This is a genomic window from Lysinibacillus sp. ZYM-1 (assembly GCF_001308875.1).
Lineage (GTDB): Bacteria > Bacillota > Bacilli > Bacillales_A > Planococcaceae > Lysinibacillus.
In genome coordinates, this window is sequence record NZ_KQ465122.1 from 1 (window position 1) to 57,671 (window position 57,671).

54 protein-coding genes, 1 pseudogene and 1 riboswitch (1 of these 56 running past the window's edge) are annotated in these 57,671 nt (G+C 35.3%); of the genes and pseudogenes, 38 read left to right on the forward strand and 17 right to left on the reverse strand.

All coding sequences use genetic code 11. The features are described 5' to 3' along the window. Positions 1-400 precede the first annotated feature (400 nt). The 3 genes from AO843_RS14125 (at position 401) to AO843_RS14135 (ending at position 2,880) form a co-directional block, all read left to right on the forward strand. The gene (locus tag AO843_RS14125) at positions 401-919 is read left to right on the forward strand and encodes an RNA polymerase sigma factor (RefSeq protein ID WP_082389481.1); all 519 of its coding nucleotides are present in this window, start codon (positions 401-403) and stop codon (positions 917-919) included. Then, complete coding sequence (locus AO843_RS14130; protein ID WP_054611737.1) at positions 916-1,932, forward strand: DUF4179 domain-containing protein; 1,017 nt, start codon at positions 916-918, stop codon at positions 1,930-1,932. The genes AO843_RS14125 and AO843_RS14130 overlap by 4 nt, the downstream gene beginning before the upstream one ends. 501 nt (positions 1,933-2,433) lie before the next feature. Beyond that, positions 2,434-2,880: a YfmQ family protein gene (locus AO843_RS14135; RefSeq protein ID WP_054611738.1), complete on the forward strand. Its 447-nt coding sequence runs from the start codon at positions 2,434-2,436 to the stop codon at positions 2,878-2,880. A 75-nt stretch (positions 2,881-2,955) separates the two neighbouring features. Here the strand turns inward: AO843_RS14135 and AO843_RS14140 are convergent, their stop codons facing one another. Then, the gene (locus AO843_RS14140; protein WP_054611739.1) at positions 2,956-3,447 is read right to left on the reverse strand and encodes a DUF3267 domain-containing protein; all 492 of its coding nucleotides are present in this window, start codon (positions 3,445-3,447) and stop codon (positions 2,956-2,958) included. A gap of 625 nt (positions 3,448-4,072) precedes the next feature. Between AO843_RS14140 and AO843_RS14145 the strand changes: the two genes are divergently transcribed. From AO843_RS14145 to AO843_RS14155, 3 genes are all read left to right on the forward strand, one after another. Further along, positions 4,073-4,732 (forward strand): TetR/AcrR family transcriptional regulator, encoded by a 660-nt coding sequence (locus AO843_RS14145; protein WP_054611740.1) that lies wholly within the window; start codon positions 4,073-4,075, stop codon positions 4,730-4,732. Positions 4,733-4,745: 13 nt separating this feature from the next. Next, positions 4,746-5,534, forward strand: a complete 789-nt coding sequence (locus tag AO843_RS14150; protein WP_054611741.1) for a CPBP family intramembrane glutamic endopeptidase — start codon at positions 4,746-4,748, stop codon at positions 5,532-5,534. A 166-nt stretch (positions 5,535-5,700) separates the two neighbouring features. Then, positions 5,701-7,857 (forward strand): ATP-dependent helicase, encoded by a 2,157-nt coding sequence (locus tag AO843_RS14155; protein WP_054611742.1) that lies wholly within the window; start codon positions 5,701-5,703, stop codon positions 7,855-7,857. Between the two features lie 234 nt (positions 7,858-8,091). Here the strand turns inward: AO843_RS14155 and AO843_RS14160 are convergent, their stop codons facing one another. After that, entirely contained in the window at positions 8,092-9,003 is a 912-nt protein-coding gene (locus tag AO843_RS14160; protein WP_054611743.1) for a DNA glycosylase, read from the reverse strand. Between the two features lie 180 nt (positions 9,004-9,183). On the opposite strand from AO843_RS14160, the gene AO843_RS14165 reads away from it, so the two are divergent. The 4 genes from AO843_RS14165 to AO843_RS14180 all read left to right on the forward strand — a co-directional run bounded on the left by AO843_RS14165 (position 9,184) and on the right by AO843_RS14180 (position 11,989). Continuing rightward, positions 9,184-9,897: a 2OG-Fe(II) oxygenase gene (locus AO843_RS14165; RefSeq protein ID WP_054611744.1), complete on the forward strand. Its 714-nt coding sequence runs from the start codon at positions 9,184-9,186 to the stop codon at positions 9,895-9,897. A gap of 89 nt (positions 9,898-9,986) precedes the next feature. Further along, positions 9,987-10,625, forward strand: coding sequence for a bifunctional transcriptional activator/DNA repair enzyme AdaA (locus AO843_RS14170; protein ID WP_054611745.1), 639 nt, complete (start codon positions 9,987-9,989; stop codon positions 10,623-10,625). Next, positions 10,609-11,142, forward strand: a complete 534-nt coding sequence (gene adaB, locus AO843_RS14175; protein WP_054611746.1) for a methylated-DNA--[protein]-cysteine S-methyltransferase — start codon at positions 10,609-10,611, stop codon at positions 11,140-11,142. The genes AO843_RS14170 and adaB overlap by 17 nt, the downstream gene beginning before the upstream one ends. A gap of 28 nt (positions 11,143-11,170) precedes the next feature. Further along, positions 11,171-11,989, forward strand: a complete 819-nt coding sequence (locus tag AO843_RS14180) for an SPL family radical SAM protein (protein ID WP_054611747.1) — start codon at positions 11,171-11,173, stop codon at positions 11,987-11,989. 202 nt (positions 11,990-12,191) lie between these two features. On the opposite strand, the gene AO843_RS14185 is transcribed toward AO843_RS14180, so the two are convergent. Then, positions 12,192-12,812, reverse strand: a complete 621-nt coding sequence (locus AO843_RS14185) for a class I SAM-dependent methyltransferase (protein WP_054611748.1) — start codon at positions 12,810-12,812, stop codon at positions 12,192-12,194. Positions 12,813-13,319: 507 nt separating this feature from the next. Between AO843_RS14185 and AO843_RS14190 the strand changes: the two genes are divergently transcribed. From AO843_RS14190 to AO843_RS14200, 4 genes are all read left to right on the forward strand, one after another. Next, positions 13,320-14,573 (forward strand): DUF445 domain-containing protein, encoded by a 1,254-nt coding sequence (locus tag AO843_RS14190; RefSeq protein ID WP_054611824.1) that lies wholly within the window; start codon positions 13,320-13,322, stop codon positions 14,571-14,573. A 698-nt stretch (positions 14,574-15,271) separates the two neighbouring features. After that, a complete protein-coding gene (locus tag AO843_RS14195; protein ID WP_054611749.1) occupies positions 15,272-15,613 on the forward strand; it encodes a hypothetical protein in 342 nt (113 codons plus the stop codon). Positions 15,614-15,971: 358 nt separating this feature from the next. Continuing rightward, on the forward strand, positions 15,972-16,139 hold the full coding sequence (locus AO843_RS24850; protein WP_197278929.1) for a hypothetical protein: 168 nt from the start codon (positions 15,972-15,974) through the stop codon (positions 16,137-16,139). 487 nt (positions 16,140-16,626) lie between these two features. Continuing rightward, entirely contained in the window at positions 16,627-16,932 is a 306-nt protein-coding gene (locus tag AO843_RS14200) for a monooxygenase (RefSeq protein WP_054611750.1), read from the forward strand. 153 nt (positions 16,933-17,085) lie between these two features. On the opposite strand, the gene AO843_RS14205 is transcribed toward AO843_RS14200, so the two are convergent. Both AO843_RS14205 and AO843_RS14210 read right to left on the reverse strand, forming a co-directional pair. Continuing rightward, positions 17,086-18,003: an ABC transporter ATP-binding protein gene (locus AO843_RS14205; protein ID WP_054611751.1), complete on the reverse strand. Its 918-nt coding sequence runs from the start codon at positions 18,001-18,003 to the stop codon at positions 17,086-17,088. Beyond that, positions 18,003-18,689 (reverse strand): ABC transporter permease, encoded by a 687-nt coding sequence (locus AO843_RS14210; protein ID WP_054611752.1) that lies wholly within the window; start codon positions 18,687-18,689, stop codon positions 18,003-18,005. The genes AO843_RS14205 and AO843_RS14210 overlap by 1 nt, the downstream gene beginning before the upstream one ends. 230 nt (positions 18,690-18,919) lie before the next feature. On the opposite strand from AO843_RS14210, the gene AO843_RS14215 reads away from it, so the two are divergent. The 3 genes from AO843_RS14215 (at position 18,920) to AO843_RS14225 (ending at position 21,851) form a co-directional block, all read left to right on the forward strand. Next, complete coding sequence (locus AO843_RS14215) at positions 18,920-19,648, forward strand: response regulator transcription factor (RefSeq protein WP_054611753.1); 729 nt, start codon at positions 18,920-18,922, stop codon at positions 19,646-19,648. Beyond that, positions 19,648-21,375: a sensor histidine kinase gene (locus tag AO843_RS14220; RefSeq protein ID WP_054611754.1), complete on the forward strand. Its 1,728-nt coding sequence runs from the start codon at positions 19,648-19,650 to the stop codon at positions 21,373-21,375. The genes AO843_RS14215 and AO843_RS14220 overlap by 1 nt, the downstream gene beginning before the upstream one ends. A gap of 245 nt (positions 21,376-21,620) precedes the next feature. Next, on the forward strand, positions 21,621-21,851 hold the full coding sequence (locus AO843_RS14225) for a hypothetical protein (RefSeq protein WP_054611755.1): 231 nt from the start codon (positions 21,621-21,623) through the stop codon (positions 21,849-21,851). 260 nt (positions 21,852-22,111) lie between these two features. Here the strand turns inward: AO843_RS14225 and AO843_RS14230 are convergent, their stop codons facing one another. Beyond that, positions 22,112-22,366: a GlsB/YeaQ/YmgE family stress response membrane protein gene (locus AO843_RS14230; RefSeq protein WP_054611756.1), complete on the reverse strand. Its 255-nt coding sequence runs from the start codon at positions 22,364-22,366 to the stop codon at positions 22,112-22,114. A gap of 614 nt (positions 22,367-22,980) precedes the next feature. On the opposite strand from AO843_RS14230, the gene AO843_RS14235 reads away from it, so the two are divergent. The 3 genes from AO843_RS14235 (at position 22,981) to AO843_RS14245 (ending at position 26,228) form a co-directional block, all read left to right on the forward strand. Next, the gene (locus tag AO843_RS14235) at positions 22,981-23,997 is read left to right on the forward strand and encodes an aminoglycoside phosphotransferase family protein (protein WP_054611757.1); all 1,017 of its coding nucleotides are present in this window, start codon (positions 22,981-22,983) and stop codon (positions 23,995-23,997) included. Between the two features lie 268 nt (positions 23,998-24,265). Then, complete coding sequence (locus tag AO843_RS14240) at positions 24,266-24,934, forward strand: DNA alkylation repair protein (RefSeq protein ID WP_054611758.1); 669 nt, start codon at positions 24,266-24,268, stop codon at positions 24,932-24,934. A gap of 388 nt (positions 24,935-25,322) precedes the next feature. After that, complete coding sequence (locus tag AO843_RS14245) at positions 25,323-26,228, forward strand: NAD(P)/FAD-dependent oxidoreductase (RefSeq protein ID WP_054611759.1); 906 nt, start codon at positions 25,323-25,325, stop codon at positions 26,226-26,228. A gap of 454 nt (positions 26,229-26,682) precedes the next feature. On the opposite strand, the gene AO843_RS14250 is transcribed toward AO843_RS14245, so the two are convergent. Then, complete coding sequence (locus AO843_RS14250) at positions 26,683-27,600, reverse strand: Gfo/Idh/MocA family protein (protein WP_054611760.1); 918 nt, start codon at positions 27,598-27,600, stop codon at positions 26,683-26,685. A 755-nt stretch (positions 27,601-28,355) separates the two neighbouring features. Beyond that, complete coding sequence (locus AO843_RS14260) at positions 28,356-28,631, reverse strand: YqhV family protein (protein ID WP_054611762.1); 276 nt, start codon at positions 28,629-28,631, stop codon at positions 28,356-28,358. Positions 28,632-29,189: 558 nt separating this feature from the next. Between AO843_RS14260 and AO843_RS14265 the strand changes: the two genes are divergently transcribed. From AO843_RS14265 to AO843_RS14295, 8 genes are all read left to right on the forward strand, one after another. Beyond that, positions 29,190-29,516: an ArsR/SmtB family transcription factor gene (locus AO843_RS14265; RefSeq protein ID WP_054611763.1), complete on the forward strand. Its 327-nt coding sequence runs from the start codon at positions 29,190-29,192 to the stop codon at positions 29,514-29,516. Then, complete coding sequence (gene arsB / locus AO843_RS14270) at positions 29,509-30,564, forward strand: ACR3 family arsenite efflux transporter (RefSeq protein WP_054611764.1); 1,056 nt, start codon at positions 29,509-29,511, stop codon at positions 30,562-30,564. The genes AO843_RS14265 and arsB overlap by 8 nt, the downstream gene beginning before the upstream one ends. 11 nt (positions 30,565-30,575) lie before the next feature. Next, positions 30,576-30,992 carry an arsenate reductase (thioredoxin) gene (gene arsC / locus AO843_RS14275; protein ID WP_054611765.1) on the forward strand — a complete coding sequence of 139 codons (417 nt, stop codon included), beginning with the start codon at positions 30,576-30,578 and terminating at the stop codon, positions 30,990-30,992. A 48-nt stretch (positions 30,993-31,040) separates the two neighbouring features. Then, complete coding sequence (locus AO843_RS14280; protein ID WP_054611766.1) at positions 31,041-31,265, forward strand: hypothetical protein; 225 nt, start codon at positions 31,041-31,043, stop codon at positions 31,263-31,265. A 106-nt stretch (positions 31,266-31,371) separates the two neighbouring features. Further along, positions 31,372-32,727, forward strand: a complete 1,356-nt coding sequence (locus AO843_RS14285) for an NAD(P)-binding domain-containing protein (protein ID WP_054611767.1) — start codon at positions 31,372-31,374, stop codon at positions 32,725-32,727. Between the two features lie 57 nt (positions 32,728-32,784). Next, entirely contained in the window at positions 32,785-32,955 is a 171-nt protein-coding gene (locus AO843_RS25160; RefSeq protein ID WP_231630154.1) for a hypothetical protein, read from the forward strand. 119 nt (positions 32,956-33,074) lie between these two features. Then, a complete protein-coding gene (locus tag AO843_RS14290; RefSeq protein ID WP_054611768.1) occupies positions 33,075-33,641 on the forward strand; it encodes a TetR/AcrR family transcriptional regulator in 567 nt (188 codons plus the stop codon). 57 nt (positions 33,642-33,698) lie between these two features. After that, a complete protein-coding gene (locus tag AO843_RS14295; RefSeq protein ID WP_156313972.1) occupies positions 33,699-35,537 on the forward strand; it encodes an alpha/beta fold hydrolase in 1,839 nt (612 codons plus the stop codon). A 1,360-nt stretch (positions 35,538-36,897) separates the two neighbouring features. On the opposite strand, the gene AO843_RS14300 is transcribed toward AO843_RS14295, so the two are convergent. After that, positions 36,898-38,370, reverse strand: coding sequence for a MocR-like pyridoxine biosynthesis transcription factor PdxR (locus AO843_RS14300; RefSeq protein WP_054611769.1), 1,473 nt, complete (start codon positions 38,368-38,370; stop codon positions 36,898-36,900). A 202-nt stretch (positions 38,371-38,572) separates the two neighbouring features. On the opposite strand from AO843_RS14300, the gene AO843_RS14305 reads away from it, so the two are divergent. The 4 genes and pseudogenes from AO843_RS14305 (at position 38,573) to AO843_RS14320 (ending at position 42,310) form a co-directional block, all read left to right on the forward strand. After that, entirely contained in the window at positions 38,573-39,355 is a 783-nt protein-coding gene (locus AO843_RS14305) for a PhzF family phenazine biosynthesis protein (RefSeq protein ID WP_054611770.1), read from the forward strand. A 67-nt stretch (positions 39,356-39,422) separates the two neighbouring features. Beyond that, positions 39,423-40,607: an aminotransferase gene (locus tag AO843_RS14310; RefSeq protein ID WP_054611771.1), complete on the forward strand. Its 1,185-nt coding sequence runs from the start codon at positions 39,423-39,425 to the stop codon at positions 40,605-40,607. A gap of 31 nt (positions 40,608-40,638) precedes the next feature. Beyond that, positions 40,639-41,893, forward strand: a pseudogene (locus tag AO843_RS14315) (MFS transporter). Between the two features lie 18 nt (positions 41,894-41,911). Continuing rightward, positions 41,912-42,310, forward strand: a complete 399-nt coding sequence (locus AO843_RS14320) for an acyl-CoA thioesterase (protein WP_054611772.1) — start codon at positions 41,912-41,914, stop codon at positions 42,308-42,310. Positions 42,311-42,701: 391 nt separating this feature from the next. On the opposite strand, the gene AO843_RS14325 is transcribed toward AO843_RS14320, so the two are convergent. Further along, positions 42,702-43,298 (reverse strand): SCO family protein, encoded by a 597-nt coding sequence (locus tag AO843_RS14325; protein WP_054611773.1) that lies wholly within the window; start codon positions 43,296-43,298, stop codon positions 42,702-42,704. Between the two features lie 584 nt (positions 43,299-43,882). On the opposite strand from AO843_RS14325, the gene AO843_RS14330 reads away from it, so the two are divergent. The 5 genes from AO843_RS14330 to AO843_RS24855 all read left to right on the forward strand — a co-directional run bounded on the left by AO843_RS14330 (position 43,883) and on the right by AO843_RS24855 (position 48,404). Beyond that, entirely contained in the window at positions 43,883-44,218 is a 336-nt protein-coding gene (locus AO843_RS14330; protein WP_054611774.1) for a DUF485 domain-containing protein, read from the forward strand. Positions 44,219-44,220: 2 nt separating this feature from the next. Beyond that, positions 44,221-45,774, forward strand: coding sequence for a solute symporter family protein (locus tag AO843_RS14335; RefSeq protein WP_054611775.1), 1,554 nt, complete (start codon positions 44,221-44,223; stop codon positions 45,772-45,774). Between the two features lie 481 nt (positions 45,775-46,255). Beyond that, positions 46,256-46,594: a DUF485 domain-containing protein gene (locus AO843_RS14340; RefSeq protein ID WP_054611776.1), complete on the forward strand. Its 339-nt coding sequence runs from the start codon at positions 46,256-46,258 to the stop codon at positions 46,592-46,594. An 8-nt stretch (positions 46,595-46,602) separates the two neighbouring features. Next, positions 46,603-48,147, forward strand: coding sequence for a solute symporter family protein (locus AO843_RS14345; RefSeq protein ID WP_054611825.1), 1,545 nt, complete (start codon positions 46,603-46,605; stop codon positions 48,145-48,147). An 89-nt stretch (positions 48,148-48,236) separates the two neighbouring features. Then, positions 48,237-48,404, forward strand: coding sequence for a hypothetical protein (locus tag AO843_RS24855; protein ID WP_197278930.1), 168 nt, complete (start codon positions 48,237-48,239; stop codon positions 48,402-48,404). A gap of 46 nt (positions 48,405-48,450) precedes the next feature. Here AO843_RS24855 and AO843_RS14350 read toward each other — a convergent pair whose 3' ends face one another. From AO843_RS14350 to parE, 7 genes are all read right to left on the reverse strand, one after another. Then, positions 48,451-49,200, reverse strand: a complete 750-nt coding sequence (locus AO843_RS14350; RefSeq protein ID WP_054611777.1) for a TatD family hydrolase — start codon at positions 49,198-49,200, stop codon at positions 48,451-48,453. Then, complete coding sequence (locus AO843_RS14355) at positions 49,190-49,939, reverse strand: ABC transporter ATP-binding protein (RefSeq protein WP_054611778.1); 750 nt, start codon at positions 49,937-49,939, stop codon at positions 49,190-49,192. The genes AO843_RS14350 and AO843_RS14355 overlap by 11 nt, the downstream gene beginning before the upstream one ends. After that, the gene (locus AO843_RS14360; RefSeq protein WP_054611779.1) at positions 49,914-50,684 is read right to left on the reverse strand and encodes an ABC transporter permease; all 771 of its coding nucleotides are present in this window, start codon (positions 50,682-50,684) and stop codon (positions 49,914-49,916) included. The genes AO843_RS14355 and AO843_RS14360 overlap by 26 nt, the downstream gene beginning before the upstream one ends. After that, on the reverse strand, positions 50,681-50,974 hold the full coding sequence (locus AO843_RS14365) for a thiamine-binding protein (RefSeq protein ID WP_054611780.1): 294 nt from the start codon (positions 50,972-50,974) through the stop codon (positions 50,681-50,683). The genes AO843_RS14360 and AO843_RS14365 overlap by 4 nt, the downstream gene beginning before the upstream one ends. Position 50,975: 1 nt before the next feature. Next, a complete protein-coding gene (locus AO843_RS14370; RefSeq protein WP_054611781.1) occupies positions 50,976-51,971 on the reverse strand; it encodes an ABC transporter substrate-binding protein in 996 nt (331 codons plus the stop codon). A gap of 156 nt (positions 51,972-52,127) precedes the next feature. Further along, a riboswitch (TPP riboswitch) is annotated at positions 52,128-52,238 on the reverse strand. A 120-nt stretch (positions 52,239-52,358) separates the two neighbouring features. Further along, positions 52,359-54,797: a DNA topoisomerase IV subunit A gene (gene parC, locus AO843_RS14375; RefSeq protein WP_054611782.1), complete on the reverse strand. Its 2,439-nt coding sequence runs from the start codon at positions 54,795-54,797 to the stop codon at positions 52,359-52,361. After that, positions 54,794-56,770: a DNA topoisomerase IV subunit B gene (parE, locus tag AO843_RS14380; protein WP_054611783.1), complete on the reverse strand. Its 1,977-nt coding sequence runs from the start codon at positions 56,768-56,770 to the stop codon at positions 54,794-54,796. Before parE ends, parC begins: the two co-directional genes overlap by 4 nt. Positions 56,771-57,313: 543 nt before the next feature. On the opposite strand from parE, the gene plsY reads away from it, so the two are divergent. Next, positions 57,314-57,671: the 5' portion of a glycerol-3-phosphate 1-O-acyltransferase PlsY gene (gene plsY / locus AO843_RS14385; protein WP_054611784.1), read on the forward strand. The gene runs 245 nt beyond the window's last position; only the first 358 of its 603 coding nucleotides appear in the window; it begins with the start codon at positions 57,314-57,316; its stop codon lies beyond the right edge, outside the window.

The following is a 57,671-nucleotide window of genomic DNA, read 5'->3' on the forward strand; positions in this document are numbered from 1 at the left end:
GCTTTCAAAAACGACTCAACCATCTGACACCGATAGAATATCGACATCAGATGGCTGCTTAGTCTTTTTTAAACTGTCTACTTGACAGGGGTAAGTCCACATGTTGTGTAACTCTTGTTTTTTCTTTTGTAACTGACTGTAATCCCAAAATATCATCATCATTAATTTTCCTTTGTGGTATGAATGTTTCATGCACTTAAATGCTGTGTAGATAAAATCTCTAAAAGAAGACGTAATCCAAACATCTTAGAAAATTTGGTTTTTGTGATGACGGAATTGATGGTTGTGGTGCATCTACCTTCGTTACAAAAAATAGCTTTATAAAAACATATAACTTCTATGCAACTAATTACTATTTTAAATACTCTAACGGTATGTAAGGAAAGCAGAGGTGTGAATGATGGAATCTGAATTTCTAGTAAAAAAAGCGCAAAAAGGAGATGGAGAAGCGTTTATACAGTTAATTAGTCAATATGAATTGATTCTTTATCGTACGGCAAAGATTTTAGGTCTAAAAGATGAAGATATAGCAGATTTATTGCAAGAGACGGTTTTAACTGCATTTGAAAAAATAGGTACTTTAAAAGAGGTAAAGTATTTTAATACTTGGCTTTGCCGCATCTTATTGAACAATTGTTATCGCTTTATGAAGCAGCATAAGCAGGTTGTATCACTCGATTCAGAAACACTGAATGCATTGCCACATCAAGATCATTTACCACTTGAGCTAGACGATGCGTTGAATAGCTTAGAAGAAAATTATCGTATTGCATTAACACTGTATTATGTAAATGGACTAACTACTAAGGAAATTAGTAAATTGCTTCATGAACCAGAAGGTACAATTAAATCGAGAATTTCGAGGGCAAAACAGCATTTGAAAAACAACTATTATGTTGAGGAGGCACAATCGCTATGAAAAACAGTGTAAAGGAATGCTTACAGCAAATGAATAAAGAGCAAGAGTTACCACCATCAGTTCGAATAGCTTTTGATCAATCCTACGAACAGATTCGTCAGCTATCCAAGAAAAAAACTAAAATATTATGGTTTAAACCTGTGGCAGTTGCCGTAGCGACAATTGCGCTAGCTTCGGGTTTATTATTAACAAATGATACAGTTCTAGCAAAATTACAAACCTTCTTCGGCTTAAAGGATCCTGGGATTGAAATAGCAAATGATCATGGAGATGTGCAATATGTGGCACAATCCCAGCAATCAGAAGATATTAACATTACTCTAGAACACTTTTTTGCAGATGCGTATCGATTAGCTATGCAGTTCAATATTGAAGCGGATCATATGCAAATGGACGATTTACATGATATGAACATTGAATATCGACTTTATAACATAAAAGGTGAAGAAATCGATGCTTTAGTATCCGATACGAAGCCAATTGCAGGAAGAGGGATTTTTAGTGGTGGCAATTTTAAATTGTGGAATGTAACAAAACATGCTGCAACATTAGAAATGCTAAGTGAGTCTAATAGAATCACTGCACCTTCATTAGATGGTGCAAAATTAGTTATTGAAACTATACATTTATTAAATAAGGATGGAAGTGTTATTTCAGTTGATGGCGAATGGGCATTTGATTTAACATCAACAACGATTGAAACACAAGTTTTTGTAGGAGAAAATGTAGTTCCAGGACTAGAGTTACAACAAGCTGCATTAACAAATGGTTCCATGCAAGTATCTTATAAAGTCAATCATCAAGTTGAAAATGAAAATGATATTTTTAAGACAGCGTTAGTAAATGGAGATGGCGAATCCTTCTACGCAAATAGTGCAAATGTTGAATACTTAGAGGAAGAACAACAAACAATCATTACTTTAGTTTTTCCTTACAGTATATGGAATGAACAGCGAGATCTTTCATTAACTGTAAAGGGCTATGAAAAATTAAGATTAATAGAGAAACAATAAAAAGGAAACAATTTTACTATAGTAGTCCACTGTCAATTGAAATGATAGTGGATTTACTATATTTATTTTTAAACAGAGGTTGACGAATATGTAAACTTGAAAGGAGAACTTCAACTGGGCGTGATTAAAAACAGAAAATCATCCAATTGAAAATTCTTTATTATAGTTAATCAGATCAGCAAGGATGATGAAGATTCAATAGATGAAAGAATCAAAAGGTTTGTACAAGAACTTAATAGTTTATTGTCTATTGGATGATTAAAATGTGCTAGATTGGATCTTTTATAATAATTATTTATTAAACCAAAGTTAAATGGATGGTCAAAAAAATTTCGAATTGGATGGTGATAAAAAATATAAATCCTTTATCATTGAAAGGTGGAGGATCAAACAATGTTAGAGCCTAATTTTCAATTATTTTTTATAAAATATGGTGAAATGAAGTTCATAAATAATGTAATCTCTCCAAAATGATAAATTTACTGAAAGAGTTGATAGGATATGACAATGAGTTTGATGATTACGATAGTTATTGGATCTATTATTAAATTATTAATGAGCCCGCCTAGTGCTGCTGTGGCATGGCTATTAAGTAAATTTGAACTTCATAAAGAGCTTGATTCAAAAGAAGTTACGGTAACATTTAATGGAATGAATTTAGAAGAGCAAGAAAAAATTAAATTTATTGACTATTTTAACAAAGCTTTCTTTTTGAAAAAATATTATATATTTCCTGGCAATGAAAAATTATTTTTACAGCCAGAAACTAATGTTACGCCATTTGTCATCAACGTAAGGAGTGGCAAAAAAGATGTTAATTTCTTTATTTTCAATTATGACAATCACGTTGATGTAGTCAAGAAGTGCAAAGAGAAAGTTATTTCATATAGCCTTAGTTCTGAATCTCTACAACACTTTACCATTGCAACTTCAAATGCAAACCATTGAAATAAGGTTTTTAAAAATTAGGGATTCGTCATTGCGGCAGAATCCCTTTTTTATTTGGAATTACACGGTTTAATACTATTTTACTTGAAAATAACCCCTGCAAAAAACGGCGTTTTTCGGTTTAAGTGCAATTAAAAATGAATTAATAATATCTGAGGAGGAAATCAATGCGTTTATCCAACTTACAAATAAAATGATTGATTTGATATTACTTGGTACATAAAACGACATAATGGCTGGGATGACTGATAATAGGATAAAGGGCAAGCTCTTAAAAAACCAAAATCCCGTTTTGGATAGGACTGCGTTTGTATTTAGCCAAAAGAATCCGCTAAAAGTTAAGCTAATATCGCCTTTTTTGTTGACAGTAACAATATGAATATATTCGTGAATGATGAAGACAGAAATACCGATTATCATGAGAGAAAAAATATTAATATGCGTGAAACCTGTTTCAAAAAAAAAAGGTATCAGAAAAATGATGAACTGAAGTAGATAGACAAACTTCATATAATGTTTACGATACCAATTATTCTGTATGAAAGGCGTCCAATCTGACAAATTCATATCTATCTGTGGTAAGTGCCGAAACCAAAATATTATAATCGTTTCCCCCCTTTATTTAAACTTAACACTGCACTGTAGTTTTAATGTAAAAAATTACAAATTCCCCTTATTTATTTTAACATAAAATTCCATGGAATAATTCAGGGAATTTGATTTATCCTCCCAACAGAACCCGTTAAGAAGTTTCTTTTTTATAAATGACCCTATTATACAGAACCAAATAATCTTGTGAGTAAATACACTCAAACTAATCTAATTATTTAGCCAAAAAAGGGGAGGATAAAACTAGTATAAAGTAAACAAGTGAGACTTCTAGTTAGCGGTATGTAGAAAAATGCGAAAATCTTGTGGTAGGATAGATGGTTAATTTGAAAATTAATTAAAGTTCAGACTTTGATGTCCTTGTACAATTCGTTTAGACATGCCTATCCATTTGAGCTATCTGAAGAAATGCGCTATCTGAAATTCTTGTTCATATTCACTTATGTCTAAGAAAAGGACAAGGGAGTGAGAATAATTAGTGTAAAAAAAATACAATATTGTAATTTGATCATTGACGATAAGTAATTCAAGACATACAATAAAAATGACACTAGTGTCATTTTTATTGTATAAGGAGGTTACTATGCCAAAAGTCAGTCATGATTATGTAATAAAAAAGAAAAAAATCATTTTAGAAGCAGCTTTATCAGTGTGTAAAGTTAAGCCGCTCTATGAAATTACGATGAGAGATATTATTAAAGCATCTGGAGTAAGTCAAGGAGGCATTTATCGCTATTATTCAGATGTAGATGAAATACTTGTTGCGATTATTAATCAAGCTAATGCAAATGCCGACTATAAGGAGGATGTAGATGCCATAATTGAAAACAGTGAAATTCCTAAAGAGAAATTGGGAAAATTATTTACTTTTCTCGGTGAGTACATTAAAGAAAACCTATCAACGGTTGGCAAAATACATTTTGAACTTACAATCTTGTTTGCGAACAATCCAGAGAGACAAATGAAAATTTTACCCAACATTACTGAAAATGAAAGTGGACAATACTTGGTCGAGCGAATATTTAATACGATTCATGAAGGTATTTCATTAGGTAGCTTTCAGCCTGAAGTAGCACTAGAAGATTTATTTACTTTTATTATGACTTCCATTGATGGAATAGTAAGAGATGTTGTTTTACAAAAATGTTACGGTATGTTCCAAAATGAACAAGTACATATTGATGAGATTCGACTAATGAATACTTTATGCAAGTCTGTACAAGCATTGTTGGGTTGTAAATGAGGGGGAAGCATATATGGGGAAAGAGGTAGGTAGGTTTCTATTCTATACATTTTCTTTGTCATGGATTCTTTGGGGCGGTTTAGCAATTTTAACACAATTCAATCTGCTTAAGTTTGGCACTACATTTTCAATAGTATTATTTATTCTTGGCGGTATTGCACCTGGTATTAGTGAGATTTGGCTAAAAAAGAAGTATAGTTCTAAAGAAGAATTTAAGTTGTTTATTAATAATATTAAGAATCCTAGACATCCATTGGTATGGTATATATTTACTATTGGACTTGCGTTTGTAGCTTGTTTTTTGCCAACTCTATGGGGGGGCGCATCTATGGAGAAACCCCTATATCTAGTATTAATTAACTTTCCTATTATGATTATCGGTGGGGGTTTGGAAGAGATCGGCTGGCGTGGATATTTACAGCCTACGTTGCAAAAAAGGTGGTCGCCATTCACAAGTACACTCATAGTCGGAGGGATTTGGGCAATCTGGCATCTGCCGTTATGGTTTGTAGTTGGTTCAAATCAAACAAGCATGAATTTTCTGTGGTTTACTCTAATTGCTTTGGCATTATCATTTTTAATGACAGTCATATATTTATACACGAAAAGCATTTTTCTATGTATTGTTTTCCATTCATTAATTAATTCATTTTGGGAAGTGTATATTCCAAATACAAATGTTTCATCTGGTTTATTTACACTTTTGTTTGCACTAGTTATTTTTACTGCATTAGAAATCTATCGAAAGAAGATTTCCACTAAAATCATCAATTCTGCTAAATCAAATGAGCGTATGTTTTGAAACATACTCGTTAAATGATGATAATAATAGCGCTCCTGAACAACAGGTGGCGCTATTTGACGCTTACCTTTATTCTTGCTTCGCCTTTATATTGAGCGGCTTCCTCGGATGAATCCTCATTTTTTGGTATAATAAAATACAGATTTTTAAGAACGGAGCAATTGATATGAATGGAGCGCAAAAAGCGTTTTTTGAGGAAAAGGAGCGTTCACTTGGTGTTCGTCTAAATGATGTGCAGACGCAGGCGGTGTTACAAACGAATGGGCCGCTGTTACTATTGGCATCTCCCGGTTCAGGAAAAACGACGACGATTATTATGCGTATTGGCTATATGATTGAGGCGCTTGGTGTGAATCCTTCTCGCATAAAGGCTGTTACGTTTAGTAAGGCTTCGGCCGGCGATATGAAGACACGTTTTGCAAAGTTTTTCCCGCATTTGCCACAGGTTGATTTTTCGACGATTCATAGTTTAGCATTTCAAGTTGTGCGGCAGACACTTGAACGTCAGAACATTTCTTATGGCATTATTGAAGAATCGGACAAGCCTGGTGTTGTTTCAAAAAAACGAGTGCTTCGTGAGATTTTTGAACAATTAAATGGCTCAAAAATTACCGAAGATCAGTTAGACGAGCTACTGACGTACATAACGTTTATCAAAAATAAAATGCTGCCAGAACAGGAATGGGCAATTGCCGATGTAAAGGTGCCAAGAAAAGTCGAGATTTTTCAGCGTTATGAGGAATATAAACGCACGGGAAGTGACCGTTTGTTAATTGATTTTGACGATATGCTTTTAATGGCGAATGATATTTTCACGAAAAATCGAGAGGTACTGGCGCAATACCAACGCCGCTACGATTATTATTTAACGGATGAAAGTCAGGATACGTCGCCAGTTCAACATGCGATCATCGCGAAACTCGTTGCAGTCCATCAAAATTTATGCGTAGTGGCAGATGAGGATCAGACCATTTATAGCTGGCGTGGTGCAGAGCCAGATTATTTGTTGAATTTCCAAAAGCATTATCCAGAGGCGCATGTTTTACTTATGACGCAAAACTATCGTTCATCTGCAACAATTGTAGAGCCAGCCAATATATTCATTCAGCGAAATAAAAAGCGTTATAACAAACAAATGTTTACGCAAAATCCTGCAGCAGAGCCAATTTCGTTTAAAATCCTTGAGAATTACAATGTACAGGCCAAATATTTAGCGGACCAGTTGGTAAATCTGCCTAAGCTCGGCTCCACGGCTATTTTATATCGAAATAATACATCTGCCATTCCGCTTATGGACGCATTTGACAGAGCAGGCTTGCCTTTTTATATGAAGGATTCCACGATGCGCTTTTTCACACATTGGGTCGTGGAGGATATTATGAACTTCATGCGTCTAGCGTACAATACAAAAAATATTGCGGTATTTGAAAAAGTTTACAGAAAAATGAATGCTTATATTACACCAACGCAATGGCAGGCCCTTCAGAATGCGCCGGAGGAAGACTGTGTATTTACACAGTTGTTACAGCATGTTAAGTTACAGGATTATCAGCCAGACTATATTAAGCGTATTCGCAAAACGTATGATAGTATTCAATTTGATAAAACGACGCCAACAGTCATGCTAGAACATATACGTTATGACTTTGGTTATGACCGAACCTTAAAGAAAATGAGTGAGAAACTCGGTTTTAATTATGAAAATTTACTAGATATTGTGAATGTACTTGGTTTAATTGCCCGTCATACGTCGACAATGACCGAATTTGCGGGTCGATTGAAGCAACTTGAAAATTTAGCACGTTCCTCTCATATGAAAAATGAATTGAATGCCATTACACTGACAACATTGCACAGTTCCAAAGGCTTAGAATTTGACCGTGTGTATTTAATTGACTTGATTGAGGGGATTTTCCCCAGTGAGGCAGAAGAAGAAATCGAGGAAGAAACACGGCTATTTTATGTCGGTATCACACGTGCGATTCGCCATTTGGAGTTAATTTCGTATAGTAAGCGATTTAAAACAAGTGTGGTGCCATCGACTTTCATGAAGGCGTTAAAACAAATTGTCTCTCCGCAGGAATTGCCAAAGAAAGCGCCGAAAAGTCCGCGAAAAACAATGAAGCAATACCGAAACGAGCGGACGATTACAACAGAGTCAATGTTAGTCGTTGGCTCAAAAGTAAACCATGTGATTTTTGGAGAAGGGGAAATATTAGCCGTTTCGAGTAGGACGATTGAATTGTCATTTGCTACGGGGATTAAGCAGTTTATGACGGATACATGTTTACAGCAAGGCTATTTAGAAACGGTGGAAGATTAAATGTACTGAACTCCATCTGGACTTGCAATTGTAAAAATAGATCGTATTTTGAAAAGAATAAACTTTAATATAATGTTCTATCAATCAAAAGCCTCCCGCGAAATGGGGGGCTTTTTTGTATGAATAAGTCAATTTTTGATTCAATTTCAACGATCATTCTACTATAGGGGATTTTAATGGGAATGAAGCGCAGAACTTAATGGTTTCCTTCAATGCGATTTAAGTCTTAATTATTTAGTAAAGGACACGCCATAAATAAAATGTAGCGTACGATTCCCAATTTTTCCATGGCAACGATATTTCTAAAATCTCATCTTTGGTAGGCTTTCGGTTCATACTACGTAATATTTTTATCGAATTAATAAGGCCCACGTCATCGATTGGAAAGGCTGTCTGGAACCTGAGGCAGCGCATTAAAACATAATTGGCTGTCCAAGGACCGATTCCCCGTATTTTTATTAAGTTTTTTTCAGCATCTTTAAAGTTCAGTTTCATTAATTTTTCTTTCGATAATTCTCCACTTGCCATTAATCTGGCAATTCCAATGATATATTCACTTTTTTTTACTGTCATTTTAATATTTGCTAGGTCGGTAGGTGTTAATTGTGCAATTCGATCGTACGATGGGAACACCCAATATTTTTTACCATTCCATTCGATAGCATCGCCAAATTCTTCTACAAATTGCTTCTTTAAGGAGTACGCAAAGGCTAAGTTAATTTGTTGCCCTAAAACTCCCCAACATAAAGCTTCAAATAAATCAGGTATGCCGACAACTCGCAATCCATAGAATTTTCGGGCAGGCATTTTAAGTAATGGGTCTGCTTTTGCCATTTCATAAAATGGTGTTAAATCGTTATCAAGATCAAACCATTCATAAATATAATTGACAATCTCTTCTCGTTTACACTTTTCAATTGGCCTAGAATCATTTAGAAATTGAACAACCATTTGTTTATTATCCCGTACACTTACTTGTATTAAGGACCGAATGTCCCCAACAGCTATAACTTTTGTAATGATATCGTTCTCAATTTCATACATACATTCATTTTTTTCCCTTGTTAGATAACCTAGGTTTGTATTCAAGTCGAAATGTTCGGGTAATGTAATTATTATCACATCATTGATTTCATGCCATGTCACTTTCCATTCTCCTTTACAAACTATTTATAAGATAACTAAAACTGATTGGAGTTTTACTTTATCACAAAATAATCTTTATTAATTTTGTTATCTTGCTATTACATTCTAAACATCTTATTTTTTTCTATTGATGAGGTTATAGTGTTAGTTATCAAGAATGCTAAATAGGAGTGGAGAAAAATGATTCAAGATATAAAAACACGAGTCGAACGCTTAAATTGGGAGTCCATTCAAAATGAATTAGATAAGCAAGGATTTGCAAAGCTTCCGGTGATTTTAACAAAAGAGGAATGTGAAATCTTCATAAAATTGTATTGTGACGATGAGTTATACAGAACGACAATCAATATGACGAGATATCGCTTTGGCAATGGGGAGTACAAATATTTTTCCTATCCATTACCTGAAATCATCCAAAGTTTAAGAGAGTCATTTTATCTCGAATTGGCCAAAACAGCCAATCGATGGTTGGGTTATTTAGAGAAAAAAGAACAGTTTCCAGATCAGCTTGAAGATTTTTTGAAAACCTGTGAAGAATATGAACAAACTAGACCGACACCATTACTATTAAAGTATGAAACAGGTGGTTTTAATTGTTTGCATCAAGATTTATATGGCGACATATTTTTCCCGTTTCAAGTAGTATTTGTATTGAACAAACGAGATACAGACTTTTGTGGTGGAGAATCTCTATTAGTGGAACAAATTCCTCGTGCTCAGAGTCGAGGACATGTCATTACTTTAGAGCAAGGCAGTGCGCTAATCTTTCCTACTAACCATAGACCTGTGCTAGGTAAAAAAGGATATTACAAAAATACGATTCGTCACGGAGTAAGCACGGTTACTTCTGGAGAACGATACGGTCTTGGAATCATTTTTCACGATTCTAAATAAAAAATTAAACTTCAATATCTTGCTATTTCATTCCTAGAATTATACATTCTGAATTTATAGGGAGTATATTGTAAGGAGAGGTGAGATTAATGCCGGATAGAATCACTAACGGACAGAAAGAGAGCCATGATCATAGAATTTTGAATGATGTAGAAATGATAACAGATGACAAGTGGCAAGCAATTATAAATAATGATACAGCGTACAATAATCAATTTTTCTACGCAGTAAAGTCAACAGGGATATTCTGTAAACCATCCTGCAAATCACGCGTCCCGAAAAAAGAAAATGTATGCATTTTTCCAAACGCAGAACAAGCTCTCCGCGCAAATTTTCGCCCTTGTAAACGTTGCAAGCCCACTAATGAAAATCTGCCTGATAGTGAGTGGGTTGATTTAATTACTGAATACATTGATAAAAATTTCACTGAGAAATTAACGCTAGAATCGTTAGCCAATATTTGTCATGGGAGTCCGTATCATATGCATCGAACCTTTAAAAAGATTAAAGGCATGACGCCAGTTGAATATATACAACAAGTGAGAGTACATGCGGCTAAAAAGTATTTGATTCAGACAAATAAAGCGGTTGGAGATATCGCCATATGTGTGGGTATGGCTAACACGCCTTATTTTATTACTTTATTTAAAAAGAAAACGGGACAGACACCAGCACAATTTCGTCAAATGAGTAAAATGGAGGAAAAGTACAATGAAAACAAAGAATAAACCAACCCTTTATTGGTCTTTACTAAAGTTTAAGGATTGGCATTTATATATTGCTTCAACGTCAAAGGGGCTTGTATTTGTAGGTTCACAGAACAAACCATTCGAGGAATTATTCGAATGGGCCAAGAAACGCTTTCCAGGAAGTCCTCTTGTTGAAGAAGATGAAAAGCTTGAACCCTATGTCGTTGAAATCAAGCAGTATCTAGAAGGAAAGCGGAAAACCTTCACTGTTCCATTTGAGTATGTAGGTACGCAATTTCAGCTAGCAGTTTGGCAAGCACTTTGTGAAATTCCTTATGGACGGACAAAATCCTATTCCGACATTGCCAATGCTATGAATAAGCCAGCAGCTGTTCGTGCTGTAGGAGCGGCTATTGGGGCTAATCCAGTATTAATTACTGTGCCGTGCCATCGTGTATTAGGAAAAAATGGCTCATTAACTGGCTATCGGGGCGGATTAGAAATGAAGACACTACTCCTAGATCTGGAAAAGCGAGCTTCATCTAGCGATGAATAATCATTGCCGACAAAAATGGAGGTGCGCCATGAAAAGTGAATTATTCTATAAAAATCCAAAAACCATGCTGAATAAAGGGACTGGCTTTCTTTCTGGATATACACATTCACTTAATCCTTATACAGGCTGTTCATTTGGATGTTCTTATTGCTATGTACGCGAAATGCCTGTATCTCTTTTTCGGGAAGGCGAATGGGGAAATTGGGTCGATGTTAAAAACGGAGCAGCGAATATATTAAAAAAGGAGCTTCATCGCGCCAAGGCAAAAGGGAATGTAACCATTTTTATGTCATCAAGTACTGATCCGTATCAGCCAATAGAGCATAACGAAAAAGTGACACGATCTTTACTAGAAGTTATGGTAGAAGATCCCCCTGACTTCCTATTAGTACAGACTAGAAGCCCACTTGTGAGTCGGGATATCGATTTGCTGCAGCATTTTAAAGATAAAGTTCGTGTAAGTATGACAGTAGAGACTGATAGGGAAGATATTCGCAAATATTTTACGCCCTCTGCTCCGCCTATTCCAGCAAGGCTTAAAACACTCCAACTGCTTGCTGAATGCGGTATTCCTGCACAGATTGCCATCGCACCCGTTTTACCGAGTAGCGAGCGATTTGCAGAATTATTGCGTCCCTTGGTTAACCGAGTATGTATAGATGATTATTTTATGGGGGACGGCAGTGGTGGTAAACGAACACAAAAAATGGGCTTACAAACGTTATATAGAAATCTGCAAATGGAAGAATGGTATCATCCATCCGTCTACAAAATGGTTTATAAACGAATGCGGCAGTTTTTTTCGGAAGATGAACTTTTCATAAGCCAGAAGGGTTTCGAACCTTGATCTAACGTTTGATTATATTGTGTTTATGAGAATTAAAACAGATAACAAAATGGAAATCATCTATTATACAACCTTTGACCTTCTCAAAGGAAGAGATCTGTCCAATTGCGAAGAGGGCAAGCATCTCTTCATAGACATAAGTTCAGCTCTTAATTATAGGCATAGTGCTAGTGCAGCTATGCCTGCGCAAACTTTTTAGTAACTAATAGACTTTAATTACTTCAATATATCTATACATTCCACTTAACATAACTGGGTCATCCTTTATAATTTTGAGCCTTTGTTCATTTTGGCTAAACAATTCCTCAAAACTTCGACCAATATCGGTTCCTAATATGCTTATAAAAGGCCTTACCAGTTTTTTTGTTAGTGTTATTTTTTGATTTTTAGGAGCAAATTTATCAAAGATCAAAATTCTTCCGTCCTTCTTTAAAACTCTTATCATTTCTCCAAAGCATTTATTTTCATCAGGAACGACAGAGAGTATTAAACTCGCTACAATATAGTCAAATGATTCATCCTCAAAAGCCATTTTTTGAGCATCCATTTCTAAAAACTTGATAGCAGAGCGCTGGAATTTACTTTTAGCTTTATCTAACATATCAGGAGAATAATCAATTGCTGTAATATCATAATCAACATAGTTGATTAATTCTAAATCAGCTCCAGTCCCAATACCTACATATAAGATTTTTTGCTTGCTTTGAAAAGGTACTTCTTGAAAAATCTTTTTTCTAGTCTTTAAAAACAACCCTGTATTAAAGAATTTATCATAGAAGGAAGAGCCAACTTTATAAATAAGCTTGTTCCACGTATTATTCATTATGTCATCCCATCTTTCATTTACCGATCGTAAGCGCGGTAATAAAATACCGTTTACGTCAGACGAAATATCTTATTAAGGCAATAAGGACGTACAAACAATTTACCACTACGAAAAAAGAATTATGCTGATGTAAGTTAACGGACAGAATAATTATAATGCTTTCTTTGAGCATACTCTAATTTCATGTCTAATACCGTACTAATAATAAATTTTAAGGAATTAATTATTAAAATCTAAGCGTTTTGTTTACTATTTACATTGTTGATTAATTGTTGAAATCAATCTGATTTAGTATGCTATTTACAATGGGATTATCTTTTACTCTTCAAAAACGGAACCCTTTAAACTTTGACAAGGGGTTTTATTTTTAGAAGTCTCTAGGTAAATATTTGAATTGAATGTTTTTATTAGCAAGCGAAAAAATCGGCAAAAATAAATTCTAAAATTCAAAATCTGATTAAATCTAATATGTATATAGAAAAATTTAAGAGGTTGATTACATTGATGAAAAAAGGAAAAAAATCAAATTATTTAGCGAAAATTTCTTTAGGAGTTATGGGTGCAGGCTTTCTCATAACGATTCCTTTTCAAGAAACCCTTATGGGGAGATTATTACAAGGGGGATTTGAGGCAGGACTTGTTGGAGGATTAGCAGATTGGTTTGCTGTAACAGCTCTTTTTCGCCATCCAATGGGTATACCTATTCCACATACCGCATTGCTTCCAAAAAACCGAAATAGAATGATTACAGCTCTTATATCCATGCTTGAAAAAGATTGGCTCACTAAAGAAAGTATTAAAGAGAAAATCCAACAAATTAATTTTGCAGATAAACTAATACAACTTGCTGAGATTGAATTGTCATCAGGTACTTTGAAAAGAAGAATTGGTTTGATTCTCAATGAGATCATTAATTTAGTAAATGTAGAAAAAATAGCTCCGTTTATTGAAAAAGAGTTAAAGGAGTATCTTCATTCTTTAAAAGTAGAAAAAATTCTTGAATCTATAATTACTCAAGCACTAAACAAAAAAATAGATGAAAAAGCTTTGAACTTTACCTTGACTGAAACCGAAAAGTGGATGTCAAAAGAAGAAACAAAGCAAAAAATAGGAAGAATGGCCAAACAATTACTTGATAATATCGAAGTAGATGGCTTTTTAAGGGTAGCAATTAGTTCTTTTCGTAATTTAATAACGGAGGAAAAGCTCGGAAATATGCTTCAACCATTTATACTTAATAAAATCATTCTTTTACAGAGAGATGATAACCCTGATAGGCATTTGATTCTTTCTCGAATTCGAGAAGAGTTAGAAGGCATACAACATAAGGAAAAATTAATGGTTGAGATGAATAATTGGAAGAAAACACAAGTAAACAATTGGAATACGGTAGATCAAATTACTGAAATGTTAAAGCAACTACAGAAAAAGTTGATTCTTCTAGTCGAAGATGAAGAATTTATTGACAGGTATGTAATTTCATTTATTCAAAACTTTATAAATAGCATAGTAAAAACGCCTGGAAAAATGGAAAGTATTGAAAATTGGATTCAAAAGCAAATTTCATACTACATTGATAAGAATCATTCAAAAATAGGTGTGCTTGTCAAAGAAAATCTGGAAAAATTGGATAACGAAACTCTTATTAATATGATGGAAAATAACATTGGTAAGGATCTACAATGGATTCGAGTGAATGGGGCAATTTGCGGGTTTGCCATAGGAATTATCTTAACGATCTTGAAATCTTTTTTATAGGATAAATTCGTCCATTTAGATTCAGGTTAACAGGAGTATCATGAATAGAAGTGCGAAATAAAAGCTAGTTCAATAAAGAAATTATCACAAGGAGTTCAGTCAATAAAGTATAAGAAGGCTGTCCATCCCAGATTTGGTCGTTCTCTTTTTGAATGTTTCCAGTAACGGTAGCTATTTCTTATTCGCAATATTTTATATTGATTCTTATAATTCAAAAAGGGGTTATTTCTGAATTGTGGTAATTATTATTTGCAGTATATTTGCCCAATATAATAAAAATTGTTCACATAAGCAATACATACGTAAGTAGCAAACCTTATGTTAACTTTCTGTTTTGAAAATGTGAAGCAATTGAAATATCCTTCAGAAGAATAAAAATACTGACAGAAAAAAGCGAACTTTTACTCTCAAAATAATTCATAACATCCGTGTTTTAATAACAAAAGTGCTATTCTCCCATCAGCTAGATACTTCTTTGATTGAATAAAACACGAATATTATAGATAAAGTTAATAAAGGCTGATTTTTTAGATTATATCTGTACATTCTTGTCTCTGTATTTGGACAAGAACGTACAGACAGACAAACAAGTTAAAAAACCAATAAGAAATAGTTGTTGGTGGATAAGATCAATCTCAGTTGGATAAAATATTTGTGAACTTAAAAAGTTCGAATTTCAAGGATTGGGAGGACTTAATATGTCATCTGAAATGGGAGATATACATCGTACTGGTCAAGACATTAACGACGTAATAGTACATTTTGGTGGGCAAGCTGAGAGTGTTTTTAGTTCATTAGCTGAACAAGGCCGACTTTCAATACAAAAGAAAGCAGACGAATTAGCTGCACAGTATCTTGAAAGTAATCCTAATCCAGACTATTATGATTGTGTTGAAATTGTAGCAGAGGGAGTTTCGACCGCTGGGAACGAAATAAAGGCTAGTAGTGGTTCTTGGGGAGAATCAGTAGATGCAGCACTTGGTGCTGGTGTTGGAATTCCAGCCGCAAAAATAGCTTGTAAAAGAATATCGTTGTCTTAACATTCATTTTAAAAAAGCGTAGGCGTAAAAAGCTTATGCTTTTTGATTTTTATTGAATTCTTTTATCCTCTCCTCAATAGTAATCTTAGATGTCTGGACATTCTTGTCCAAACTGTTAGCAAGTTCTTGACCATACACAAAAGTAGAGATATTATGGCGAATTGACGTATTTAGGCCCACCTTGTAGATCATTGAGTTGCATAATGCAGCTCTTTTTTTATTGAACTAACAGGACAGGTTAGTTGAAGTAAAAATAGTAATTAATGGTACAATATGTTTTAGATTTTGTTATCAGGAATATTGGTACAAGAACTAGATTGTCAATCGACTGTCAGTCTTGAAGGAGAAGTGTTTTTAAATGAATAAACGAAAATTGTATTGGGTATTGTTAGTTCCTAGTGTTCTTATATTTATCGGAGCTTTAATTTTATTGCCTGAAAGTAAAAAGAATTATTCTGTATTTATAACGCTCATATTTTGGATTGTTTATTATGGAGTTATTAAAATAAATGATTTAAAAAAATAAACAAAAAAACTAACTTTCTTGTGAAAGCATGTACTTAAACTAAGTTATGGAACAGTCCTTATTCAGCAATCGGGCACATTTCTTTAGTAAGGAAAGCATCTTTCTTCATGAAATAGGCCATCTTATTGAATAATTATAGGTTGATGATGTATTCAAGCCCTCCTCCACGCCAAATAATAATTTTAGTTTACATATATAAATACCTTGGTCACTACTTTCTAATTATCGAAAGCTTCCTATAATTTATCGTATTAGACGAAGTTAAAGTGGATATACATTTGGAGCGGTATTTGCTTGTCTCTTAAAGGATAATTGGGCAATTAGTTTGGTAGCCATCTTACCATTCAGTGCAGGAATAATAGTGGCCATACGATTAAATGAAACATTACCGTCATTCGAATCAAAAAGATCATAATCAACCGAGGAATGGGGTAAAATCTTTGATGTACTTTATGTTGAATAATAATAAAAAATAGGAGTGTTTGAAATGGCATATTTATTACAAGTTGATTTTCCGTTTGAAGGCCCTTTTGGTGAAGACATGGCCAAAGGATTTTTGGATGTAGCAAATAGTATTAACGAAGAAGAAGGGTTCCATTGGAAAATATGGACGGAAAGTCAAGAGACAAAAGAGGCTGGAGGTATCTATGTATTTGAGAAAAAACAAGATGCCGAAAAATATGCTGACATGCATAAAGACAGACTTCAATCGTTTGGAATTAAAGATATCCGAGTAAGAATTTTTGACATAAATGAAAAGCTAACAAAACTGAATCATGGTTATGTTATATAATGAGGGAAACGGTAATTTCGCAAATTGGTGTAGGTATTGTTCCATTGAGTATAGTTACATACCATTTAATTACAACTAACAACATGCAAAGCTTTTCTTAAAGTGATAAATGAGCATTAAAAACTCCCTTTACAAATGTAAAAGGAGTTTTGTTTATTGGATCTTAACATTCAAAAATATATCTTCTAAGGAAGGACGATTAGTTTGAATATCAAAAATGTCCGTATCAAATTTACATAAGGAATGTACGATTCTAGCAATATCCGATTCATCTCGTATTTCAGCAGTAATTTGTTGGTTATCGCAGTATTTAACGGTTGTCCAAGTTTCGATTTCATCACGTGCATGACGGTACAAGGTATCATTTTTAGGTAATAGCTTGATAGTTGTTTCAATACTTGTCTGGAATTGCTTTTGTATTTGTTCGATGGTTCCTAGAGCTGAAATGATACCGTTTTTCATAATAGCAATTCGGTTGCACAGTTTTTCAACTTCATTTAAATTATGTGATGTCATGAAAATAGTCTTATTTTGACTTGCTAATGTTCGAATGAATTTTTGCATCTCTAAGGCAGATTCTGGATCCATCCCAGAAGTGGGCTCATCAAGGAAAATTAGATCTGGATTTCCAATGACAGCTTGTGCTACTCCTAGCTTTTTTTTCATGCCAAAAGAGAATTTTTTTGTTTTAACATGTATAGCTTGCTTTAAACCAACCTGCTCTAATAAATCTATACATTGTTGCTTTGTAACAGTGTGTTTTTGTATCTTTGCGAAAAATTGAAGATGTTCAAGGGCTGTATCGTTGGCGTAAAATTCGGTGTAGTCTGGAAGAACACCTACTTTGTGTTTAACACGATCTAGCTGATTATTTGGTACACCTAATATTCGAAATTGCCCACTAGTTGGAAAAACAATCCCTGTAAGCATATTGATGAAAGTTGTTTTTCCTGCACCGTTTCTACCTAAGAAGCCAAAGATTTCACCTTCTTGTACTTGTAGATTGATGCCACGTACTACTAAATGCTTGTGATAGGACTTTTTTAAATCCATTGTTTCAATAACGGTCATTATAAATCCCTCCTATGAAGACTAAATATCGAAACGCCGACCATAATAACTGCAAACAGCAGAACGACAAGCCATCCCCATGTCCCACCTTCAATCATGTAATGATATGGAGTAATATATTTAATGGCTTTTAACCATAATTTTTCTGAGAAAAGGCTCCATAAACCGAAAGTAGGGATAGCAATACTTATCAGTAAGCCTGCAAACATAGACATTGATCTCTTCGGAATGAGACATGACATTAGCACACATAGAGCCACAATGTACGCTAGCATAACAAATAAGCTACCGAACGTTTTGAAATAGAACTGGTGGGAAAAGAATGCGATGATACTAAACGATGCTAGTAAGCAAACAAACCAGTATGAAAAAATTCCTAATAACTTGCCTAAAATAATTGATGATCTAGATGTTTTTGTTACCAGGAATCGAATAGTCCTGCTTTCTGTTTCACGATTAATTGTGTCGTGAAATAAAGAAAAGATAAATAAAAAACCCATCATATAAATTAGAAATACCAGTCCACTTACATAGCCAGCCTCTGCAAATTTAATACCAGTAATGAGACTGCTTTTTGAGACAAAATCAGATAAATAATATGAAACGGCAATAAAAATGCCAATCGTTATGAGTGAAAAGACACTGCGAAATGATTGAACAAACTCCTTTTTCCAAATAGCTATCATAGCTGTTCCTCCATGTAAAAATATTATTTTTTAAACTTTCTTTAGAGTATACATGCAGGGTTTAACGTAAGCCGAAACAGGACATTACGTTTTAATAAACTTTTATTAAAGTCGTTTATGTTCTGTTTATTTTCACTGTAGTAGTGACTAAGTATCAGCGTTATTTATTCATTCGATAGAATAACATGATAAGATTAATTCCATGAAAGATGGGAAAGGACAGATTTAGTATGAATTTACATGAAGTTGCTATTTTATTGGTAGATGATGAACCAGCGATACTGGATATGTTACAGATGGTATTAAATAAAGAGGGTTTTAGACAAATTGATAGTGCAAACACTGCAGAAGGAGCGTTAATGGCATGCGAAAGGAACCGATACGACATGATTCTTTTGGATGTAATGTTGCCAGATAAGAGTGGCTTTGACATTTGTCCATTTATTAGAAAGACGACAGATGCCCCGATTCTATTTATTACAGCCAAAAATTCAGATCTCGAAAAATTAACAGGCTTTGCTATGGGCGGTGATGATTACATTACAAAACCTTTTAACCCATTAGAAGTAGTAGCGAGAATGAAAGCACAACTACGCCGTCTTAAATTATATGAAGATGAAAGGACACCGCACATATTTTCAAATTCATTTATTTATGATTATGGTCGATTTAAAGTGAATGAGCGCGCAGGGGAATTAACAGTGGATGGACATGTAGTTTCTTGTCCAGCTCAAGTGTATCAATTACTGTTATTTTTTTGTAAACATCCCAATCAAATATTTACAAAAAGTCAGTTATATGAAGCTGTCTGGGGTGATCATAGCTTTGGTGATGATAATACGGTAACAGTCCACATTGGCCGCATTAGGGAGAGGATTGAAAAGGACCCGAAGGCACCTCAGTTTTTGTTAACTATAAGAGGACTTGGCTATAAATTAATCCAAAAAGAGGATATTTAATGAATCGAATTAGTCGTCGACTTACCTTTACTTTTATTTCGCAAATTGTTTTTGTATTGGTTGCTTTAGCTATAGGCACAATTATCTTTTTAGTGTATGTTGGTTTGAAATTAGAAAGCGAACCCGAATCACAGCATTCTTCAAGTAGCAGCAATAGTACACTAAGACAAACGTTTTCCATCGAGAATGGCAATCTAAAATTAGATTCTAACAAAATTTCAGATATAGAAAAACGGGAAGAATGGTTACAAATAGTAGATACACACGGGAAAGTGTTGGCATCTTCCAAACTTCCATCGGATGTTCCATCGCAATACACACCTGGTCAATTAATAGCTTTTTGGCAGCAAAACATTCCTTTTCCTTACGAGCTCACGATTAGCAAAGAGGAGAAAAGAGGACAAACCTATTTTGTTTTAATTGGTCAAAAACGTCCGGCGAGACAACTTGCAGAAAAACTAGTGTTAGAATGGGATGGCAATCTCTTATCCCAGCGTGGGGAACAGCTACTCAAAGAAGCCAATGGGGCCATACAAATCTATTCACCAAATGGGGAAGTAATCCAACAGTTTGGTAAAGTAAAAAAGCCTAAGGAGATACTCACATTTGATAATTTATTTGGGGCTGAGGCTGATAACCTTAGAAATAGTGGTAATCAATATATATATTACGATGCAGAGAAACAACAAACATGGGTTGTAGAGATTTCGTCCGCAACTTTGAAGATAGCAGAAGGTGCGGATAAAACCTCATTTTATCTAGGGAAGGCACTTCTTCTATATGGAGTAGTCCTTTTATTATTCATAGTAGCAACAGCATTTTGGTATGGTAAACGATTTGGACAACCATTTCTTTATATTGTAAATTATATACAAAGGTTAGCAGAAGGTAATTATCACGAACGAGATGCTAAGAAAAAAGATATTACACGAAATCGTCGTGGAAAAATGAAGCGTTCCTATCATTTATTTCGAGAAATTAATGATTCGCTGAATGGTTTAAAACAGAAATTAGAGCAAAACGAAACGCTTCGTAAACAAATTGAACAAACTCGCGAAGAGTGGATTGTTGGTGTCTCTCATGATCTAAAAACACCCTTATCTTCTATAAATGGCTATGCACATGTCCTTGAATCAGCACCATACAATTGGTCACAAGAAGAATTTCAAGCGATAGGGAAAACATTACGAGAGAAATCAACATTTATGTCTGAATTAATTGATGATTTAAATTTAACGTATCGCCTAAAAAACAATGCATTACCCATGGATCGCCAAACCCAAGAAGTGAACGAAGTCATTCGAAGAGCCGTCATCCATTTTATTAATGATCCTCAATTTACTACTTATGATATTTCCTTTTATGCTTCTGAAGTGCCGATATGGTACGCACTTGATATGAAATGGTTTACCCGGATCATTGATAATATGATTTCTAATGCTATTAAGCATAATCCACCTAGAACGAAAATTGATATTATTGTTCAGAAGGAAAGCGATAATTTCTTCACAGTTAATATACATGATAATGGTATTGGAATGGATCAATCAACATTAGATAAGTTATTTGAACGTTACTATCGAGGTACTAACTCAGAGGAAAATACAAGTGGTTCAGGTTTGGGTATGAGTATAGCTAAACAACTAACCGTATCCCATGGCGGGGAAATATTCGCTTATAGTAATTCCAGAAATGGAACTACAATTGTATTAAAATTCAAGTCATAAAAGTGTATATTAAGAATTATACTTTGGTGATTTATAATGTAAATATAGAAGGCAATCGAAAGACAACAGTAAATAATAGGAACGAAAATTTATTACTATTAAATTTTGCGAATAACAGCACTATAACTAGATATTTTATATACTAAAACGCACTTGAATTAACACAAGGTTTATTGTTATCTTTGTAGAATCTAATGACTATAATAAATTGCGGTGAAATTCAATTATATAAAGGGAGTGGAAAGGTGGACCTATTACTTTGGATAACTATTGGTTTCATAATAATTGGATTTGTTATTCTCACTTCTATGAAAAAAGATATGGAAAGTAAGGTCGCTTTTATAAAAGCAGATATGGAAGACGAGGAAAATTCATCAAAAGCTAAATCTGTAATTTGGTGGATATGGAGTACCACTGCTTGGGGGATAGCGAGTATGATTCTTGTTGTTTGGTGTTTTCATAATCACTTTGGATAACTGTTGGCTTCAAATGTGCTTAAAAAAGTAGGTACTTTTGTATTAATAGTTTGAAGTATTGCTGTAATGTCTATTCTTGAAAAGTTCTTCTTGAATTCACGCAGCCGAAATTATTAAGTAAATAAGAACAAAGTAAAAGCGGTCCTCCACAGATTAGATTGTGGATGGCCGCCTTTTTATTATAAACACAGTCACCATTTATTGTTGGTTACATCGGATTCACTTAACCGTATAGTAATAAACTAAAAGATCTTTTTAGCTTACGAAGCTTTACGCAATGATTTCATAATTAAGCTCACAATGAAAACTAGTATAATTGCTCCAATGAGAGCAGGGAAGACATAGAAATCAGAAATTTTAGGCCCCCAACTTCCTAGAAGCATACCACCGATCCATGCACCGATAATACCTGCAATAATATTACCAATAATTCCACCTGGGATATCTTTTCCCAAAATTATACCTGCAAGCCAACCGATAAGCCCGCCAATTATTAAAAACCAAATGAAACTCATACTATCCATCTCCTATTTTGTATTTTAAATATTTCGCTATAGTGTTATATAACCTTTATTAAAACCTTTCAAACTATAAGGAGAAAAAAATTAAAATTAGGGTGGTTTCAAAGAAGATAGCGGACATTGTTATATCTAATGTGTTTTATATGACAAAGTCATCTTTGGCCTGTTGAAAAATAAGTAAAAAAATAGTGTGTCTGTTATTATTTCCTTTTCCATTCGTTGCTTATGATCAAAAAACTAAGGTAGCATTTATGGCTATTTTTTATAGATTCATGATTGTTCTTATGTTAAAGAAGAACTTGTGTTCAACAATCAGGCGCAATTCTTGAATTGGAATAGGGCCATATAATTGAACAACCCTCTTCAAAAAAAACGATTTTCTTTATGAAGTTTAAAGAAAAACTTTAATTTCCTTATAAAATTTTAAAAAACATAGGAATATAAACGCTTATCTGTTAAAATTATGTAAAATATTAGAGGGGAATTTATTTATAACGATTCACCAAAAAAAATGTTAACTGGATGGATATATTCCCCGCAACATGATAACGAATATATCCAGGAAAATATGCGCTACCTCATCGAAAAAGAAGAAAAGGGAGGAATTAATGATTATCGAACTTGAAAAACTGATTTATACTTTAAACCAACGCTTCAAAACGAATATCATCTCTACTGACTACCAAACAATGCAGTTACAGGGCGGAACTGTGGGAAATGTAAACCTGATAACGGGAATCGCTGAAACTGTGGATGGCGAAAAATTACCTTACCGTATAGTGCTGAAAATCCAGAACAAATGGGAGCGCTACGGCGATCCTAGTTCATGGCGCCGGGAATATGATCTCTATTCTTCTGAAATGGGAACTACTTTTTCACAAGCTCTTCGTTGGCCGATATGTTATCACGCCGAATTTAATCTCGAAGGTAATGAATACTATCTGTGGCTGGAATATATCGATGGTGTAACTGGTTTAGACTTGACCTCTGACATGTATGAAAAAGCCGCGTTGGAATTAGGACGTTTTCAAGGTAAGCTGCATGCAGAGCAACCAGCCGTGCTGCAGAGCCTGACCAACCTGAGCCATCCGAATCTTATGAAGCATACGTATTTGCATTACCGCTCATGGCCGGTAGTCTACGATTATATACGATCGGAAGACTGCGAACTGCCCCTGTACGTGCGGCAAATGCTCATCGACATCGATGAGCAAGCAGACGAGATATTCGCCCGTATTGAAAAATTGCCCCTCGTGCTATGTCACCGAGACTTCTGGGTAACTAATCTTATCTATGCTGATGGGAATTTTGCGCTTATCGATTGGGACACTAGCGGATGGGGCTACCTGGGTGAGGATCTCGCAAGCCTGATCGCGGATGAACCGGATATCGATAACATGGTCGAACACTACCAACGATGCATCCCTGCGTATTACAAAGGCTTTTCGGAGTATGCGGATGTATCCCGAATTACCGATCATTGTGTCTACGAGATAATCCTTCTCGTATTCGGCTACAGGCTTGTCGAGGGGTATCTCCACACAGAGGCTGATGACGAGAAGATGAAGCATGTCCATACTCTCCAAAAAATCTATGAAATGAAAACCATACCTGTTATGGTTTAATAAAATTAACAGGCTATCACATCAGCCTGTTTTAAGCAGCACTGTATGGGAAAGCATTTCCTGCAGTGCTGTTTTGTGTTTATCCCTAAGGGTTAATTTTGTTATTTTTGCATATGCCTCAAAAAAGGGTATGCTTATTCAAGATAAGGGCGCAATTGTTTAATAAGTGCCGCCATTCTTCTTCAACTAAAGGTGCGTTTCTTTAAAAAGGAATGCTCTTTTCAAGGACATATTATGAAACAGTGCTTTACTAAAGGAGTTGAATAAAATGGATGAAAAAAAAGATACAGAAATAAAACGCTTTTCAAAAGCAGAAAACATTCTACCTCAGATCAATAGTAAAACTAAGCTAGGCGACTTACGAAAAATCGCGAAGGACATTAAAAAAGATCACGAACTAGCTATGGAACTTTGGTCAACCGAAGAGTTTTTGCCCAGACTATTAGCAATCTTAATTATGGACAAAAAACTTCTTTCACATGATGTGCTAAATAAGCTTGATAAGGATATGCAGACTCACACTTTTGATGAGCGAAATAACTTAATGGATTGGTTAATGGCTAATCAGCTCACCAAAGACAAGAAGAAGATTGCATTGATGGAGTCATGGGAAAATAGTCCTTCTGCTCTTCAAAGGCGAGCTTTCTGGTATTATCAAGGGCGATTGAGATGGACTGGACAAACACCGCCTGATAACACCGCAGACTTGCTATCTGCATTAGAAGCTAATATTACGCAGGAAGAACCGGAAGTTCAATGGGCTATGAATTTCACCGCAGGCTGGATAGGCGTTTATGATGAAAAGAATCGTGTACGTTGTATTAAACTTGGTGAGAAAACGGGTCTTTACAAAGATGAAATAGTTGCAAAAGGATGTACTCCCAGCTATTTGCCGGAGTTCATTACGATTGAAGTTAACAAACGACATAATAATTAGTTACCTCTGAAAAATTTATTAGGGTTTGATGTAAAAAATAAAGGAATTCAAGCCTCAATATGAAAATTGTAATAGGCTTGGACCGAAAATAAAGAAAACAACGCGTTTTGGCAGCTAGTTGAAATAGGGTCATTTTATCAATAACGATAATTTGATCCTTTTTGATTTGACAACTTATTATTTCTGAATGATTTTTGTAGTCTCACTATACTAGTGATGTTCAGATTTAGGAATAAAAATAAAATCAATGTCTCCTGTTGTCTCTAAACACACCGTCACTTCTTTTCATATTTATTATTAGTGTGTAAAGAATGAAAATCCATGATGGGGGAAATAATGTAGTTCTCTTCTGCAAATAACAATTCAAAATAAATACGGAGGTTAAAAAATGAATGTCCTTGATTGTATCATTATAGGTGGAGGTCCTTCTGGGTTAAGTGCTAGCTTAACTTTAGGAAGGGCTAGGAGAAACATTGCATTATTTGACGATGGAACGAATAGGAATAGAGTGACACAAGCGTCACATGGATTTATTTCTCGAGATGGGATAGAACCACAAGCGTTTAAAGAAATAGCGTTTAAAGAGTTGGAGAATTACCCGTCCGTATCATATTTTACTGCAACAGTTACTGAAATCATAAAGGATATAGATAATGAGCGATTTACTGTCAAAACATCTACTAGTGAGGAATTTGTTTCAGAAAAAATAATACTCGCCACTGGTATTCAAGAAATATTTACTATACCAAGTATTAGAAAGTTTTATGGGAAAAGTCTATTTAGTTGTCCGTATTGTGATGGCTGGGAGCAAAAAGATAAGCCATTAGTGGTTATTGCAGAAAAAGAAGAGCATGTACTGCATTTGACTAAGTTAATTTATAATTGGTCGCAGGATTTGGTTGTCTTAACGAATGGAGTTCAATTATCTAAAGAAGGTAAAATAGAGTTACAAAAACACAATATCAAAATTATATCAGAAAAGATAAAAGACTTAATAGGTAATGATGGTTACTTACAAAAAATAGAGTTTGAAACGGGAGCAACAACTATAAGATCGGGTGGATTTGTTGCTCCATCTTATTATCGGCCAAATCAGTTTGCTGAGAAGCTTGGCTGTGAAATTCATGAAAATGGAAAAGTTATAACAGATGGGGTTGGTAGAACAACCCAAAAAAACGTATATATTGCAGGGGAAACAGAAAGAACTAAACCATCTTCTTTAATGATTTCAGCTGCTAAAGGTAATAAAGCTGCGGTTTCAGTAAATACTGATCTAACGATGGAACGCTTTTGATTACGTCATAACACCTTCCGCTTCAACTAAATAGGAACTTAGCTAGTATAATTAAACACATCAGTGTCAATGTGTTGACACATATACTCCAAACATTGTGTTAGAGTTAGTATAAGAATTTACGAAGAACGGATTTTGATTTTGGAATTCGTTTTTTCCTGTTGTTTAAAAAGGATTAAAGGTTTTATGTTGAAGTTATTGAACTAACAGCACAGCTTAGTTTATAGACTTATTCAAAAATCGGGCGCGATTGTTTAAGAAAACTTAGATTTTCAAACGACTTTATTGTTATATTTTTATCCTACATCAAAAATTAAACGCCTATATTTTTAACCCCGTCCTTGCTTAGAACGGGGTTATACTTGTTTGAAGTTTTAAAATTAAATAACTCTATTTTCACGTTAAAAGCTGACTTTATAAGCCATCTTTGTACACCTGTTACTTAAGAATTTTATTATTTTTGCTGTAGTAGTTGATCGACAAGTAGTTGAGATTTTAAACCTTCTAATCCATCAACAAGAGGTTGCTCATCATGTTGAATACAATAAATGAAATGCTGTACAGCATCTTCAAAGCCTCGTTGTTTTAAAGTTGATTCCCATGAAGAAGAAACAGTTGTAGATATTGCATTTCCTTCTTCGATTTCTGTTGTATTCATGTTTTTTACACGGATAACAGCTCCGTCTGTTACCAATTCTATTTGTTCTAAATTCGTTCCTGCTTTTCTATGCATAGCTGTGGTGAAAGAGATATTTTGAGAGGATTCATACGTATGCTGGGCATATAAAAGTTGATTTTCACCATTCGTATGAACATTCCTATATTGGACACTAAGATCTCCATCACTTAACCAACGAACTGTATCGACTAAGTGAAGATAATCATCTAACATTGTGAACTCATAAGAATATGGACCCACACTATCCATTCTGTGTTTTTCTACACGTGCCCAAGCTATTTTATTCGCTTTTTCCTTTGCTTTCACATACATTGGAGCAAAACGACGATTAAATCCAACCATAAGCTTTCGTCCTAATTTTTCACTTAATTCGACTAATTTTTCTGCTTCTGGAATAGATGCTGCCAATGGTTTATCGACATATACATCTATCCCTTTGTTAAGCAGTTCCGAAACCACTTCATAATGTGATTCAGTAGAGCTGTGTACAAACATGGCATCGCACTCTTGAGCCAATGCTGGTAAGCTATGAAAATCTTTTATACGGTATTGATTGCAGATTGCCTTTCTCTTCTCTCTACTGGGTGAAAATGCACCCGCAAAGGTCCAATCTGTTTCTTTTGAAAGAATAGGTAAATATGCTTTCTGAGCGATACCACCCAGTCCTACCATTCCGATTCTAGGCTTTATCAAATTGATCATCCTTTATCATTTATAGATTTGATACTATAGCAATTTTATAACTAACTTTTACTATACAATAATTAAGAGACAAATAGTCTTAAACCTTAAACCGTCTTGTAGCATTATTGTTTGTCTTAATTATAGGAAATATTGCTATGCTTGATACAGTTTTAGGAGATGTTCACTTGGATGTTACATGTTGTGCAAATCATATAGATTAAAGAGATTGAAATGGCCGATAAATGTTGTAGTTCAACTAGTCATGATGATAAAGATGAACAGGGAAGTAAGAGCTGCTGCGTTTCAGATCATAATGATAAAGTTGAGCAGACAAGTAAGAGTTGTTGTTCTTCAACGACAACTTCAAAAACTACTAATAACTAACAGCACATGTTTGTAGTGGGGGATCTATTAGTCAAGTAGAAAACTACCTGATGCAGTGTAATGTTACTAAACAATCTGAGAATAGAAATTATAAAAGGGTCACTGAATTAAGGTGACCCTGAATGAGGGAGGATGTGACGGTCAACCAACGCCACAACCAAATAAGTGCGTGCTATACACTCAATATAAATTTGTGCAAGTAGAGGTTACTTATACATAAAAAAATGCAGCGTCGTCACACGCTACAGTAATCTAACGAACATTATTAGGAAGAATAATCCAAAAGATATTGTTCAGAAAGGACGAAAAATTATGGCTAATAAATGTGATGTTTGTAATAAAGAGTTTAATTTAATAAGGATTAGAATAGAATGTCCATATTACTTAACATGTGAGCTAATAATAATAAGTGTTATTCCCGTAAATAGGCAAATGATTCTCGTCACAGGAATTTTATCAGCTAGTCCAAATAATGCAATTGCTGTCGTTACGATTAAAACTGTTGGACCAACTAATGCAAGCATTGTATTAATATAGAATGCTTTTTCTAAATTATTCAACTTTAGCATCAACAATCCAGCACTTACTTCAATACTTCCTGACAATACACGTAAAATAACCATAGCAAGAACAGATTTTTCAATAATTGTCATCATCCTATCTTTAAAGAAAATTTCTGCTTATCATTATAATTCCATCATTAGGATAATAATAGACTTCTGTTTTTAATGAAATATTAAAATCAATATATGTATGATTCGTATCAACTATTCTTGTTATAGTATGTTTTATAGTGTTAATTAATAAGAAATTTTCTAGTTAAAAGTTCAAAGAATTTATTAATAGAATCAGTTCTATAAATTCATTTAGTATAAGTTCATATTATAAAATCCTAAAGATTTATGGGAAAGATAGTACTTTTAAAAATACAGGCTTTACAAATATCTCAATTGAACAGATGATTCAAAAGAATAAATCCATGAATGGGAACCTAATTATAATTTAGAAAATTAAATTGAAACTATGGAGCTGTGCTTTTGTTGAAGTTTTATGCATCACAAAAATTTTTAATACCTAAAAAAATTATTGCAATTTACGTTTAGAGCGCATAATATAAGTATATAGTTATATATTAATTTATTCACCTGTAATTGGATGGGTGCTTTTATTTAAAATCATATATAAGCAAATGATTATATAAGGAGTGCAGATAAATGGAAAACACACTAATTGAAAAACAATTAAAAGCAGCAGCAGATTTAAATCGGATTAAATTACTTGCGTGCATGAAAAATGGGGAGGTATGTGTATGTGATTTTGTGGATGTGCTAGGAATATCACAACCAGCTGTTAGTCAACATTTACGAAAATTAAAGGAGGCAGGCATTATTACGGAACGAAAAGTAGGGACTTGGAAACATTACCGTTTAGTAGAGGATCAAACGCCATTGATGAAGGGCATCTTAGAACAAATTCAGCCTTTAAACGGGTGCAACTGCAGTACAGATTGTTACCATGGAGGGGGAAATGATAATGAGTAACGAGTCTTTAACCAAACAGCTATCTTTTCTAGATCGTTATCTTACCCTTTGGATATTTGTTGCGATGGGAATAGGTGTTTTATTAAGTGTGACAATGCCCAATATTGGAGAAGCATTAGAGGCCATGTCTATTGGCACAACATCCATACCGATTGCTATAGGGTTAATTGTTATGATGTACCCACCTTTAGCGAAAGTAAAGTATGAAGAAATGTGGCGCGTGTTTAAGGATTGGAAAGTGCTTTTACTATCACTTTTTCAAAACTGGTTACTCGGACCATTCTTAATGTTTTTTTTAGCCATCATCTTTCTGCACGATTATCCAGAATATATGGCTGGATTGATTATGATTGGTTTAGCTCGCTGTATTGCGATGGTTATTGTGTGGAATGATTTAGCACGTGGAGACCGTGAATATGTAGCTGGTTTAGTTGCCTTTAACTCCATTTTTCAAATTGTGACGTATTCAATTTTTGCTTACTTTTTCTTAAATGTATTACCTGGTTGGTTTGGTTTAGAGAACTTCAATGTATCCATTTCCATGTGGGAGATTACAAAAAGTGTACTTATTTACTTAGGTATACCATTTGCTGCAGGGTTCCTCACACGATGGATAGGGATTAAAACAAAAGGAAAACAGTGGTATGAGGAAAAGTTCTTGCCAAAGATTTCACCACTTACTTTAATTGCACTGTTATTTACGATTGTGATGATGTTTGCTTTAAAAGGTGAGCAATTAGTTGAACTACCACTTGATGTAGTACGAATTGCGATCCCATTATTTATTTACTTTGTGGTGATGTTTGTTGTTTCATTCTTCTCTTCTCGTAAAGCAGGTGCATCTTATCCTGTCACAGCAGCTCTTTCTTTTACAGCTGCAAGTAACAACTTTGAGTTAGCAATTGCTGTGGCAGTTGGCGTGTTTGGCCTTCATAGTAGTGTGGCATTCGCCGCTGTTATTGGTCCACTTGTAGAAGTACCTGTACTCATAGGACTTGTATGGGTTGCCTTACGTTGGCAGAAAAAATACTTTAAAACTATTAAATAGGGAGCAATATTATGACAAATACACTTTATTTTTTGTGTACAGGGAACTCATGCCGTAGTCAAATGGCTGAAGGATGGGCAAAGAAATTACTACCTACCAATTGGACAGTTAAAAGTGCTGGTATTGAAGCACATGGCGTAAATCCGAATGCTATTAAAGCTATGGCGGAGGTAGGGGTTGATATTTCAAATCATACATCCGATTTAATTGATATGGAGACATTAAACAACGCCACGTTAGTTGTCACGTTATGTGGGGATGCAGCTGATAAATGCCCAATGACACCTCCTCACGTTCGTCGTGAGCATTGGGGATTTGAAGATCCAGCGAAAGCAACAGGTACAGATGAAGAAAAATGGACTGTATTCCAAAATATACGTGATGCAATTGGCAAACGAATTGAACATTTTGTAGCTGAGGAGCTGTAATCCTGTCTGTATTAGCAATTACTCAACCTATTGAATGGAGGATTAAAAATGACAGTAAATCATGCTAGCGTATTAACTAAAGATTACTTTATCTCCTATATAAAGTTAATAATGAATAGTAGAGATTACTCATTGATACAGGCTAAAGAGTTTGCTTTCGATTTCTTTTTTAAAGGAGATATGGATCGTTACGGCACTTCTACATGGTTGCAATTTGAAAAGGCGATAAAAGAAATCGATAAAACAATGTGTGAAATTGAAGTGTGTTCATAACTATCACAAAAGCTTAAATAAATTACGTCTAGCTTACTGCTAGACGTAAAAAATATATTTTATATAAGGAAATGCTTATATAAAGAAAAAAGAGGAGAAGTTAACGATGAAAACACTAAAAGTAATCAACCAAAATGGATCTTGTTGTACTACTACTAAGGATTTTGATGTACAGGAGAGTGTTAATAACTCCAATAAGAATTTACCGATTGTCATAATTGGTGCAGGTCCCATTGGCTTAGCCACAGCTGCTCATTTAGTGGAACAAAATCAAGCATTTATTTTACTAGAGGCTGGGCGTGAAATAGCACACAATATTCGTACCTGGGGGCATGTTACATTATTTTCACCATGGCGATATAACATTAATAAAGCTGCTAAAGCTTTATTAAATGCCTCCGGTTGGGAAGAGCCTAATTTAGATACGTTACCGACAGGACATGAATTAATTGATCTATATTTAAAACCTTTATCTGAGCTAGTACAAATAAAGCCAAACATTCAATTGAACGCAAAAGTAGTTGGGATTTCACGACAATTGAATGATAAGATGAAGACAAAAAATCGAGTAGAGCAGCCCTTTATTATTTATATAGAACAAGAGAATGACATCCGTATGATTGAGGCTCGAGCAGTTATTGATGCTACGGGTACATGGGGGAATCCAAACCCAGCAAATTCTACAGGTGTATGGCTGCAAAATGAAAAAACATTAGCAAATCACATTGAGTATGGTATCCCAGACATAAATACGAATGCGAAGCGATATGCCAATAAGAAGATTGCAGTTATTGGTGGTGGCCATTCGGCTATCAATACATTATTGGCACTTGCGGAATTACAAGAAGAGAATCCTGCAACAAAACTAGTGTGGATTATGCGTAAAAAGTCTGTAGAAGAAGCCTATGGTGGCGAAGAGAAAGATGCATTGGCAGCACGTGGCGCACTCGGTGTTCGCATTCACGAGTTAGTAGATACAGGTAAGGTTGAAGTAATAACTCCTTTCTATATCTCACAGGTGAAGAAAGATGAGAACATCCATATTGTTGGTACTATAAACAGAGAACAAAAAGTATTAACAGGATTTGAAGAGCTTATTGTCAATGCAGGAAATAGACCAGACTTTTCAATTAACAGTGAATTATGCCTTTTCATCGATTCAACAACTGAAAGTGTGCAAGCATTAGCGCCATTAATTGATCCAAATGAGCATAGTTGTGGCACAGTAAGAGCGCATGGAGAAGAAATTCTACGCCAACCTGAAAAGGACTTCTATATAGTCGGAGCTAAAAGTTATGGACGCGCACCAACGTTTCTAATGGCAACAGGCTACGAACAAGTTCGTTCAATAACAGCTTATTTATCAGATGATGAAGAAGCTTCAAAACGTGTAGAATTGGAGTTACCTGAAACGGGTGTATGTGGTATAAATCTTGCCGATCCATCAAATTCATGTTGTTAAAAATTTGACTGTTAGCGAAAGCTAGCAGTCCTTTTAAAATAATAAGGGGAAAATGGCATGGACACACTTATAATTCGCGGAATGGAAAAGAAGGATTTAAAAGAGGTATTAAAGATTTATAAAGAAGGAATCGAAACAGGGATGGCAACCTTTGAAACAATTGTAAGAATTATTGACTTATGTACAAAGACAATTAGTTTTGGACTTCTTGTATTTAGAGACAAATAGTTGCAGTAAAATCAATTAAAGTATAGCTTTTTTGATCAATTTTTTTATTAAACTAACAAAAATACTTGCAACACCTATTGTAGTACTGTATAGTACTAATTATGACAAGGGTAAAATTAATGAATCAAAAACGTGTGATTGAAGTAGCTGCAACATTATTTTTAGAAAAAGGGTTTGCTTATACAAGCATGGATGAATTAGTTCGTGTAAGCAAAGTTTCAAAGTCTAATGTGTATTATCACTTCTCTAATAAGGAAGAATTGTTGGAAGGGGTCGTTGATTATTGGATTGAAATGTATCAATCTGCAATTGATGGCTTACTATCTCAAAACCAATTATTAGTTGAAGATCGTATCCAACTGTTTTTAAAGCAATTATCACAAGAAGTTCAGACGAGAGAATATAAGGGGAGCTGTCCATTTATTACGCTTTATATTCAAAGCCCTACAAATGCCACAAAAGTAAAAGAAAAAATAGGTCTTTTTTTTGCAGGATTACAAACGAAAGTTTCTCTATTACTTAAACAAGGGGTAGAGAATGGTGAATTTAGAAAGACAATTAATATTGACGAGGTTGCATCTCTTTTTATTACAAATCTTGAAGGAGCGCTATTTATTTCAGAAACACTGAAGGATGCAACTGTAATCATGAAAACAGCAGATCATTTTTTTAACTTGCTTCGATAAAAGAAGCATTTTTTTTACATCAAATTAGTACTGTGTAGTACTAAAAGGAGGATTTATATGAGAACAGTATTTTTAACTGGTGGAACAGGTTTTATTGGAAAGCAATTAGTGAAGGAATTAGCCAAAGAGCATGTTACAATTTTTCTATTAGTGAGATCGAAAAGTAAAGCAACACGTATTTATCAAGAAATAGGCATCTTAAAAGAGGAAGTTATGCACTTTATTGAAGGTGATTTGACGAAAAGAGACTTAGGTCTAAGTGCTGAAGATAAGGAGTTGGTATTGAAAACGGATGTGATTATTCACGCAGGAGGCCCGATGGATATTCAAGCGACAAGCAAAGAGGCAGCTTCCGTATTTTTGAATGGTGCCCAACATATTAGTGAATTAGCTAAAAATATTCATCAATTGAAGGGATTGCAACAATTTATTCATGTTGTAGGCTATATGAGTCCCTTTGATGATAAAAATAGCAAGATTGCGATAGATGTGTTTAAAGAAGGAAACAATTTTTTGAAAATAAAAAATCCATATGAGAGAACAAAGTTTTTAGCAGATCTTTATATCCGCCAGCAGGCATCAACAGTAGGTTATCCGCTTTCAGTAATTAATCCACCAACTGTAGTTGGTAGTAGTAAAACAGGGAGTACGGAGCAAACAGGAGGCTTAGGCTTGCTTGTGATGAGTATGCGAAAAGGGCTCATGCCAGTGATTCCTGGTGGTAAGGAATATAGATTACCACTTATTGCAAACGATGAACTAGCAAAGTTTATTATGCAGGTTTTCAGATTGGAGCAACCAACTATACAAACATATACACTTGTTGAAGATAAACAACATGATCAGAATATTTCAGAATTATTAGATGCTATGTCAGAAAGTATGAATATGACTGCACCTAGAATTTCTGCCCCATTGCCATTTATGAAAGTACTTATGAAAAGTGGCGTAAGCAAAATAACCCAAATTCCTGCTGATGGGCTGAACTTTATTACAAATCGAACATTTTCAAATGGTTCAGCGAAAAAGATTATGGGAGAAGATTGGTTTAAGGAGACAAATGTAATGAAATTTTTCCCAGCCGTAATAGCTGATCTGGATTATCGCATGATGTATCAAAATGGTCAGCACAGTCATTTATTTAAACGAACATTATGTAATAATACTACCATTTACCAATCACAAGGAGAGGGTAAACCGTTTATTTTATTACATGGTTTATTAAGTGATGGAGAGGATTTATTTCCTTTAGGGAAAGAGCTTCATGAAAAAACGGGTCGACCTGTATGGATCATGGACCTTCCAGGTTTGGGACGTTCTCCTTTTAAACGAGAAAAAAATCTTTTAAATATCTATTTGAATGTATTGAAAAAGTTATTGGAGGAAGCTACTAATGGTGCCCATCTAATTGGCCATTCATTTGGTGCGTATATTCTTTTGGAAGCATTAGTACAAAAGTACATAGATAAGAAGTATACAATTACTTTACTTCAGCCACCTGTTGTTAAAAAAAATGCTAAATCGATAAATGTTCCACAATTTATGAACAAATGGACATTGAAATTGGCAACTACTAATTTGATAGAGCGTTATTTATTAAGTAATGGTTTATTTGAAAGTACGGAGAGTATCCCTGAACATTATATTGAAAAAATAAGTAACAGTTTTACTTCTCCTAGAATTTTAAATACTACGGTTCAGCTTAACAGTTTACTATTGAAAAACGTTCAAGGTGATTTCAATGAACTAACAAAGTATAATCTTCGCATTATTTGGGGGGATTATGACAGAGGCTATTCTGCTCCTTCGCATCTTGGTAAGGTTGATTTTGTTCCATATGGTCATCATTTTCCTCTTAACCATCCGAGTGAAACGGCTAATTTGGTAATAAAATAGTAGTACTAGCAGATGAGAGTGTGGGATAAATAAAAAGCGTGTAGTAAGATCGTGCAAAAGAAGATGAGATCTTGTCTCAAGTGTCCAAAACTATCTGACCTTTTACAATTTAGAAAAAGAACATCAATTAATTTAAGTAACATCCAATAGTTTTAAATTTTATAGTAATCAGGAACAATAAATAAAATTAATAAAGACACCTAGGATTAACTAGGTGTCTTGGATTCTGTCTAAATAATATAGACTTTAAATGTGTGAAAATTGCCTAATTTTAATGGATTTTTATGATAAGACTATACTTAATTTATTGGGAGTGTCTGCAAGTTCTTGTCCAAATCGAAATGGAATTTATGTTATAACTAAAGGTTTTTATTAAAATAGCGTCTGCAAGTTCTTGTCCAAATTGAAGTAAAATTATTATGTTGGTTAAACGCTTTTTTTATTAAAAGTGTCTGGAAGTTCTTGTCTAAAACGAAAATAAATCAAGATATATGAGAGGGTGTCTGGAAGTTCTTGTCCATATACAACTGGGATGGAAACTTTTCGTATTCAAGCCCTCCTCCACGCCAAATAATTTTAGTTTACATAATATAAATACCTTGGTTACAACTTACTAAATTATCGGATGCTTCTCATAATTTATCGTTCAAAAGGAGATTATTCGTTTAAATAATGCTAATTATCGTTTAATTTAGACATATCCACTATTAATAAAAATTATTCATATGTGTAAACAACTTAACTGGTTGTGACTATATCTTGATAAAGGCTAAAAAGTTGATAAGGAGTATTTCTCCTTATCAACTTTTTTAGTGTGCCGGGCATGTCCGCAATCTATCGAGTGCAAGTTTTAAACCGAGAAGACAGAAGTAGTCACTAGCCAAGCATAAGGAGTTCGTGGTGACGCAAAATCTGAATGCTTACTTTTTAAATTGCTGTATTTACACCTGCTGCACCTGCGCTTTATAGTTCTTATGCGAAGGTTTATCTTAAATTAAAAGATTATGATAATGAAATTGCAATTCTTGATGAAGCAATAGAACGAATGAAATCTGAACGTGGTAATAATGAAACACGTATTATAGAATTTAATGAGCGCCGTACAAAAGCGTTAGCATTGAAGTATAAGTAACTAAAATACTAAACGCCTGTTTAAATTGACACATGACAGGTGTTTAAAATCGTATAGACTTTTTCTATTGATCGGTCTCAACTAATTCTCTTAGTAATATGGAGCTTCGATTTTGTCTTCTCCTAATTTAATCTAACCATAAAATCAAACTTCGGACTTCAGCAATCGTTTCTTTCTGGAAATCCTTTTCTATATAAAAAGAACCTATTATTACTCCTAAGGATAATATCAAAAATCTGGAATGTTATTTTTTTTCGAAGATATTTCAGCATTAAAAATCATACATAAAGTTTTAATTCCCTGTTGTAATTGTTGTTCACTCATAAACGAAAAACTTAATCGTAAATGACATTTTTCTTGTTCTACTGGAAAACAAACGGAACCTGGTAAAAATGATACAAAATTTTTTTTTGCTTCTATCAGAAGTTGATTTGTATCTATCCAAATCGGAAGAGTAATCCATAAGTTTAATCCCCCATTAGGTATCATCCACGTAATCCCTTCAGGAGAGTATTTTGATAGTAATTCGAGTGACAAATCCCGTCTTACTTTTAATGCTGTTCTTAATTTTTTCATATGATCTATCATTTTCTTTGAAGTAATAAAGGGTAATAATGACTTCTGTGTTAATAAAGGACTACCCAAATCTGCATTAGATTTAGCAGCCAATAGACGATTGAAAATCGAACCTGATGCTGAGAGAATTCCAATTCTGCAACTTGGAGCTAGAGTTTTACTTAACCCTTTTAAATATATTACATGACCATAATTATCCATACTTTTAATAGGGGCAGGGGGTTTTTTATCAAAATAAATCTCACTCCATGGATCATCTTCTACAATAATACATTGAATACTTTTTGCGATCTCTAAAATTTGTCTACGTCGCTTTTGTGACATAACTACACCAGTGGGGTTATGGAAGGTAGGTATTGTATAAATAATCTTTGGTTTGTATTTATCACACAAATTTTGCAATATATTTAAATTCATACCATCTCTATCTACTGGAACAGTAAGAATGGTAGCCCCTCTTCCTCTAAAAATGTCTATCGCTCCTGGATACGTAGGACTTTCCATTATCACAACATCATTAGGACCAATAAATGTACGAGCGATAAGATCTATTCCTTGTTGGGACCCATTTGTAACTAAAAGGTTTTCAGGTGTAGTAGGTACAGCAAATTGTTTTAAATAGTTAGACATTGCTTCTCTTAGTTCATACTCACCTTGGATTTCACTGTATCGAGATAATATCCTTGGGTTTTCAGAAAGCATTTTATGAATTTCTTTTTCTAAATATTGATTAGGGAGAAGCCCTGGGTCAATCATTGATGAAGAGAGTTGAATTTCGCCTTGAATGTGATGAAAGCGAGAAAACTGAGCTCTTGGTAGATAATCTTGTATAGATAACTGCCAATTAAATGGTGGTTCATCTGTTTTTGAATTTCTTATATCTGTTTCGCCAATATTCACAAATGTTCCTTTTCCTTGAATAGAAATAATATAATTTTCTTTTTCGAGTTCTTTATATGCTTTGACCACTGTAACAAAACTAACTTCTAATTTTTTAGATAATTCCCGGACAGAAGGTAACTGACTTCCTTCTAGTAATAGTCCTGATCGTATATGGTCAACTATTGATTGGAAAATTTGTTTAGAAAGAGAAGTCTCTGATTTTCGTTGAATTTCAATATGCATGTCTATCCTCCATAAAGTGTTATAGAAGTGTATTGAGTGTTATACCTAGTTTAGTTATAAAATAAGGTGATTCAAATGAACACATTATAACATCAAGGAGGATGCTTTGCTATGTATAGAGTGGGTGGGTGAGTTTATATTGAATATAGAATTAAGTACTGATTGAATAATTTTGAATAAAGGTAAACGGGAGGTTTTTTTAATGAAATATTATGTAGTGGATGCTTTTGCTGAAAAAATATTTGAGGGTAATCCTGCCGGTGTTTGTATTATGGATGAATGGCTGCCTAAAAAAATGATGGAGAATATAGCTATTGAAAACAACCTTTCTGAAACAGCATTTGCTGTAAAAGAAAAAGATAGAGACAGTTATCATTTAAGATGGTTTACACCTGGAGGAGAAATTGATCTATGTGGACATGCTACCATAGCAACTGCTTATATCATCACAAATTTTTATGACAAAGAACTTAAAAAAATCAGATTTCAAACAAAGAGTGGTGAACTGATTGTTTCGAAAAAAAATGATCTTTATGAATTAGATTTCCCAAGTATAAAGCTTAACGAATATAGCTTAACAAAACAGATGGTGGAAGCACTCGGTATAAAACCTGTAGAAACTTTTTTAGGTAGAGATTTAGTGTTTGTACTTGAAAAAGAAGAAGATGTACTTAACTTGTCTCCTGATTTTACTAAATTAGCGCAATTTCCAGAAGGACTTGCTGTTTTTGTGACTGCAAAAGGTAATGAAGTTGATTTTGTTTCTAGAGCCTTTTGGCCAAAACTAAATGTAAATGAAGATCCAGTTTGTGGTTCAGCACATTGTAGTTTAATTCCATTATGGGCAAAACGGCTAGGAAAAAATGAAATGATAGCTAGACAGCTATCTAAACGTGGTGGAACACTATACTGTAAATACGACGATGTTAGAGTAAAGATTAGTGGTTCAGCTGTCTTATATTCAATTGCGGATCTACAATTATAAAAGGGAAAACACTTTAAAAAATAACAATTTTTAAGATTGTAAAAGATAAGAATGGTGATTTTAAACTATGAATACCAAAGGTTTTGACCCCAAAAATTTTTTAGCAAATCGTATTCAAACAATAAAGCCATCAGGTATACGACGCTTTTTCGATTTAGCTTATCAAATGGACAATGTTATATCTCTGGGAGTAGGTGAGCCTGATTACGTAACTCCATTAAATTTTCGTGAAGCAAGCATTTTATCACTAGAGAAAGGTTATACCGCTTATTCTCCTAATGCAGGGCTTATTCAACTCCGAAAAGAAATTTCTGATTATTTATACAATAAATTTAATGCCAAATATTCAGTCGAAAATGAAATTTTAGTAACTGTAGGATCTTCTGAAGCCCTTGATATTGCTATAAGAACTATCGTTAACCCTGGTGATGAAATAATAGTGATAGAACCTAGCTATGTATCGTACTCTCCAATTATTGAAATGGCGGGTGGAAAAGTAGTGACTATCCAAGCATTGGCTAATTTTGATTTTAAGCTCCAACCAGAGCAATTAGAAAAAGTTATAACAGATAAAACAAAAGGAATAATCATTTGCTCACCTAATAATCCCACTGGAACTGTCTTAAATAGGAGAGACCTTGAAAAAATAGCTGAGGTAATAGTAAAGCATAATCTACTGGTACTTTCGGATGAAATTTATTCAGAAATTACTTATGATGAATCCTTTACAAGCATGGTTTCCATCCCAGGTATGCAGGAAAGGACCATTTTAATGAATGGATTTTCAAAAGGTTTTGCTATGACAGGATGGAGATTAGGATTTGCTTGTGGACCATCAGAAATTATTCAAGGAATGTTGAAGGTACATCAATATTCCATAATGTGCGCTCCTACAATGTCTCAATTTGCAGCAATAGAAGCTTTAAAAAATGGTCAGGAGCAAGTTAGAAAAATGGTGCAAAGTTATAACGACCGTAGAAATTATATTGTTAATGAATTCAATGAAATGGGACTTTCATGCCATTTACCAGGAGGAGCTTTTTATGTATTCCCAGACATTTCATCTACAGGCTTATCAAGCGAAGAATTTGCTGAAAAACTACTAATAGATGAACAAGTTGCTGTGGTACCAGGTTCAGTATTCGGTAAAGGTGGTGAAGGGTATATAAGATGTAGTTATGTTACTCGTTTTGAACTGTTACAAGAAGCCATGCAACGAATTAAAAGATTCATAGATAAGGATATTTTATAAAGTATTTATACAACAGAAAAGAAGTGAAAATATGAAATTGAAAATTCATTATGCGTGGATAATTGTACTAGTTATATTTATAAACCTATTAGCTGTTCAAGGTGTTCGTTTATCATTTGGTGCATTTATAGAGCCATGGGAAAATGACTTTCAATTGGACCGAGGAACAATTTCACTTATCTCAACAATTAGCTTTATTGTTTATGGGGTATCTCAACCATTTATCGGAACATTAGTTGATAAGTTTGGTCCACGTTTAATACTTTCATTAAGTACTATTCTAGTGGCAATTAGCTTTTTATTGATGGCTTTTGTTAATAATTTTTGGCAATTATTGATTATTTATGGACTTTTTTTATCAGCTGGAGTTGGAGGAGCATCAAATGTAGCTGCAACTGTAATTGTTACAAACTGGTTTCATAAAAAACGGGGACTTGCTTTAGCAATAGTAGAAACTGGGTTTGGTGCAGGGCAAATGATACTTGTACCAGGGTCTCTTGCTTTAATACATTGGATTGGTTGGAAAGGAACTGTTAGTGTATTAGGCTTAATTTTGTTCATAGTAATCTTTCCTATAGTCTTGTTTTTAATACGAAATACCCCTGAAGATAAAGAGCTGGAACGTATAGGAGGCCATAGTAATAAAGAAGTTACAAATATTAATAAGAAAAAAAGCAACACATTCTCTAATTGGGAAGTTTATCGAAAAAAACAATTTTGGTTCATTATTTTACCTTTCGCAATTTGTGGTTTTACTACTACAGGATTAATGGACACTCACTTAATCCCTATTCCAGTTATGCGGTTTTTCAACAAGCATAACTGGAATAGCAGTCAGTGTTTTGGCCGCATTTAATATAATTGGAATATTAATATCAGGAGTTATAGCAGATCGATGGAGTAGTCGTAAGTTTCTAATTGTATTATATATAATCCGGCCACTTTCTCTTCTAATACTTTTAGATAATAGTAATCCTTATCTATTCATAATATTTGCTATGATTTTTGGTTTAGTTGATTTTGCAACTGTAGCTCCTACTCAATTATTAGCAACCCAACATTTTAAAAACTATTCAATAGGTTTTATTATAGGCTGGCTATTTCTTAGTCATCAAATAGGATCTGCATTAGGGGCATATGTTCCAGGTCTAATGTATAATTTCCATGCCAATTATAATTCTTCTTTTTATCTATCGATAATTATTTTATTAATTGGTGCAACTTTCACCTTTTTACTTCCTGAGCAAAAGACTCTGGAGGAAAAAGTCCGGGGTACTATTCAATAATTTAAAACGAGTGGTAATATGTTAGAAACTAATTTGAATGTTCGCTTTAATGACTGTGATTCTTTAGGACATGTTAACAATTCTGTTTATTTTACTTATTTTGAAGAAGCAAGAAAGAGACTATTTCAGATTTTCAATCATAATTTGAGTATAAAATCGTGGAACCTTATTGTTGCATCGACTAATTGCTATTTTCTTCAGGAAATTGGATATGCTCAAAAAATTAAAGTATATACATGGGTTAGCCGAATTGGTAAATCTAGCTTTGATGTAGAACATTCAATTGAGGATGAAAATAAAAATTGTATTGCTCGTGGAAAGGCTGTTTTAGTTAATTTTAATTTTGAGGATAAGAAATCTATACCTATAAATAATGAGATTAGAGAGGAATTATTAAAACACATTAGTTTAAAATAAAAAGACAGACATAAGCACAATTAACTAAGAGTGCTTATGTCTGTCTAATATGCTTATTGTAAAGAGATACTTCAAATTTTTTAGTTAGTAATTACGAAATCTGCAATGCTTAAGGGGGATTTCAAAAAATCGATCATAACCTACATCTGTACTTAAAATAAAACGTCTAAAAGTTCTTGTCCGAAAAAAATAAAAGTGTCTAAAAATTCTTGTCCATATACAAAAAGCACAGATATTTATAATGGGTAGTTGACGTATCCAAGCCCTCCTCCACGCCAAATAATTTTAGTTTACATAATATAAATTATAGGAAGTTGTGTTTCATTGAAAAGTATACTAATAATAGTGAGACGAAATAACAAAAAAAGCAGAAGTCACATGGACCTCTGCGTTATTTGCTTTCCTTAATTAGTGCCTTCATGTCTCCAACAATTGTATCAACTGGTACGTTAGTGGCACCATCATAATCTTTAACAACTGTGCCGTCTGCATTTACTAAATAATAGCTCGACATATGTATTACTTGGTCTGAGTTAGGATCATTTTTAACTAGTGAATTAAATGATTTTTTTGCAAATTGTTCAATGAACTTTTGTTGATAGCCTGTTAACAGCTGCCATTTGCTATCATCTACAACGTTATACGTTTTTAAGTAATTCGTTAATACCTCAGGCTTATCCACTTCTGGATCTACACTGAATGCGACAATTTGATAATCTTCAAGTCCTTCATCCTGTAGTGCTTGCTGGACCTCAGTCATATTAAATGTCATCGGTGGACAAATTGTTGTACAGTTTGTAAATATGAACATGGCCAACCACGGTTTACCTTTTAAATTATCCAGGCTTACTTGCTCATTTTTTTGGTTTGTTACATTGAAATCTTGAACCTCGATATTTAACGTTGGTTCAAATTTGTAACTTCCACAAGCAGCTAACAAGCTACTTAACGCCAGAATGAAAACTAGCGCTATACTTTTTCTTTTCATAGTAGTGCCCCACTTCCCTTCATTTCATCACCTTATTTTATTCATTCTAGGAGGTAAATACAAGATAATGGACTTACGCAAGCATTGCTTTTTGTGTAAGATGTGAACATTTACTGTTTATGGTATTTTGCCACACTATATTTTTTAATTCGTGAATTTTTCATAAAAATTTTTCCGTATCATTTTTTATGATTTTCGTTATTTCCCAAGATAGCAGGTGTTTGTTATATAACAATGATTTTTTATTTTATTCCTTTTCTATAAATTTAATAGCACAATAATAAAATGCAGAATATTCTCTTTCAAGATTATTTTTTCTCCCACATTCCTCATTATCAGTTATAAACTATTTCAAAAATATTATTCTCACAGATATTCAATTTCTCTTTTATGCTAATTATTTCTAACAAATCCTTGTTATTTCTATATTATTTCCTCAACTTATATTTAACTAAAAATTATAAAAACTCAAAATTTAGTATTGCATTATAGGATTATCCCTCATAAAATAAGTGAATATAGCGATGAATGGAAAAGCAATATATCGCTTAAAACAGAAATATATAACTTTAGGGGGAATAATTTTGGCTAACGTTTCAAACAAAAAACAGGCGCCGTCAATTGATTATGATGCAATTGAAGCCATGGAATCGTTTAATAGCTTTGTTAGAAAGAAAAATATCTTTCTTTTCTCGATTACTGCAGTGTTTTTAATTCTCTATATTTTGCTACCAATCCTTGCTTTTCAACCTGTACTACAACAAAAAATCTTCGGAAATATTACGGGTGTTTGGGTTTATTCAGCAGGATTATTTGTGATGACGATCGTGCTCTGTACAGTATATGTAAAAAAAGCTGCTTCATTCGATAAAGCTGCAGCTGATGTATTAGCAGAGTATCATGCGAAAGGCGGAAAATAAGTATGAACATAGTATCCATAGGTTTCTTCGTAGCAATTGTTGGCTTAACACTTGTTGTTACATATATTGCGGCAAAACGTACATCCTCTGCAGCTGATTTTTATACAGCTGGTGGTGGTTTGAAGGGTTGGCAAAATGGTTTTGCGATTGCAGGTGACTATTTATCCGCAGCCGCATTTTTAGGAGTTTCTGGTGCCATTGCTTTAACAGGTTTTGATGGTTTCTTCTTCTCTGTTGGTTATGTAGTGGCGAATTTAGTTCTTTTATACGTTATTGCAGAGCCAATGCGTAATTTAGGTCGCTATACACTAGCTGACATGTTAACGGCTCGTTTTAATGAAAAGCGAATTCGAGGTGTCGCTGCATCAGGCACCATTATTATTGTTATTCTTTATATGATTGCACAATTAGTAGGTGCTGGTGCACTAATTAAGCTATTATTCGGCATTGAATATTGGGTTGCGGTGTTAATTGTCGGGGTTATGATGACTACCTATGTATTATTCGGTGGAATGACAGCAACATCTTGGGTACAGATTATCAAAGCAAGTCTATTATTATTCGGGACAGGCTTATTAGCTACATTAGTATTAGTGAAGTTTGATTTCTCTCTATTGAAAATGTTCGATACGATTGCCGTGGATCATGGGGAGGAATTCCTTGTACCAGGAATTAAATACACAAGTACCATCGATTCTGTATCTATGATGATGGCTTTAGTTTTAGGAACATCAGGTTTACCACATATTTTAATGCGCTTTTTTACTGTAAAGGATGCCAAAACGGCACGTTCTTCTATTTCATGGACAACTTGGATTACAGCTATTTTCTTCTCATTAACAATTTTTTTAGGCTTTGGTGCATTAAACTTTGTAGGTCTTGATCAAATTTTAGCTGAAAGTAAGGCTGGTAACACGGCTGCTCCACTTCTAGCGCATTATTTAGGTGGAGATGTGTTGATGGCATTTATAGGTGCTGTAGCCTTTGCGACAATTTTAGCAGTTGTTTCTGGCTTAGTATTGACAGGTGCCTCGGCAATTTCTCACGATATTTATGGAGAAATTATTAAGGATGGAAAATTAACGGAAAAGCAACAGGTAGTAGCTGCCCGTACAGGCTCTATCTCGATAGCGATTGTCTCAATTATTTTAGCGTTATTTGCGCAAAGCTTAAATGTTTCGTTCCTAGTGTCATTTGCATTTTGCATCGGTGCCTCAGCAAATTTACCTGTGATCCTTTATACAATTTATTGGAAGAAGTTCAATTCTACAGGTGCTGTAGCAGCCATGGTAACTGGATTAGTATCCTGTTTAATCTTAGGAGCCATGGGACCAAATGTATGGAGTCCTGTTGAAGGTGCAGCTATCTTTGTTGGTAAGCCGCTTGTACCACTGGCTGTTCCAGCTATTATTACAATTCCATTAGGCTTTATTGCAGGCTATTTGGGCTCTGTACTTTCCTCTAGTAAAGTTCCCAAAGAAGAGGCAGAACGTATTTATAAAGAAATTCGTGTGAAATCGAATACTGGTGTCTCTGTATCTGATATTTCACATTAATTTTTATGCAACTCATGCATAATGAATTGTAATTCAAAATGAGCAAAAAAATAGGCAAAAAATTCGATTTTTGGTCGAGTTTTTCGCCTTTTTTGTTATTCGTTATCTACTAATTTACTTATCTAACAATATTATTTGACTTCCAAAAAACAGAAAAAAACCATTTTTCACTAAGTAAATAGTGTTTAAATTTGGATAAAAAAACAAGATATTTTTGTAAATTTACCCCTCTATTATTGTCAAGAATCTAGATTTCTCTTTGCTTCATTTATTTATCTGAATTTTCTAAAACCCTTTATATTCTTGACTTTGGAGGATTTTTTCTCTTCCAAGACTATTTTCTGAAAAATTTTTTTTACATAATTTTTCTGAAATGTATTGCAATTTTGTGAACTCTTTCATAAAATGAAAATGTGAATTCACTAAACTAGCAAAATCAAGTCTTGAGGCAGAAAAAATATACACAAAATGGGGAATGTTAATGGCAAACAATCAAGCAAAAAAAGGTGTCGTGATTGACTATGATGCAATTGCAAACCAAGAATCGTTTAAGTCTCTTGTACGAAGAAAGAACTCTTTTCTTTGGTCTATTACTGCCATATTTTTAATGGCCTACATGTTGTTACCAATTCTGACATCGTACACAACAATTCTACATCAAAAGGCATTTGGGGAAATTACTTTTGTGTGGATCTATTCCGCAGGGCTATTCATCATGACATGGGGGTTATGTCATTTATATGTAGCTAAAGCAAATAACTTTGACAGAGAAGCAAAAGCGATTATCGCAGAATACGAGAACGGAGGTGGCCGCCGATGAGTAACGGAATGAGTTTTACAGCCATATTCTTCTTCGTAGCCATTGTTGGTTTAACATTAGTTATCACATGGTGGGCATCTAAACGTACATCTTCTGCAAGTGACTTCTATACAGCTGGTGGTGGCTTAACAGGCTGGCAAAATGGACTAGCTATCGCAGGGGACTATTTATCAGCAGCCTCTTTCTTAGGGATTGCAGGTGCAGTAGCACTATTTGGATTTGACGGATTCTTCTTCTCTATTGGTTATTTAGTAGCTTACTTAGTGGTATTATATATCGTTGCTGAGCCATTACGTAACCTTGGGAAGTTCACATTAGCTGACATGATTACAGCACGTTTCAATAACTCAAAAGTACGTGGAACAGCTGCTTTAAGCACTATTACAATTGTTTTATTCTACATGATTGCACAACTAGTTGGTGCAGGAGCACTTATTCAATTACTTTTAGGAATCGACTACTGGATAGCTGTATTAATCGTAGGTTTCATGATGACAACTTACGTATTATTCGGTGGTATGACAGCAACTTCTTGGGTACAAATTATTAAAGCTTGTCTTTTAATGATAGGTACTGTTATTATCTCATTCTTAGTATTAAAAGAGTTCGGCTTCAGTATTGCAACAATGTTTAAAGAGATGACTACAGCGACTGAAAGTGGCGCTGCTTATTTAAACCCAGGTCTAAAATATACAAATGGACTTGACACAATCTCAATGTTAATTGCATTAGTATTAGGTACTGCGGGTCTTCCACATATCTTAATGCGCTTCTTCACAGTAAAAGATGCAAAAACTGCTCGTTCATCTGTTATTTGGGCTACTTGGATTGTAGGTATTTTCTACGTTTTAACAATTTTCTTAGGTTTCGGTGCAGCAGCATTCGTTGGAAAAGAAGATATTATTGCGGCGAACGCTGCTGGTAATATGGCTGCCCCACTTCTTGCAGAAGCACTTGGTGGCGACATTCTATTCTCATTCGTTTGTGCAGTAGCATTCGCAACAATTTTAGCGGTAGTAGCAGGTCTTGTACTTTCAGGTGCATCTGCCCTATCCCATGATATTTATGGTCAAATTATTAAAAAGGGTAAAATTACAGAAAAAGAACAAGTTCTTGCAGCTCGTATCGGTTCGATTACAATCGCTGTAATTTCTATTCTATTAGCACTTGGTGCACAAACATTAAACGTTGCGTTCTTAGTATCTTTAGCATTCTGTATTGCAGGTTCTGCTAACCTTCCAGTTATTATCTACACAATTTATTGGAAACGCTTTAATACAGCTGGTGCTGTTACAGCAATGTTAACAGGTTTAATTTCTGCATTAGTATTAGTAGCTATGTCACCTAACGTATGGAATCCGATTGAAGGCAAGGCGATTTTCGTTGGTGAACCGTTAATTTTCTTAACGAACCCAGCCTTAATCTCTGTACCACTAGGTTTCCTTGGTGGATTCATCGGTACGTTACTATCTAAAGAAACTGATGATGCAAAATATCGTGAAGTTGACGTTAAGGCAAACACAGGTATTTCTGTACAGGACGTATCTCACTAAAATATTTTATAAACCTCGTGAGTTCTTGCTTACGAGGTTTTACTTTTTCTTCCGTTTTCGCTACTATATTGTTAAAAGGAGGGAAAATAATGGCTCAATCAAAGGCGAAAAAGAAGCGAATGCATATTAAACGGACTGTTGGTAAGGATGTGGAGAAAAATCGTCAATCTAGTTCCTTCAGTACACATGAACGTACCACCAAAACAAAGAATGAGAAAATGGAACACGACTTCACTAAACATAAAAAGCAGTATTAGGATGACTAATTCATATCCTATACTGCTTTTTTTATATCGATCCTTCCTATAGCTGATAGAAAGTTTTTGTATTCTGCGTAATAATTTGAGCCGCTTCCTGTATGGACAACCCCTTAATGGACGCAATCACCTCAAGCGTCGAATGCATCATCCACGGAGACGTACGTTTATTTGTAAAAGGTCCTTCAAACGGCCACGGACCATCTGTTTCTACCATCATCAGTTCGATTGGGTAAACTTGAATTAACTGCTGAATCTCCTCTTCATACAAAGCATCAGGTGTTATGGAGATAAAATAACCTTGCTGGATCATGCGTTTCACAACGGTCACATCCCCTTTAAACCAATGAAAATGAGCCTGACGATGCCGATGCTTTTCAAGCAAATCGCATACGATGGTAGCGTCCTCATACACAGCATGCAAAACAATCGGTTTCTTAAGTTCTTTCGCCAATACGATAAAACGTTCTAATAAAGCCTCATATGGACGAACATCTAAGGCTTGTTCTTGCCTTAAATAATAAGGTAAACCAACCTCACCTACCGCCACCATGTCATCTTTATGAGAACGAATCCAATCAAATAAAGCATTTTCTTCGATTTGACTTGGTAAAGGTTGTTCAGGATGGAAACCAAAAGCTGCCTTCACTTTTGGATAGGTCTTCGCTATATCCAATGTTCTTTGACAAGAGGACAGCTGCATGCTCACCGCAATCAATGTCTCCACTTCTTCCAATAAAGACGGTATCTCTCCATCCTTATACTGATCTAAATGGATATGAGCATCAATCAACATACATATCCCCCTTTTCTTCCTGTAAATACTTAAATAACTGTTGTTTCAAGGCTGTGAATGTGGCCGAATGACGAATTTCCTCTTTACGTGGTCGCTCAAACGGCACAATGATTTCTTTTTTCACAGTTGCAGGGCGTTTCGATAAAACAAGTATACGATCCGCTAAAAAGAGTGCTTCTTCAATACTATGTGTGACAAATAAAATGGATTTTCGATACTCCTCCCAAATGGATAAAAGCCATGCCTGCATTTCCAGTCTTGTAAATTCATCCAGCGCAGAAAATGGTTCATCCAGACATAAAATGGGCTTGTCGCTGACAATGGCACGAATAAATGATACTCGCTGCTGCATCCCACCGGATAGCTCATTTGGATAGACCTGCATAAAGGATGCAAGCCCAACCTTCTCTAACCACCCCTTCGCACGTTCAAAGTTAGGTTTTTGCTGTAATTCCTCCACAATCGTCACATTCTCGATAACGGTACGCCATGGCAGTAAACAAGGCTGCTGTGGCATATAGCCAATCGTTCCTCTTTTTTGCTGAATATCCTCCCCATTTAATAATATGGCCCCTTGATCAATCGACGAGACGCCACCAATTAATTGAAAAAGGGTGCTCTTCCCACTGCCGGATGGGCCCACTATGGCCACAAACTCCCCATCTTTGACATCAAAGGATAAATTGTCCAGTACCTGTAAACTGTCAAAGGACTTAGCGATGTTTTGAATGCTGAGCATAACCTCTCCCCTTTACCGTAAATTTTTCAATCAAGCGAATACTACTAAACAACAATAAGCTTAACAAGACAATCGCAAAAATTGCTACAAACACTCGATCCGTACGGAAGGAAGATTGTGCTAAAGTCATGTAAACACCTATTCCCTTTTTGGCACCAAGCCATTCTGCAATAACAGCGCCCATTACGCTGTAGGTAGCAGCAATTTTTACACCTGAGAAAATAGCTGGATAGGCATGTGGCCATTCTAGCTTCCAAAACGTTTGTGCCTTTGTTGCACCAATCATTTCAAAATAATGCTTTAGCTCGGGTGCTGTTTGACGAAAGCCGTCCATTGCCGCAATGACGATGGGGAAAAAGCACACTAGACAAATAATGATAAGCTTTGGTAATAAGCCAAAGCCAAACCAAATAATTAGCAGCGGTGCTAATACAAGAATCGGAATATTTTGCGACATAATTAGAATCGGATAAAACAACTCCCGAATGAATGTAAAACGATGCAAAACAATCGCCATCGATAGACCACAACCAACCCCAATGGCAAGTCCTAGCAAAGCTAACTGCACTGTAGCTAGGGCATGTGGCAAGAATGTCTGATAAGATTGTAAGCCTTCTACTAAAATAATGCTTGGTGCTGGTAGGAGCCAAGGAGGAACATCCGCTATATGCACAACAAGCTCCCATATGAATAAGAGGAAGGCGATAAAAATTATCGTCCTTCCCTTTTGTAATGCGCGTTTCATGATTGATATTTCTCCGTTAAAGTATCCATCGTAATGCCTTTAGGTTGATATAAAATTTTCACTTGTGTAATGACATTAATGGCACCCATCTCGATCATCTTGACATTCATTTTTTCAATGATTTGAAGCAGCATTGTGAGCTCACCTTCCATCGTCGTTTCAAGTGGATGCACCTCATATTTCACACCAGATGCATCAATGACAGAAATTGCCGCATCAACATAAGGAATTACATCCTCATATTTTTCTGTTTTCGGAATGATTTGGACACTGACTAATGAATTTGCCATTTTAATTGGCCTCCTTTTTCGGTAAGTAATCATTTGTAAAGGCCTGTTTAGCATCAAATTCGCCCTCTAATACCTTGTTGCTAGACATCCACTTTGCATAGTTTTCCCACACAGAAAGTTTTTGCTCTCCCCATTGTTTAGCATCATCCTGATACTTATCTGCCAACCACTCTTGACTTTTATGCACTAACTCTTTATCTAAATCTGGAGCAGCTTCGATTAGAATATCAGCCGCTTCACTCGGGTTATTTATTGCATATTCATAGCCCTTCGATGTAGCTGCAACAAAGGCTTTGACTACGTCTGGATTATTTTGAATCATTTTTTCATTCGTTGCTAGAAGCGGTGTATAGTAATCTAACTGATCACTGTAGTCCGTTAAATACAGCATATTAACCTTTTCTCCACGAAGCTCTGCCTCAATACCTGTCCATGCATAATAAATCCAAGCAAAGTCGATATCCTTTTTCATCATCGTGAAGAAATCTAAATCCCCTGCATTAACGATATCTAATTTATTGATATCGGCATTTTCAGTTTGCATTAATGATTGTAATACGGCTTGTTCAAGCGGCGCTCCCCAACCACCATAAGTTTTTCCTTCAAAATCTTTTGGTGATGTAATGCCTTTTGCAGCAATAGAAGCAAAGCCAGATGTATTATGCTGAATAATAGCCGCGATAGAGACCAGCGGCACATCTTGTACACGCGCCTGTGTAATGCCTTCCTGATAGCTCACGCCAAACTCTGCCTTTCCAGAAGCAACAAGCTGATCTGCGCCCGCCTCACCAGGCATAATAATATCAACATCTAAGCCCTGTTCCTCAAAATAACCGAGTTTTTTTGCGACATACAGTCCTGTATGATTCGTATTCGGTGTCCAATCCAGTACCACAGACACCTTTTTCAGCTTGTCAGTTGACTGCTTGTCCTCCTTGTCACTACAGCCCACTAAAGTCAAAAGTGCTGCCAATAGAATAAATAACCATTTTTTCATGCTAGGTCCTCCCAGTTTGTAATATGAAAGTGTTCATGAATGAATGTCGTCACCAGAAGAAAGCGTAATATACAGTTGATAAGATAGTGCTTGGAAAACAAAAAAACGCCTAGGATTCCTCCCAGACGTATTGCAATCAATCTCCAAAAACTTTTGCTTTTTTGAATAGATGTTCCCTACGCTGGTACGAGCCAAATCAGGTTCAAAGGGTCAGTGTCTATCGGACACAATCTCAGCTAGCCATTACTAGCCCCCCTACATTCTTTCGCTATGAACTTTTCGATGATTATTATACCCATAGTTGATGTAAATTGACAAGGTGCTATTTTCGGATAGTCGTTCCACTCAAATAAATAGCCCAGTCTCTTAAGAGAGCTGGGCATGATTTTAGCTTGGTTTTTGTTCTTTTTTGGCCGTTAAGACATGTGAAATGGCCCCATCTGTTGCAATATCCACTTTAAACGAACCATTGGAATGGCGATCAGCGCGCGTCAGTGCTTGGACATCAATGACCTCTTGCACGCCTTTTTCGGTTTCAATAACAACCTGCTCATCGTCTGCTGCTTGAATAACAGCGACAATTCGATGAGGATTTGCTTTTAATTCTGTTAAGACTTTAAGGCCGCGTTTGGCACGGCTCGCGATTTCTACCTCAGCAACATTCATTTTCTTCACAGCCCCGCGCTGTGTCACAATAACGACATATTGCGTTTCATCTGGTTGTAGTACATTGACTCCAACTAATGCTTCCCCATCTTTTAGCGTTATACCTTTCACACCGCCCGTTTTCACACCGGTTACTGGTAATTCCTCGATTGGGAAACGAATCGCATACGCTGTATCAGTTGTTAATAGGAGTTCCACATCATCGGTCATAAACGATGCATAGATCATGGCATCGCCAGCTTTAACATTCATTGTTTTAATAGGCTTCGAATAACGTGTCACCGCATAATCTGCGAGTGGTGAACGTTTAATTTGTCCATCTTTCGTAGCCGTAAAGATATACGTATTTGGCTGTTCGAATGTTTCGAAGCCATAAACAGCAATAATCGACTCATCTTCACCTGTTGGCACGATACTAGAGATATGCTGACCGAGATCCTTCCAACGAATATCAGGCAGTTCGTGGACAGGCTGATAAATATAATTCCCGCGATTTGTAAACAGTAATAGATGGTGTTGCGTATTCAAGTTTGCTTCATACAATAAGTAATCGGAATCCTTCATCGCAAAATCTTGACCATTGGAAGCGGCATGAGATCGTGTAGATGTGCGTTTAATATAGCCATCTTTCGTAACCGTCACAACAACCTCTTCACTTGGGACAAGAAGATCTAATGTAATTTTAATTTCCTCAATTTCTTGCTCTATTTTCGAGCGACGTGGCTCTGTGAAGCGTTTTTTAATATCTAGTAATTCTTGTTTAATGACGCGCACAAGCTTGGCCTCACTTTGCAGAATTCCCTCTAGCTTGGCAATCAATGTGTTTAAATCATCTTGTTCTTGACGAAGTTCAGTAATATCGGTATTTGTTAAACGGTATAATTGCAAGCTCACAATTGCCTCTGCTTGTACCTCGGTAAAATCGAACTTCGCTTGTAAATTCTGCTTGGCATCCTTCTTATCGTTAGAAGAACGAATTGTAGCAATGACTTCGTCTAAAATAGATAACGCTTTAATTAATCCTTCTACGATATGTGAGCGATCCTTTGCCTTTTGTAAATCATAGATAGAACGGTTTGTAACCACTTCTTTTTGGTGCGTAATATAGGCATCCAGCAATAATGGCAATGTCATCATCGTTGGGCGACGATTATGAATCGCAATCATATTAAAATTGTAAGCTACCTGTAAATCTGTTGTTTTGAATAAGTATTGTAGAATCCCTTGTCCAGGTACATCTTTTTTCAGCTCGATCACGACACGTAACCCCGTACGGTCTGATTCATCCCGAATTTCAGCAATCCCTTCTAGACGTTTATCTACACGCTGCTCATCAATTTTTTTCACAAGATTCGCTTTATTCACATCATATGGTAATTCTGTAACAACAATCTGCTCTTTGCCACCCTTGATAGATTCCACCACAGCTTGCGCACGTACTATAATTTTACCGCGCCCTGTTTCATATGCTTTTTTAATGCCATCCACACCTTGAATAATACCGCCTGTTGGGAAATCTGGACCTTTGATTACTGTCATCAATTCATCCACTGTCGCAGTAGGCTTGTCTAAGCGCATCAATACAGCATCCAGCACTTCATCTAACGCATGAGGTGGAATATCTGTCGCATAACCCGCTGAAATCCCTGTAGAGCCGTTTACTAATAGATTAGGGAAACGAGCTGGTAAAACAGTTGGCTCCATATCTTGATCATCAAAGTTTGGCACGAATTCAACCGTTTTCTTACCAATATCTCGTAGCATTTCAGCAGCAATCGCAGACAGTCTTGCCTCTGTATAACGCATGGCAGCAGGAGGATCTCCATCTACCGAACCGTTGTTCCCATGCATCTCAATGAGCATATGACGGGCTTTCCAATCCTGACTCATCCGCACCATCGCTTCATAGACAGAGCTATCTCCATGCGGATGGTAATTACCGATTACGTTTCCGACTGTTTTAGCTGATTTACGGAACGGTTTATCATTTGTATTACCTTCCGTAAACATCGCATATAAAATACGACGCTGTACTGGTTTAAGACCGTCACGTGCATCTGGCAACGCGCGGTCTTGAATAATATATTTACTATAGCGACCAAAGCGGTCACCCATTACTTCTTCTAAAGGTAAATCTTGAAACTTTTCTGTACTACTCATGCTTGGTCCTCCTCTTGTTGGATGAATTCATTTTCTAAAATGTTGGCATCATCCTCCATGCCGAAGTCTACATTGGCTTCGATCCATTTACGACGTGGCTCTACTTTATCGCCCATTAACGTCGTGACACGTCTCTCTGCACGTGCACCATCCTCGATTGTGACACGAATCAATGTCCGTGTGTCAGGGTTCATCGTTGTATCCCATAGCTGGTCTGCATTCATCTCACCAAGACCTTTATAGCGCTGTAATATGTAACCCTTTCCAACTTTTTTGATGGCACTTTGTAAATCGTTTTCTGTCCAAGCATATTCGATTACTTCTTTTTTTCCTGTACCTTTAGAAACCTTATACAATGGTGGTAACGCTATAAAGACTTTGCCTGCCTCGATAAGCGGACGCATATAACGATAGAAGAACGTTAATAGCAGTACTTGAATATGGGCGCCATCCGTATCGGCATCGGTCATAATGACCACTTTATTGTAGGCTGAATCATCTACAGCAAAATCCGTACCAACTCCAGCCCCAATCGCATGAATAATGGTTGAAATTTCTTCGTTTTTCATAATATCTTGTAGCTTGGCTTTTTCCGTGTTAATGACTTTCCCGCGAAGTGGTAATATCGCTTGGAATGTACGATCTCGACCTTGTTTCGCAGAACCACCCGCTGAATCACCTTCGACTAGGTATAATTCATTTTTGGCCGCATTACGTGACTGTGCAGGCGTTAATTTTCCAGACAGAATGGTACTACCTTTTTTGTTTTTCTTACCATTTCGTGCGTCCTCACGCGCTTTACGAGCCGCTTCACGCACTTGTTGCGCACGAATCGCTTTACGCACAAGAGAGGCCGACAATTCAGCATTTTCCTCTAGCACATACAAAATTTGCTCAGACACCACGCTATCTACTGCAGAACGAGCCTCACTTGTACCAAGCTTGCCCTTTGTTTGTCCTTCAAATTGTAGTAAATGCTCTGGAATACGGACAGAAACGATAGCAGCTAGGCCTTCGCGAATATCTGTTCCTTCTAGGTTTTTATCCTTGTCCTTTAATAAACCAATTTTCCTTGCATATTCATTAAAGACACGCGTCAACGCTGCTTTTGCACCTGTTTCATGTGTCCCACCATCACGTGTACGTACATTATTAACAAACGACAAAATCGTTTCAGAATAACCATCGTTATATTGGAAGGCAAACTCTACTTCAATATCGTCTTGAATCCCTTCAACATATTTTACAGGATGAAGAACATCTTTCTCTTCATTCAAATACGCAACGAAAGCTTCAATGCCGTTCTCATAAAAGAACTCATCACTTTTGCCTTCCTCGCGCTCATCGATTAATTCAATTTTTAAGCCCTTTAATAAAAAAGCTGACTCCCGTAAACGTTCTGCTAACGTATCATAATTGAATTTTGTGACAGAAAAGATCGTTTCATCTGGTAGGAAATGGACAAGCGTACCTGTCTGCTTTGTTTGACCAATTTCTTCAAGTGTTGTCACTGGATGTCCACCATGTTCGAAACGCTGGCGATATTTCTTACCATCACGATGGATGGTTACCTCTAAAAATGTTGATAGCGCATTTACGACAGAGGAACCTACACCGTGCAAACCACCACTCGTTTTATAACCGCCCTGTCCAAACTTACCACCAGCGTGTAAGACGGTAAAAATAATTTCAGGGGTAGGTTTACCCATCTTATGCATACCTGTTGGCATTCCACGACCGAAGTCACGTACGCTAAGACTCTGGTCTTTATGAATCTTGACAATAATATGAGATCCAAAGCCAGCCAATGCTTCATCCACCGCATTATCGACGATTTCATACACAAGGTGATGAAGTCCACGGCCATCTGTCGAACCGATATACATGCCTGGTCGTTTGCGCACCGCTTCTAATCCTTCTAATACTTGTATAGCGTCATCATTATAGACGCTAGGTGACTGTTTATTCGTCAAAAAAATTCCCCTCCAAAAAACAAACGCATGTTCTATTTATGTTCTCATCCTAATAATAATAGCATTTCCTGTCAATAGCTAGCGACAGGTCCAATCAAATTTTTAAAAATTGCTCACAGTTTTATGAACATAATCAATAGTAAACATCTTCAACAGTTGCTTAAAATTGGTATTTAAGCAAGACAGACTGCTACTAGTATCCGTAAACACCTGACGCATCATAGCTTATTTAGTTGCAATATACATAATTGTCTTCTGCGTCATTGTGATGTAAATGAATAAAGTTAGACTTCTATTCTACCAAAGGAATGAACGATTGACAAAATTGCCATTTTGCCTATATTTTAATAAAGGATTTTTTCGCTCCTTAAAAAAATCATGTCTAAAAGCCTATCTCCAACTTATTTAGTTTCTTTTGTATTGAATTCAAGACCCGTTGCGAAATCTCCTTCATAACATTGTAGATTAGCAAGAAAAAGTGTAAAATACTTGTTACAAACTATTAGTACCAAGTGATGGAATATGAATGAAAGGAGTCCAACTATGATCAATGGACTTATTATTTTATGTGCGTATCTAATCGGCTCTATACCTTCAGGGCTTTGGATAGGTAAAGTTTTTTATAATACCGATATTCGTGAACACGGAAGCGGTAATCTAGGGGCAACCAATACGTTCCGCACGTTAGGAAAAAAAGCAGGTATTGTTGTGACCGTGATGGATGTTTTAAAAGGTACTGCCGCTGTCTTACTGGTGGCACTTCCAGTATTCTCAGACAGTTCTATACATTCCTTATTACTAGGTCTTGTTGCTGTTATCGGCCATATGTTTCCAATCTTCGCCAATTTTCGTGGTGGGAAAGCAGTTGCCACATCAGCAGGTGTGTTATTAGGGTATTCAT

Excerpts from the sequence above, each read along its gene's own strand:
- AO843_RS14150 (WP_054611741.1), top strand. The coding sequence starts at position 4,746 with ATGGGGAAAGAGGTAGGTAGGTTTCTATTCTATACATTTTCTTTGTCA.
- AO843_RS14310 (WP_054611771.1), top strand. The coding sequence starts at position 39,423 with ATGAATACCAAAGGTTTTGACCCCAAAAATTTTTTAGCAAATCGTATT.
- AO843_RS14260 (WP_054611762.1), bottom strand. The coding sequence starts at position 28,631 with ATGATGACAATTATTGAAAAATCTGTTCTTGCTATGGTTATTTTACGT.
- AO843_RS14265 (WP_054611763.1), top strand. The coding sequence starts at position 29,190 with ATGGAAAACACACTAATTGAAAAACAATTAAAAGCAGCAGCAGATTTA.
- AO843_RS14360 (WP_054611779.1), bottom strand. The coding sequence starts at position 50,684 with ATGAAACGCGCATTACAAAAGGGAAGGACGATAATTTTTATCGCCTTC.
- AO843_RS14135 (WP_054611738.1), top strand. The coding sequence starts at position 2,434 with ATGACAATGAGTTTGATGATTACGATAGTTATTGGATCTATTATTAAA.
- AO843_RS14300 (WP_054611769.1), bottom strand. The coding sequence starts at position 38,370 with ATGCATATTGAAATTCAACGAAAATCAGAGACTTCTCTTTCTAAACAA.
- arsB (WP_054611764.1), top strand. The coding sequence starts at position 29,509 with ATGAGTAACGAGTCTTTAACCAAACAGCTATCTTTTCTAGATCGTTAT.
- AO843_RS14340 (WP_054611776.1), top strand. The coding sequence starts at position 46,256 with ATGGCAAACAATCAAGCAAAAAAAGGTGTCGTGATTGACTATGATGCA.
- AO843_RS14370 (WP_054611781.1), bottom strand. The coding sequence starts at position 51,971 with ATGAAAAAATGGTTATTTATTCTATTGGCAGCACTTTTGACTTTAGTG.
- arsC (WP_054611765.1), top strand. The coding sequence starts at position 30,576 with ATGACAAATACACTTTATTTTTTGTGTACAGGGAACTCATGCCGTAGT.
- AO843_RS24850 (WP_197278929.1), top strand. The coding sequence starts at position 15,972 with ATGAATAAACGAAAATTGTATTGGGTATTGTTAGTTCCTAGTGTTCTT.
- AO843_RS14325 (WP_054611773.1), bottom strand. The coding sequence starts at position 43,298 with ATGAAAAGAAAAAGTATAGCGCTAGTTTTCATTCTGGCGTTAAGTAGC.
- AO843_RS14185 (WP_054611748.1), bottom strand. The coding sequence starts at position 12,812 with ATGAATAATACGTGGAACAAGCTTATTTATAAAGTTGGCTCTTCCTTC.
- AO843_RS14305 (WP_054611770.1), top strand. The coding sequence starts at position 38,573 with ATGAAATATTATGTAGTGGATGCTTTTGCTGAAAAAATATTTGAGGGT.
- AO843_RS14200 (WP_054611750.1), top strand. The coding sequence starts at position 16,627 with ATGGCATATTTATTACAAGTTGATTTTCCGTTTGAAGGCCCTTTTGGT.
- AO843_RS14155 (WP_054611742.1), top strand. The coding sequence starts at position 5,701 with ATGAATGGAGCGCAAAAAGCGTTTTTTGAGGAAAAGGAGCGTTCACTT.
- AO843_RS14295 (WP_156313972.1), top strand. The coding sequence starts at position 33,699 with ATGAGAACAGTATTTTTAACTGGTGGAACAGGTTTTATTGGAAAGCAA.
- AO843_RS14210 (WP_054611752.1), bottom strand. The coding sequence starts at position 18,689 with ATGATAGCTATTTGGAAAAAGGAGTTTGTTCAATCATTTCGCAGTGTC.
- AO843_RS14285 (WP_054611767.1), top strand. The coding sequence starts at position 31,372 with ATGAAAACACTAAAAGTAATCAACCAAAATGGATCTTGTTGTACTACT.
- AO843_RS25160 (WP_231630154.1), top strand. The coding sequence starts at position 32,785 with ATGGACACACTTATAATTCGCGGAATGGAAAAGAAGGATTTAAAAGAG.
- AO843_RS14280 (WP_054611766.1), top strand. The coding sequence starts at position 31,041 with ATGACAGTAAATCATGCTAGCGTATTAACTAAAGATTACTTTATCTCC.
- AO843_RS14190 (WP_054611824.1), top strand. The coding sequence starts at position 13,320 with ATGAAAAAAGGAAAAAAATCAAATTATTTAGCGAAAATTTCTTTAGGA.
- parC (WP_054611782.1), bottom strand. The coding sequence starts at position 54,797 with ATGAGTAGTACAGAAAAGTTTCAAGATTTACCTTTAGAAGAAGTAATG.
- AO843_RS14345 (WP_054611825.1), top strand. The coding sequence starts at position 46,603 with ATGAGTTTTACAGCCATATTCTTCTTCGTAGCCATTGTTGGTTTAACA.
- AO843_RS14245 (WP_054611759.1), top strand. The coding sequence starts at position 25,323 with ATGAATGTCCTTGATTGTATCATTATAGGTGGAGGTCCTTCTGGGTTA.
- AO843_RS14145 (WP_054611740.1), top strand. The coding sequence starts at position 4,073 with ATGCCAAAAGTCAGTCATGATTATGTAATAAAAAAGAAAAAAATCATT.
- AO843_RS14180 (WP_054611747.1), top strand. The coding sequence starts at position 11,171 with ATGAAAAGTGAATTATTCTATAAAAATCCAAAAACCATGCTGAATAAA.
- AO843_RS14205 (WP_054611751.1), bottom strand. The coding sequence starts at position 18,003 with ATGACCGTTATTGAAACAATGGATTTAAAAAAGTCCTATCACAAGCAT.
- AO843_RS14335 (WP_054611775.1), top strand. The coding sequence starts at position 44,221 with ATGAACATAGTATCCATAGGTTTCTTCGTAGCAATTGTTGGCTTAACA.
- AO843_RS14290 (WP_054611768.1), top strand. The coding sequence starts at position 33,075 with ATGAATCAAAAACGTGTGATTGAAGTAGCTGCAACATTATTTTTAGAA.
- AO843_RS14235 (WP_054611757.1), top strand. The coding sequence starts at position 22,981 with ATGATTATCGAACTTGAAAAACTGATTTATACTTTAAACCAACGCTTC.
- AO843_RS14350 (WP_054611777.1), bottom strand. The coding sequence starts at position 49,200 with ATGTTGATTGATGCTCATATCCATTTAGATCAGTATAAGGATGGAGAG.
- AO843_RS14140 (WP_054611739.1), bottom strand. The coding sequence starts at position 3,447 with ATGAATTTGTCAGATTGGACGCCTTTCATACAGAATAATTGGTATCGT.
- AO843_RS14125 (WP_082389481.1), top strand. The coding sequence starts at position 401 with ATGGAATCTGAATTTCTAGTAAAAAAAGCGCAAAAAGGAGATGGAGAA.
- AO843_RS14130 (WP_054611737.1), top strand. The coding sequence starts at position 916 with ATGAAAAACAGTGTAAAGGAATGCTTACAGCAAATGAATAAAGAGCAA.
- AO843_RS14230 (WP_054611756.1), bottom strand. The coding sequence starts at position 22,366 with ATGAGTTTCATTTGGTTTTTAATAATTGGCGGGCTTATCGGTTGGCTT.
- AO843_RS14240 (WP_054611758.1), top strand. The coding sequence starts at position 24,266 with ATGGATGAAAAAAAAGATACAGAAATAAAACGCTTTTCAAAAGCAGAA.
- AO843_RS14165 (WP_054611744.1), top strand. The coding sequence starts at position 9,184 with ATGATTCAAGATATAAAAACACGAGTCGAACGCTTAAATTGGGAGTCC.
- adaB (WP_054611746.1), top strand. The coding sequence starts at position 10,609 with ATGAAAACAAAGAATAAACCAACCCTTTATTGGTCTTTACTAAAGTTT.
- AO843_RS14355 (WP_054611778.1), bottom strand. The coding sequence starts at position 49,939 with ATGCTCAGCATTCAAAACATCGCTAAGTCCTTTGACAGTTTACAGGTA.
- AO843_RS14320 (WP_054611772.1), top strand. The coding sequence starts at position 41,912 with ATGTTAGAAACTAATTTGAATGTTCGCTTTAATGACTGTGATTCTTTA.
- AO843_RS14195 (WP_054611749.1), top strand. The coding sequence starts at position 15,272 with ATGTCATCTGAAATGGGAGATATACATCGTACTGGTCAAGACATTAAC.
- AO843_RS24855 (WP_197278930.1), top strand. The coding sequence starts at position 48,237 with ATGGCTCAATCAAAGGCGAAAAAGAAGCGAATGCATATTAAACGGACT.
- AO843_RS14215 (WP_054611753.1), top strand. The coding sequence starts at position 18,920 with ATGAATTTACATGAAGTTGCTATTTTATTGGTAGATGATGAACCAGCG.
- AO843_RS14170 (WP_054611745.1), top strand. The coding sequence starts at position 9,987 with ATGCCGGATAGAATCACTAACGGACAGAAAGAGAGCCATGATCATAGA.
- AO843_RS14220 (WP_054611754.1), top strand. The coding sequence starts at position 19,648 with ATGAATCGAATTAGTCGTCGACTTACCTTTACTTTTATTTCGCAAATT.
- AO843_RS14365 (WP_054611780.1), bottom strand. The coding sequence starts at position 50,974 with ATGGCAAATTCATTAGTCAGTGTCCAAATCATTCCGAAAACAGAAAAA.